Source organism: uncultured Bradyrhizobium sp., assembly GCF_947648125.1.
Taxonomy (GTDB): Bacteria; Pseudomonadota; Alphaproteobacteria; order Rhizobiales; family Xanthobacteraceae; genus Bradyrhizobium.
The window spans coordinates 56148-113092 of record NZ_CANSMR010000012.1; the positions used below are offsets into that span (position 1 = coordinate 56148).

Sequence of the window (56945 nt, forward strand, 5' to 3'; positions counted from 1 at the left end):
TCGCTACATCGTCGTGCTCAAGGGCACCTGGTGGGTCGGCTCGGGTTCGAAATTCGATCCCGATCACGGCACCGTGGCGATGCCGGCGGGAAGCTTCGTCACCCATTTCGGCAAGCAGGTGCACTGGGACGGCGCCAAGGACGAAGACGCCGTGCTGCTGATCATGGGCGAAGGCCCGGCCACGGCGACCGAGGTGGAACAGAAGTAGCCGCGTTGCGCGAAGTGGGGGCGATGCTATCATCGCGGCCCAACGAAGGGCCTCCGATGCATCCCGCCGCCAAGCTGCAATTTGCCCGCATCGCCGACGAGTTCGCGCGATGGCGCGCCATTGCCGAACCGGAGCGACCGCCGGCGCCGGCGTGGTGGTGGGGACCGGCATTCGAGCTGCGCGATGCCGCCGAACCGCTGCCCTCCACCTTGTCCCGCCGGTTCCGTTTGCCCGACGGGGCGAGCTTTGCGGAGGCATCGACGGCGCTGCGCCAAACCCTCACCGGCCAGGCGATACCGTCCTGGCCCTATGATTTCTCGCGCGTGATCGCATCCACCGATTCCGACGTCCGCGACCTGCCCGTGCAGCCGTCAGACGACAGCGCGTTTCCGCCCTAGATCCGACCCGGCCTCACCGATCGCCTCGTCGTCCAGCGCAGGCTGCAACGGCGGCGACGTCAGCACCGGCGACGACTTCAACAATTCGGCGAGATCGCGCGGCGGCAGCGGCCGGCTGAACAGAAAGCCCTGCATCTCGTCGCAGGCATGGGCGCGCAGGAACTCCTGCTGCTCGGAGGTCTCGACGCCCTCGGCCACGATGGTCATGCCGAGCGCCTTGCCCATGCTGATGATCGCCTGCGCGATCGCGACGTCCTCGGAATCATCAGGCAGATCGCGCACGAAGGAGCGGTCGATCTTGATGGTGTCGATCGGGAACTGCTTCATCAGCGACATCGACGAATAGCCGGTGCCGAAATCGTCGATCGCGAGGCGAATGCCGCGGTGCTGGATCGCGTCGAGCACGCGGACCGCGCGCGTCACGTTGCGCATCACCATGCTCTCGGTGACCTCGAGCTGCAGCAGCGCCGGCGACATGCCGCTCGCCGCCAGCGCCTCGTCGATGTCGTCGAGCAGGTTCGGATCGCCGAACTGCCGCGGCGAAAGGTTGACCGCCATCGTCACCGCCTTGAGGCCACGGTGCTGCCACGCCATGTTCTGCGCGCAGGCTTCCTTCAGCACCCAGCGGCCGATCGGCACGATCAGCCCGATCTCCTCGGCGAGCGGAATGAACTGCCCCGGCGAGACCTTGCCGAGCTCGGGATGGGTCCAGCGCAGCAGCGCCTCGACGCCGCTGATCCGTCCGCTCGCCATGTCGACCTTGGGCTGATACTCGAGCGAGAACTGGTCGCGCTCGAGCGCGCGGCGCAGTGCACTTTCCATCGTCAGGCGCTCGATCGACTGCGCCCTCACCTCGTTGGAGAAGAAACGGAAGCCGTTCTTGCCGTCCTCCTTGGCGAGATACATCGCCATGTCGGCATTCTTGGTCAGCGTCTGCACGTCGGAGCCGTCGGTCGGATAGGTCGCAATCCCGATCGAGGCCGTGGTGTGGCACTCGTGCCCGCTGAGCTGCATGGGCTGGCTGAGTGCGACCAGCAGATCGCCGGCGATGCGCTCGACGTCGTGACGTTCGGCGGTGTCATCCAGGATGACCACGAACTCGTCGCCGCCGAGCCGCGCCACCACGTCGCTCGCGCGCAACGATCCGCGCAGCCGCTCGGCGATCGCCACCAGCAGCATGTCGCCGGCGTCGTGGCCGAGCGAATCGTTGATCACCTTGAAGCGGTCGAGATCGATGAACAGCACCGCGAGCTGCCGGCAATGGCGGTCCGCCGCCGAGATCGCATGACGCAGCATCTCGTTGAAGGTCTCGCGGTTCGGCAGATTGGTCAGGCTGTCATGCGAGGCGAGATATTCGATGCGCTCGTCGGCCTTGTGCTTCTCGTCGGCGCGGTCGAAGCTCTCGAGCGCGAACGCCAGATTGTCCGCGAGCCGCTGCAGCAGCTCGGCAAATTCCGGCGTGAACGTATCCTTCTCGATCGCAACGAAGATCATGACGCCGACGACCGATCCGTTGACGATCAGCGGGAATGAGGCGCCGGACTGCGTTCCATCGAGACGAGCACGCTCATGGAAAGCCGCAGTCTCGGTATCGGCAAAATAGTCATTGATGATGCAGGCCTTGCCGGACCGGAACGCCCTGCCGCAGGCGCCGCGGCCCTCGGGGCGCTCTTCACTGGTCGAGAGCGTCACCTGGCTCGCGCCGTTGGCTGCCGGGCCTGCGATCGCGACAATGCGGAGATAGTCGCTGCCGGGCTGCGCCAGCGCGATGGTGGTCGAGGTGAATTTGCCGCCGGTCGCTGCCGCCTCGCAGACCAGTTGATAGAGCTCGGCGCGGGACTTTGCCCGCATGATCGCCTCATTGGTCGCGCTCAGCGCCGCGAACATCCGCGACAGCCGCTCCTTCTGCTCGTCAGCCCGCGCCTTCTCGTCGGCGCGGTCGAAATTGGCCAGCGCAAACGAGACGTTCTCGGTGAGCCGCTGCAGCAGCGCCATCATCTCCGGACTGAAGGTGTTGAACTCGCCGGAGAGGAACACCAGCGCGCCGATCGCCTCGCCGTTCTTGAGCAGCGGCAGGGCCGCGCCGGATTTGCTGCCGCTGTCGCGCACGACCGGATAGACATGCGACTCAGGGCCGAAGTCGCTGAGATAATCGTTGCTGATGCAGGGCCTGCGGGTGCGGATCGCAACGCCGGTCAACGTCTGTCCCTCCGGACGCGTCGCATCGGCCGACAACTGGACTTCGCGGGCCCGTACCCGGTCGGGGCCGGAAGCAGCCACGTTCTCCAGGAAGGCCTCACCCGGCCGCACCAGCCTGATGGTGGCCGAGATGAACTGCCCGCCGACCGCCGCGGCATCGCAAACCAGGTCGAACAGCTCGCCGCGGGACTTCGCCCGCATGATCGCCTCGTTGGTTGCGCTCAGCGCCGCGAACATCCGCCTCAGCCGCTCCTTCTGCTCCTCGGTGCGCGCCTTCTCATCGGCGCGATCAAAACTGCCGAGCGCATAGGCGACGTTGTCAGCGAGCCGCTGCAGCAACTCGGCGAACTCGGCCGAGAAGGTGTTGCGCTTGGCCGAGATGAACAGCATCACGCCGACCGGCTCGTCGTCGACTATCAACGGAAACGCCGCGCCCGATCGCGCATCCTCGCGGTCGATGATATCGCGGAACGGGTTGTTGGCGACGTCGCCCAGAAAATCATTGTTGACGCAGGCGCGCCGGGAGCGGAACGCCCTACCGCAAACGCCGCGCCCTTCGGGACGCGCCTCGCTGCGCGAGACGTTGAGGCGGCGCGCATTCTCGGCGGTCGGCCCCGCGACCGCCATCATCTCCATGAAGTCGTCGCCGGGTTTTGCGATCAGGATACTGGTGGAGTTGAACCCGCCGCCATGTGCCGCCGCGGCGCAGACCAGCTCGAACATCTCGAGCCGCGACCGCGCGCGCATGATCGCCTCGTTGGTCGCGCTCAGCGCCGCGAACATCCGCGACAGCCGCTCGCGTTCGGCGTCGGCCTTGGCCTTCTCGGTGGCGCGGCCGAACGTGTCGAGCGCAACCGAGACGTTTTCGGCGATGCCCGCCAGCAGCGCGATGATCTCTTCGTCGCGGGCCCACGAGTTGCCGATAAAGAAGATCAGGACGCCGATGCTCTTGCCGAACCGGGTGAGCGGCAGCGCGACGCAGGCCATCAGACCGCTCTCGCCGGCCTGCGCCTGCGCGGCGCCCGTCGATATCGGAATGTCGTGCTCGATGCAGGGCCGTTTGGTCCGGAACGCCTCGCCGCAGATCCCCTTGCCGTAGAGATTGTCCGGGTCGGTCGAAAAGCGCGTCTGCGTAATCAGGTCGAGCGCCTCGCCGGTGCCGGCGACAGGCTCGAGCCAGTGCGTGTCGGGCTCGGCCAGCAGCACCACCGTGGCGAAGGATTTTCCGCTGAATACCGCAGCATCGCACACCCGCTGATAAAGATCGTGCTCGGTCTTGGCGCGAAGGATCGCCTCATTGGTTGCGCTGATGGCGCCGAACATGCGGTTGAGCCGGCGCATCGCCCGCTCGCCGCTCTTGCGCGACACCTCATGGTCGAAATTGTCGAGCGCAAAGGACACGTTCGCCGCAATGCGCTCCAGCAGCGACACGATCTCCTCGCCGAGCGAGTCGACCTCGCGCCGGGTCACCATGAAGACACCGACGCTGCGCCCGTTGCAGACCAGCGGCATCGCCGCCGCCGCACCGACGCCGGCTGCCGCGAGGCCGCTGCGCCAGGCCGCCGAACGGGCATCGTTGACATAGTCGTTGCTGACGCTGGCGCTCCGATCGCGGAACGCCCGCCCGGCGACGCCCTCGCCTTCCGGAATGCTGGCGAGCGTGGAAATTCTGATGCTGCGCAGACGCGCGACATCGTCGCCGCAACCGGCTGCGAATGTCAGCCGACCGGTATCCGGCTCCAGCAAAAAGACGGTCGTCGCCAGGAAGCTCCCGCTCGAGAACGCGGCTTCGCAGACCTTTCCGTACAACTCTTCTGGTGATTTCGCGTAGAGGATCGCTTCGTTGGTGGCACTCAACGCCGCGAATGTACGCCCGATGCTCGACTGCACGATCCCTGAAGGCCCCAGGGCCACCCCCTTCAATCTGCCGGGGAACATTGCCCGCGAGAGGCCTAAGTGATGGTTAGTGTATCCGGCAAGTTGTGAGACAGAGTAAACGGCTGACGAATCCCGGAGGCCGTTTTCCGGGATAATACGGACGCCTGTGTGCCAGGCTGAGGCGGAGGGGTGCGGGGCGCGGATCGCCGCCTGGCTTGGACCGCCGGCGCAGCCAAATTCCGCGGCGCGACCGCGCACGTTCCATTCGGTGAAATCCTGGCCGGGAGCACCCTGCTGGCGGTATGGCGGACCGGATTTTCCGCCCTTGCTCGGCGGGCTGCGCTTTGAGAGCATGAGCCTGATAACAGCAAGCAAGACCCGCGCATCACGCGGGCGGACCGCGAGGAAAATCCCATGCCGATCGTCCAGGCCGACCGTCTCACGCGCATCGGCGCGGCGCTGCTCCGGGGCGCCGGCGCGTCGGAGGAGGAGGCCAACGCGGTCGCCTCCGGCTGCGTCAACGCCAACCTCGCCGGCCACGATTCCCACGGCGTGATCGCGATCCCGACCTATATCGACCGCATCAAGGCCGGCCATATCGTCCCCGGCGCGAAATGGACCGTCGTGCAGGAGACGCCGACCACGACCGTGATCGACGGTCATTGGGGGTTCGGCTTCCACGTCAACGCCAAGGCGATGGAAATGACCATCAACAAGGCGAAGACCGCCAATGTCGCGGCCTGCACCGTGTTCCGGCAGAGCCATGTCGGCCGTCTCGCGCATTACCCAATGATGGCGATGCGCGAAGGCATGATCGGGATTGCGGCCGCCGATTCCGGCCGCTCGCCGAAGCATGTCGCACCGTTCGGCGGCCGCGAGGCCCGGCTCGGCACCAACCCGCTCTCGATCGCGGTGCCCTCCGATCTCGAGGCGCCGTTCTATCTTGATATGGCGACCTCGGCGGTCGCCGCCGGCAAGATCCAGCTTGCGGTGGCGCGCGGCGAGAGCATCCCGAAGGGCTGGATCATCGACGCCGAAGGGCGCGACACCACTGACCCTGCGGACTATCGCAAGGGCGGCGCGCTGCTGCCGCTCGGCGGCAGCGAAGGCTACAAGGGAAGCGGCCTTGCCGCGATGGTCGAGGTGCTGTGCGGCCTGCTGACCGGGCTCGGCTTCGGGGTCGAGCCGACCGGCCGTCACAACGACGGCTGCTTCATGGCGGTGTTCAACGTCGCCGCGTTCCGCCCCTTGCAAGACTTCAAGAAGGAGGTCGCCGATTTCGCCCGCTACCTGAAATCGACGCCGCCGTCGGAAGGGAGCCGTGGCGTGTTCTATCCCGGCGAGGTTGAACATCTGCGCGAAGTCGAACGGCGCAAGAACGGCATCGAGATCGAGGATGCGACCTGGGACAAGCTCAAGGCGCTTGCCGCCGATTACAAGCTCACCGACGACCTCGATCTTCGCTGACGCATTCAGGTACAGGAGAACGACATGACACGGCAAATGGCGCTGGTCGGCTTTTTGCAGGCGCAGAACTGCACCAACCTGCCGAGCTCCTGGCGGCACCCGGAGTCGCGCGACGATTCGATGTCGGCGGACTACTACCAGGAAATCGCGCGCATTCTGGAGCGCGGCAAGTTCCACATGGCATTCTTCGACGATCGCCTCGCAATGCCCGACCGCTACGGCAACGATCACGCCCACACCGTCGAGTACGGCATCCGCTGCGTGAAGATGGACCCGATCGTGGTGCTGACCACGATGGGCATGGTCACCACGAAGCTCGGCCTGGCCTCGACCGCGTCCACCACCTATTTCGAGCCGTTCGACGTCGCCCGCCGCTTCGCCACGCTCGATTTGATGACGGGTGGCCGCGCCGCGTGGAACGTGGTGACGTCAGTCAATGACGGCGAGGCGCTCAACATGGGCCGCGCGCAGCATCTCGAGCACGATCTCCGCTATGATCGCGCCGACGAATTCATGGAGGTGGTGCTCGGCCACTGGGACGCCTGGGAAGACGGCTCGCTGGTGATCGACAAGAAGAGCGGCCGCTTTGCCGATCCGGCCAAGGTGAAGCGGCTCGATCACAAGGGCGCGTTCTTCACCTCGCGCGGCCCGTTCACGGTGCCGCGCTCGGCGCAGGGCCATCCCGTCGTGATCCAGGCCGGCGCCTCCGGCCGCGGCCAGCGCTTTGCCGGGCGTTGGGGCGAGGTGATCTTCACCGCGGCGCGCAACCTCGCCAACGCCAAGCAGGGCTATGACGCGATCCGGGGCGAAGCCGTCAAGGCCGGGCGCGATCCGGACCAGATGTTCCTCTGCAACCTGATCACGCCGGTCACCGGCGCTACCAAGGCCGAGGCCGAGGACCGGATGGCCGTGATCCAGAAGCTGCCGCTCGAGATCGACGCGCTGTCGCTGCTCGCCGAAGGCCTCAACTTCGATTTCGGCGCCAAGGGGATCGACGAACCGCTCACCACCGAAGAGCTGCAGGGCATGCAAGGCATGCTCGGCATCCGCGACGGCGTGCTGCGCACCTCCGGCAAGACCAATCCCTCGACCCGCGACTTCATCACCTTCTCCGGCCGCGGCCAGGTGCAGGACGCGATGGTCGGCGGCCCGAAGGAGATCGCCGACCGGCTGGAGGAAATGTTCGAAGGCCGCGGCTGCGACGGCTTCGTCATCGCCGCGAGCTATGTGCCGGGCTCCTACGCCGACTTCGTCGACCACGTGGTGCCCGAGTTGCAGAAGCGCGGCCTGTTCCACAAGGACTACGCCGGCACCACGCTACGCGAGAACCTCGGGCTGAAGCGCCCGGCTGCCGGCGCCTGGAAGACCCGCGCGCAGGCCGCGGAATAGAAGGACATCATCATGCGCTGGCTGAAATTCACCGCCGCGGGCACCACGTCTTGGGGCCTCGTCGAGGGCGACACCGTCATCACCGTGAACGGCGATCCGTTCGGTGAATGGAGCAAGACGGCGAAGACCCACGCCTTGAAGGACGTCAAGATCGAGCTGCCGCTGATCCCGCGCACCTTCTACTGCGTCGGACTGAACTATCTGAAGCACCTCAAGGAGGCCGCCGACAAGGCCGGCACGGTGCCGAACGTCCCTGATCGACCCGAGATCGGTTACCGCGCGCAGAACGCGCTGATCGCCCATGACGAGAACGTCGTGATCCCGGCGAGCGCGACCGAGAAGATCCATTACGAGGGCGAGCTGGTCGTGGTGATCGGCAAGACCGCCAAGCACCTCACCGAAGCCAATGCAATGGACTGCGTGTTCGGATACACGATCGGCAACGACGTCTCCGAGCGCAGCTGGCAGAAGGCCGATCGCGGGCTGTGGCGCGCCAAGAACGCCGACACTTTCAAGCCGATGGGCCCGTGGATCGAGACCGATGTCGATCTCGACCGCATGGAGACCGCGATCCGCGTCAACGGCAAGGAGACCGGCCGCTTCCGCACCAACGAGATGATCTTCGGCATCGTGCCCTTCCTGGTCGAACTTTCGAAATACTTCACGCTGTCGCCCGGCGACGTGATCTGGATGGGCACCGACGGCGCCTCGCCTGACCTGAAGGACGGAGACGTGGTCGAGATCGACATCACCGGCATCGGGACCTTGCGGAACAGGTTCGTGAAGGAGAAGGCGTGAGAGTGTGGTCTAGCCAGCGCGCGCCTCATTCTCGATGTCGTCCCTGCGAAAGCAGGGATCCATAACCACCGCCTTGCGTGATGGAATTCGCTGGGGCCACAGCGTCGCACGACAACTGTACCCTGTGGTTATGGATCCCGGGTCGCGCTGCGCTCGCCCGGGACGACAGCGAGTGTGTTGCGGGGCTTGTGAGTCACACATCCGCATTCTCGTCGGGCCATCGTGACATCATCACATGGCCACTTTCGTAACGTGACAGAAACAAGAGAACCGCAATACCGTGCGGGCCGCTCGCACCCACCAGGCAAGGCAACAATGCCGCTTTCGCGCCGAACGTTGCTCCAGGGCTCGCTGCTATCAGCCGCCGGGATCGCCTGGAGGCCGTGGCCGGCTCTTGCCGATCCGCCCGCGGAGCGTCCGACATCGGAGCAACGCAAGCAGATGGCGGGCCTCGCCGCCGACTTCATGAAGGAGTACGACGTACCCGGTCTTTCCATCGCGGTTTCGATCAAGGGAAAGCCCGCTTATGTGGAGGCGTTCGGCGTTGCGGACCGGGAGAGCGGCGAAGCATTGACTCCGCAGCACCGCTTCCGCATCGCGAGCATCTCGAAGCCGGTGACATCGACCGGGATCTTCACCCTCGTCGAAGCGGGCAAATTGCGGCTCGGCGACTACGTGTTCGGCGCAAGCTCCGTTCTCGGCAACGACTACCCGACGACGCCAACCTTGCAAAGCCTGGTGCCGTCAGGCTCATCCCGCTCGCCTGTCGAGCAGATCACGATCGAGCATCTGTTGACCCACACCACCGGGACCTGGGGTAACCAGTCCCGCGACCCGATGTTCATGAACCCGGACATGAAGCATCGCGAGCTGATCAACTGGACGCTGGAGCACATGCCGCTCACCAGTCCACCGGGCCAATCATATGCCTATTCGAACTTCGGCTATTGCATCCTCGGCCGCGTCATCGAGACGCTCAGCGGCCGGAGCTACGAGCAATACATCAAGGACACGGTCCTGAAGCGATGCGGCATCACCGACATGCAGATTGCCGGCAATACGCTGCGCGAGCGGGCAAGCAACGAGGTGAAATATTACAGCCAGACCGGCGGCGATCCGTACCGGATGAACGTCGCGCGGATGGATTCGCACGGCGGCTGGATTGCGACGCCAAGCGATTTGACGACGCTGTTCGTCCATATCGACGGCTTCAAGGACACCGAACAGCTGCTCACCGACGACAGCCTCCGCGTCATGAGCACGCCCAGCGCCGTCAATCCTCGCTGTGCCAAGGGCCTGTTCATCACGGCGAACAACAATTGGTGGCACAGCGGGCTGCTGGACGGAACGACGACGATCTCGGTCCGGACCGATGGAGACTTCTGCTGGTCCGCGTTCACCAATACCAGGTCGCGCGACGGCATGACCCGCGCCCTCGACCTGCTGGTCTGGCACATGGTCAAGACGGTGCCGGACTGGCAGCCGCAGAAGCGGGCGTAGGCCTCGCCGTCATTCCGGGGTGAAGGGCGAGTCGCTCCACCATCCTACAGACTCAGTGATCGGCGCGTGAGGGAGCCACTGGCGGAAGGGTTCCCTCCCCCCTTGTGGGGGAGGGTAGGGAGAGGGTGCCACACGACGTGCCTTCTCCGAACCGTTACGGCAATAGGTGAACGCAATTGCACCGTCGGTGCACTCATCAATCATCTCGCCCGGGGCCCCCCCTCTCCCCACCCTCCCCCACAAGGGGGGAGGGAGCCTGGGTGACGTGCTCGCCTCACCCTCATTCCGCACCTAGCTCAGCGCGCCGCCGCCGACCTGCTCTTCACGTGATCGATGAAGGCGCGCAGCTTCGGCATGATCTGACGGTGGCCGGGATAGTACAGAAACACGCCCGGTGTCGTCGTCGCGAATGGCTCCAGCACGCGGACCAGCTTCTTCTCTTTCACCGCGCCGGCGACCAGCGGCGCGGGCACTTGCGCCAATCCCACGCCTTCGATGGCCGCGCCGACCAGCGTGGGGAAATCATGGCCGATGAAGGATCCGGAGACGGCAAGCTCGATCGAACGGCCGTTGTCGTTGAGCGACCACGGCGCCAGCCCGCCATTCGATCGCCGCAACCTGAGGCACGCATGCGCACGCAGATCGTCCGGGCGCTTGGGCCGGCCGCGGCGCGCGAGATAGTCCGGGCTGCCGACGACGGCGAACGGGAACGGCTTGGTCAGGCGGACCGCGACCATGTCCGGGTTGATGAACTGGCCCATCCGGATGCCGGCATCGAAACCTCCGGCGGCGAGATCGACCAGCTCCTCGCTGGCGGCGAGCTCGACCTCGATCTCGGGATAGGCCTTGCAGAATGAGGCGATCAGCGGCTCCAGCAGGATCGGCACCACCGAGCGCGGTACGGTGAGACGCAACAGCCCCGCCGGCTTCTGCCCGAGCTCGCGCGCCGCCCCGCTTGCGGCGACCAGCTCCTCGAACGCGGGCCTTGCGCGCGCCAGGAATCGTTCGCCGGCTTCGGTGAGGCCGACGCTGCGGGTGGTGCGGATGAACAGCACGGCGCCGAGGCGCGCCTCGAGCGCGCGCACCGCCTGGCTGATCGCCGACGGCGTCACCGCGAGCTCGGTCGCCGCGCGACGAAAGCTGCGGTGCTGTGCAACACTGAGGAACGCCTCCACGCCGTCGAGCGCCCCCTGCCTGACTGTGAAGTTCTGCTTCATGGCCTGTCAACATTATCGCGAATAGTCGCTCGCGGGAAGCCACCCTACATCGGAGCCACAGGCAGCCGCATCGCAAGGCGCGCTGCTCCACCCGACATCACGACGGCAGTCGTGAACGGAGACCTGCGACCGATGAAAACGATCCGTCACACCCTCCTTGCCCTCACCCTCACTTCGACAGGCTTAACCTCCATGACCGCTCCCTCTCTTGCTCAGGCCCAAACACAGGCACAGGCCCCCTCCACCATCACCACCGGCGTGATGGTGATCCTCACCGTCAAGACGGGCGTCACCCGCGAACAGGTGATGGCCGTGATGCCGGATGAAATCCGGCAGACCGTGCAGCTCTATCTCAGCGGCAAGGTTCGCGAATGGTATTCGCGATCCGACGGGCGCGGGGTCATCCTCTTGCTCGATGCCAAGGATACGTCCGAGGCGCACGCGATCATGGAAGGTCTGCCGTTGTCCAAGCTGGATATCATGGACCACGACTACATCGCGGTCGGCCCGCTGCTGCCGCTGCGCCTGCTAGTCGCCAAGCCGTGAACCCTCCGAGGTCGAACCCGATCGACGGGTTCGGCCTCTCCCTCCGGGTCGACAAACAGAGGATGCCGGCCGTGCCAGTCAGTCTCAACATTCCATTCCTGCTTAGCGTCGCCGGAGCATTTCTGACGAGTGCAGTGGTGGCCGCGACCTATGTCTGGCCGGCGCTCCGCACCTGGCCGCGCCATGAGGCGCTGCGGCTGCTTGCGGCGTTCCATGCCTTCCGGTTTCTCGGGATGAACTTCATGGTCACAGGCTTCGTGTCGCCGGAGGTGAACCCGGTGTTCGCCGGCGCGGTCGGCTGGGGCGATCTGACCGCCGCAGCTCTCGCGCTGCTCGCGATGGCGGCACTGTCGTGGCGCTGGCCGATCGCCATTCCGATCGTCTGGTTGTTCAACATCTGGGGCACGCTGGATCTTCTCAACGCCTACTTCATGGGCGCGACGAAGAACGCGGATCCCGGCCTGTTCGGCGCCGGCATCTATATCCCGGCGCTCTACGTGCCGCTGCTGCTGGTCAGCCACGTCATGATCTTCATGCTCCTGATGCAGGCGAAATCGGCGGAAGCGACTGCATGACCTGTAGGATGGGTAGAGCGAAGCGAAACCCGTCAACGCATCCGCGGCACGATGATGGGTTTCGCCGCGCTCTACCCATCCTACGGATTGCATCAACATCGTCGTCCCGGCGCAGGCCGGGACCCATACTCCGCAGCGGTGTTGTGAACGGGATTTGTCGTTCCAGGGCCGCGCAATAATGCATATTCGTGGTTATGGGTCCCGGCCCCCGTGCGCAATTGCGCACTAGGCCGGGACGACAGCACCTATGTGGCACAGCCGTCGTGGCACGTCTCAAAACGGCAGCGCCACGCCGGTCTTGATCTCCTTCAGGATCACGTTGGTGCGGACGTGGCGGATGCCGGGGATGCGGAACATGAACTCGTCGAGGAATCTGTTGTAGGCGTCCATGTCGCGCACAACGACCCGCAAATGATAGTCGGCATCGCCAGTGGTCGCGAAGCATTCCAGCACCTCCCGGCGCTGCATCACCCGCGCGACGAACTCGTCGACGAATTTGACATCGTGCCGCTCCAGCGAGACGTGCAGGATCGCCGAGGTCGCAAAGCCGGCGCGCTCGCGCGCGACCAGCGCCGAATAGCCGGATATGACGCCCGACTCTTCCAGCGCACGGACCCGGCGCCAGCACGCCGACGTCGACATCCCAACGGTTTCGGCAAGCTGCTGGTTGGTGGCGCGGCCGTCCCTCTGCAGTTCGGCGAGAATTTTCTCGTCTTGCTCTTCGACCATTACGCGGCTCCAATTTGGTAGATTCTACCGAATTGCCGTGCTCACAGCAATCTCCTGCCGATTATAGTTCGTCAGATGAACAGATAGGTAAGATCTACCACCCCCTGAGGCGTAGCCTTGTCCGGTCAGACATTGCGATTCCCGGAGGGGTCAGTCATGGGCCAGATGCCGCTGCTCGACGCCTACCAGCTGTCCGAGCGCTACAGCCGCGAACGCGGCCGCGTCTTCCTCACCGGCACGCAGGCGATCGTGCGCATCGCGCTCGATCAGATCAGGCGCGACCGTGCGAGCGGCCTCAACACCGCGGGCTTCATCTCCGGCTATCGCGGCTCGCCGCTCGGCGGCGTCGATCTCGAACTGTGGAAGATCGGCGAGCGGCTAAAGGAGAGCCGCATCGAATTCCTGCCCGCGGTCAACGAAGACCTCGCCGCCACCGCCGTGCTCGGCTCGCAGCAGGTCGAGACGCAACGGGATCGAAAGGTCGATGGCGTGTTCGGGCTGTGGTACGGCAAGGGCCCCGGCGTCGACCGCTCCGGCGACGCGCTGAAGCACGGCAATGCCTATGGCTCCTCGCCGCATGGCGGCGTGCTGGTCGTCGCGGGCGACGACCATGGCTGCGTGTCGTCCTCGATGCCGCATCAATCCGATGTCGCCTTCATGACCTGGTTCATGCCGACGCTGCATCCGGCCGATGTCGGCGAGTATCTCGCGTTCGGCGAATATGGCTACGCGCTCAGTCGATTTTCCGGCATGTGGGTCGGCTTCAAGGCGATCTCGGAGATCGTCGAATCCGGCGCCTCAGTCGAGCTTGCGCCGCCGCGGGTGTTCGCGCAGCCGGATTTCGTACCGCCGCCCGGCGGCCTGCATTATCGCTGGCCGGATCTGCCGGGCCCGCAGATCGAGGAGCGGCTGGAGGCGAAGAAGCACGCGGTCTACGCGTTTGCAAAAGCCAATCCGATCGACCGCTGCATCTACGACATCAAGAATGCGACCTACGGCGTCGTCACCACAGGCAAAGCGCATCTCGATCTGATGGAGGCGCTGCGGCTGGTCGGGTTGGATGAAGCCGCATGCCGCCGCTTCGGCATCGACATCTACAAGGTCGGCATGGTGTGGCCGCTCGCGCTGCATGATGCGATGGAGTTCGTGAAGGCCAAGCGCGAGATCCTCGTGGTCGAGGAGAAGCGCGGCATCATCGAAAGCCAGTTCAAGGAATATTTCTACGACTATCCCGGCTCGAAGCCGGAACGGATGGTCGGCAAGCATGACGAAACCGGCGCGCGGCTGATCTCCTGGACCGGCGAATTGTCGCCGTTGATGCTGGCCGACGTGCTGGCGCGGCGGCTCGATCCGATGTTTCCGGAATTGCAGCTCGCCCGCCGCGTCGCTGCGCTCAGGCCGGAACAGGATCGCACGATCGCGGTCCCTGGCGCGACGCGCACGCCCTATTTTTGCTCGGGCTGCCCGCACAACACGTCCACAAAGGTGCCGGAAGGCTCCAAGGCGCTAGCCGGCATCGGCTGTCACTTCATGGCGAGCTGGATGGATCGCGAAACCTCGTCGCTGATCCAGATGGGCGGCGAAGGCGTCAACTGGGCGGCCTCGTCGAAATTCACCGGCAACAGCCACGTGTTCCAGAATCTCGGCGAAGGCACCTACTATCACTCCGGCTCAATGGCGATCCGGCAGGCGATCGCAGCCAAGGCCAACATCACCTACAAGATCCTGTTCAATGACGCGGTGGCGATGACCGGCGGCCAGCCGGTGGACGGCCCGGTCAGCGTGCAGGCGATCGCGCACAGCGTCCGCGCCGAAGGCGTCACACGCATTGCGCTGGTGTCGGATGATCCCGCGCAGTTCTCGCCGGCCGATCTGCCCGTCGGCGTCACCATCCACCCGCGCGAGGAGATGGACGCCGTGCAGCGCGAACTGCGCGAAATTCCTGGCGTCACCGTGCTGATCTATCAGCAGACCTGCGCCACCGAGAAGCGGCGGCGGCGCAAGCGCGGCACGATCAAGGATCCCGCGCGGTTCGCCTACATCAACGAGCTCGTCTGCGAGGGCTGCGGCGACTGCTCGGTGGAATCCAACTGCCTCAGCGTCGAGCCGAAGGAGACGCCGTTCGGCCGCAAGCGCAAGATCAACCTCTCGACCTGCAACAAGGATTTTTCCTGCCTCAACGGCTTCTGCCCGAGCTTCGTCACGATCGAGGGCGGCAAGCGGCGGGCGAAGAGCGCAAGCGCGATCGATCCGCTGGCGCGCGCCGCCACGTTGCCAACACCGGAGCTTGCGGCACTCGACGAGCCCTATGATCTCCTGGTCACCGGCGTCGGCGGCACCGGCGTCATCACGGTCGGTGCGCTGATCGCGATGGCCGCGCATCTCGAAGGCCGCGGCGTCTCGGTGCTCGACTTCACCGGCTTCGCCCAGAAATTCGGTCCGGTGCTGAGCTATCTGCGGCTCGCGGCGGCGCCCGAGGCGCTGCATCAGGTACGAATCGACCAGGGCGCAGCGGACGCGCTGATCGGCTGCGACCTCGTGGTGAGCTCGTCGGCCAAGGCGTCCGGCACCTATCGCAAGGGCATGCGCGCCGCGGTCAACCTCGCCGAGATGCCGACCGGCGACGTGGTTCGCTTCCGCGACGCCGACCTCGCCTCGCCGGTTCGCCTGCGCGCCATCGAGCGGGTGATCGGACCAGGCAACCTCACCGCGATCGACGCCAATGCGCTGGGCGAGCGGCTGCTCGGCGACAGCGTCTATGCCAACATCATGATGCTCGGCTTCGCCTGGCAGCAGGGCCTGGTGCCGGTGTCGCTGGACGCGCTGATCCGCGCGATCGAATTGAACGGCGTTGCCATCGAACGCAACAAGCTGGCGCTGGCCTGGGGCAGGATCGCCTTTGCCGACCCGGAGTTTTTGCCAAAGGCCGAGAACGCCGATCGCGACACGCCGGAGACGCTGGAGCAGATGATCACGCGACGCGCAGACTTCCTCACGGGCTATCAGGACGACGCCTATGCCGCCCGCTACCGCGCGACAGTCGACCGCGTCCGCCGCGCCGAGACCGCACTCGGCAGCCGCCGCGACGAAGGTGCTCCCCCTCTCCCGCTTGCGGGGGAGGGTTGGGGTGGGGGTGTCTCCACGAGCCGTAGTGCGGGAAGAGCGCCCACCCGTAACGCATCTAGCGATGCGTTACGGCCTCCCCCGCAAGCGGGAGAGGCGGACCGAGTTCGCGGACAGATCGAACCAAGCAGACAAGAACTCCCCCTCACCGACGCCGTGGCGCGGTCGCTGTTCAAGCTGATGGCCTACAAGGACGAGTACGAGGTGGCGCGGCTGCATATGCAGACCGGCTTCCTCGAGACCCTCAAGCGCGAATTCGATGGTGACTTCACGGTGCAGTACCATCTCGCGCCGCCGCTGTTGCCGGCACGGCGCGATGCGCGCGGCCGGCCGCGCAAGCGCGCGTTCGGGCAATGGATCCAGACGCCGCTGCGGCTGCTCGCAGGCCTGAAAGGACTGCGCGGCACGCCGTTCGACATATTCGGTTACACCGCGGAGCGCCGCGCCGAGCGCGAGCTGATCACCTGGTACGAGGCGCTGATCGAAACCATGCTCGGCAGGCTCGATGCTGCGCGGTTGCCTGAACTCGTCGCACTGGCAAAAGCGCCGATGGAGATCCGCGGCTATGGGCCGGTGAAGGACGCTGCGATCGACAAGATCAAGGCGGAGGTGGCGCGGCTGACCGCGCTTCTCACCCCCGCCCCGTCAGATACCAACGACGGCTCAGGCCGCCGCACCGCGCTTGGCGGGTGAGATCAAGCCGACCACCACGGTCGCAATCACGGCCACCACGACGTTAAGCAGCAGCGCGCCGAGACCGACATAGAACGTATAGCTGGCATCGCCGAGCGAGATGGTGGCGAGCGGCTTCAACCCGTTGCTCCACGCCGTGTAGGTGCCCCAGCCGATGCCGACCGCCCAGCCGAGCAGCAGGCCCTCGGCGCGGAACCAGACGGTGAACAGCCCGAACACCAGTGCCGGCAGCGTCTGCACGATCCACAGACCGCCGAGCAGTTGCAGGTCGAGCGCATATTGCGTCGGCAGGAACAGGATGAAGGCGAGCGCGCCGACCTTCACCACGAGCGAGGTGATTTTCGCCACCGACGCCTCACCGGCATGCGAGATGTCCGGATTGACATAGGACTTCCAGACATTGCGGGTGAACAAATTGGCGGCGCCGATGCTCATCACCGCGGCCGGCACCAGCGCGCCGATCGCGATCGCCGAGAACGCGAAGCCCGCGAACCATTCCGGGAACAAGGTCTTGAACAGCATCGGCACCACGTCGTTCGGCGACGTCACCTTGATGCCGGCGGCATAGGCCATGTAGCCGAGCAGCGCGATCAGGCCGAGCAACAGCGTATAGGCCGGCAGCAGGATCGCATTCTTGCGAATCGTTTCCGCCGACTTCGAGGCGAAGATGCCGGTCAGCGTGTGCGGATACATGAAGGCGGCGAGCGCCGAGCCGAGCGCCAGCGTCGCATACGGCAGATACTGAGCGGGCTTCAACGTCAACCCGGTGGCGCCGCCCTTTGCGGTGAAGGCGTCGTTGGCGGCGGAGAACACCGCACCATAGCCGCCGAGCTTCGAGGGCACCACGACCACCGCCGTCAGCACCACGATGTAGATCATGATGTCCTTGACGAAGGCGATCAGTGCCGGCGCACGCAGGCCGGAGCTGTAGGTGTAGAGCGCAAGGATCACGAAGGCGGCGATGATCGGCAGTTCGCCGGTCAGGCCCATCGCCTTGATCACGACCTCCATGCCGATCAGCTGCAACGCGATGTAGGGCATGGTCGCGACCAGGCCGGTCAGCGCCACCACGAGCTCGAGGCTGCGCGAGCCATAGGCGCCGTGGACGACATCCGCGGCGGTGACATAGCCGTTGGCATGCGCCTTCTTCCACAGCACCGGCATCACGGCGAAGACGAAGGGATAGACGATGATGGTGTAGGGCAGCGCGAAGAAACCGTAGGCGCCGACCGCGTACACCAGCGCCGGCACCGCGATCACGGTGTAGGCGGTGTAGAAATCGCCGCCGACCAGGAACCAGGTGATCCAGGTGCCGAACTGACGGCCGCCGAGACCCCATTCGTCGAGATGCTCGCTGACCGGGCCGGATTTCCAGCGCGCAGCGAAGAAGCCCATCACGGTGACGAGGGCGAAGAAGAAGATGAAGACGGAGAGCGCCACCCAGGCGATGTGATCGGTCATGGCTGCTCCCCTCACCGCTGCTCGTCGGCATCAGGCCGCCGGCTGCGATAGACCAGCCAGATCAGCAGCGAGGAGATCGGCACCCAGGCGAGCTGGTACCAGTAAAAGAAAGGAAAACCGAACAGCGACGGTTCGACGAAATTGTAGAACGGCACCCACAGCAAGCCGATAAACGGCAGCAGCAACAGAATCCACATGGCCTACTCTTTGACGAGCGGAATAGCTCAAGGCGGGAAGTTCCGCTGACCTCAACGATCCAGGAACCCATTCGTTGCGTCTAGAATCACGGTTACGGCAATGCGACGCAAAAAGATGTGATCGTCACCTGACGCATGCCGCCTATTCGGCCTTGATGCCGGCGTCCTGGACCACCTTGCGCCAGCGCGCCTCCTCAGCCGTGAAGTAGCGGTCGAGCTCGGCCGGAGGCTGTGCCACCATCACGAGGCCCTCATTGACGCTGAGCTTCCTGAAGGCCTCCGCCTGCACAGCCTTGGCCGCCGATTTGTTGAGGCGGTCGATGACGTCGGGCGGCGTGTTCGCAGGTGCGTAAAGGCCGTACCAGGATTCCGCGGCGTAGCCCGGCACGCCGGCTTCCGACACCGTCGGCAATTGCGGGAATGACGCCGAGCGTTCAGCCGAGGTCACCCCGATCGCACGCAGCTGCCCGGCCTCGACCAGCGACGCACAGCTTGCCACCGTCGTGAACATCACCTGGATCTGGCCGCCCAAGAGGTCGGTGATCGCTGGCGCCGCGCCCTTGTAGGGCACGGTGGTGAGATTGACGGAAGCCATATGTTTGAAAAGCTCGCCGGCCAGATGCGCCGAGGTGCCCGTGCCATAAGTCCCATAGGACAGTTTTTCCGGATCGGCCTTCGCAGTCGCGATCAGATCGGCGATCGACTTGATCGGCGAAGCAGGATTGACCACGACGACATTGAACGAACGCGCCACCAGCGCCACCGGGGCAAAATCCTTGTGGGCGTCGTAGGGCAGCTTGGCGTAGAGGCTCGGGTTGACGGCGTTGGCGAAGGTCGCCATCAGCAGCGTGTAGCCGTCGGCCGGGCTGGCAGCGACGCTTTGCGTGCCGATGATGGTGCCCGCTCCCGGCTTGTTCTCGACGATGACGGTGACGCCGAGATCCTTCTGCATCTCCTGCGCCAGCGTCCGCGCAACAACATCGGTGCCGCCGCCCGGTGCGAACGGCACCACGATCTTCACGATGTGATCGGGATAGGCGGCGTGCGCCGGCGCCTGCAGCAGCACATTTGCTGCGATCGCGAACAGGATGGAGGTCAGAACGCGAAGCGGCATGGCAGGCCCCGGGCGGCAAGTGACGTGCCCTTCATACACGCCGGCGCCATGCAAGGGATGCCGGGTGGTCATGATACTGCGAAGTGTAGACAAGCCCGTCATTGCGAGCGAAGCGAAGCAATCCATCGTTCCGCGTGCTGGAAAGCGTGGATTGCTTTGTCGCTTCGCTCCTCGCAATGACGGCTACACCGTCCATCACGAATACGGATTGATCAGCTTCTGCTGCTCGGTGGCGTGATGCACCAGGAGATCGATGAAGACGCGCACCTTCGCCGAGAGGTGATGGCGGTGCGGGTAGATCGCGTTCATCGTGAGCTCGACCGGCCGGTATTCGGGCAGCAGCCGAACCAGCTTCCCCGCTTCGAGTTCGTCCCGGACCAGGAAGCCCGCCGCCAGGAACACGCCGACGCCGGCGAGCGCCGCGAGTTTCAGCGTCTCGCCGCTGTTGGAGACGAGATTGCCCGCCACCTTCACCGCTGCCGGCGCGCCTTTGCGGTCGACGAAGTGCCACTCGTCGCCGAATGGGTAGTTGATATGGCGAACGCAGTTGCGGGTCGCGAGGTCAGCGAGCTGCTCCGGCTTGCCGTGCGCCTCGACGTAGTCGTGCGAACAGCACAGCACGTGCCGCCAGGTGGCGATGCGGCGCACGATCAGCGCGGAATCGCGCGGCGGGATCATCTGCACGGCGAGATCGAAATTTTCGTCGAGCAGGTCGGCCGAGCGTTCGCCGATCATCAGGTCGACCTTGACCTCGGGATAGGCGGCGAGGAACCCGGTCACCGTCGACGACAGGAACTGGACCAGATGGGTGTTGGTGAAGATGCGCAGCGTGCCGCGCGGCACCGATTGCTGCGCACCCGCGATGTCGTCGGCCTGCTCGATGTCGGCGAGGATCTGGACGCAGCGCTCGTAGTAGGCTTGGCCGACCTCGGTGAGGCTGACCTTGCGTGTGGTGCGGTTGAGCAGCCGGGCACCGAGCCGGTCTTCCAGCGACTGGACGTGGTTGCTCACCATTGTCGTGGACATGTTGAGCTTGCGGCCGGCGGCGGAAAAGCCGCCGGAATCCACGACCCGGACGAAGGCGGTCAAACTGGTCAGGCGATCCATCTAACAAGGTCCGGATTATCAGCGCTGGCTTGATAATGCTTCCAGTTTTATCGGGATTATCACAGCGGGGAGGACATTGCATCTAAGGGCCTATCCGGCGCCCTTTCTGGAAGGACGCGAATGTTCGGCCAGGAGACAATCATGTCGACCACAACCTATGTTCCTGAAGAATCTACCAAAATCGGCCTCCGCCCGTCGCGGCGGACGGTCAAGCGGGTGGCGCTTGGGCTTGCCGTGGTGCTCGGCATCGCCGTGGCCAGCGACTTCGGCTACGACTACCTCACCACCGGCCGTTATCTCGAATCCACCGACGACGCCTATGTGAAGGCGGACTCCACGATCATCGCCCCGAAAGTGTCGGGCTACATCGCTCGCGTGCTGGTGACCGACAACCAGCCGGTGAAGGCCGGCCAGCTGCTGGCCGAGATCGACGACCGCGACTACCGCACGGCGCTCGGTCAGGCCAAGGCCGACGTCGACGCGGCCGATGCCTCGGTGCGCAACCTCGATGCCCAGCTCGAATTGCAGCAGCCGATCATCGACCAGAGCACCGCCGACGTCACGGCCGCCGAGGCCAATCTGAAATTCGCCCAGGAAGAGCAGAGCCGCTACGACGGGCTGATGAAGTCCGGCTCCGGCACCATTCAACGCGCGCAGCAGACTGATGCGGCGCTGCGCAGCAATACGGCGCAGTTGCAGCACGCCAAGTCGGCGCTGTCGGCGGCGCAGCGCAAGGTCGACGTGCTCACCACGCAGCGCGCGCAGGCTGTGGCGCAAGTCGACCGCGCCCGCGCGGTCGAGCAGCAGGCCGAGCTGAACCTGTCCTACGCGCGGATCACCGCGCCGGTCGATGGCACGGTCGGCGCCCGTACGCTGCGCGTCGGCCAATACGTGCAGGCCGGCACGCAGCTGATGGCGGTGGTGCCGCTCGATGCGGTCTATGTGGTCGCCAATTTCAAGGAGACGCAGCTCACCAATGTGCGCAACGGCCAGCCGGTCGAGCTCACCGTCGACAGTTTTCACGGCACCACGCTGAAGGGCCACGTCGACAGCCTGTCGCCGGCCAGCGGCCTCGAATTCGCGCTGCTGCCGCCCGACAACGCCACCGGCAACTTCACCAAGATCGTGCAGCGCGTGCCGGTGAAGATCGTGCTCGACGATCACAGCCTCACCGGCCTCTTGCGGCCGGGCATGTCGGCGATCCCGACCGTCAACACCAAGGCAACCGTGCTGGCCGAGCGAGAAGAGAGGCGGCGGCTGGCGTCGGCGGCGCGGGCGAGCGGTGGGTAGCCTTCAAACGTTCTTCGACTGATTTGACGCGATCGACCGTGAAGATCGATCGCGTTTTGCCATCCACGACCGCTCTTCGCCTCTCCCGCTTGCGGGGGAGGCCGTATTGCATCGCAGATGCAATACGGGTGGGGGCTCCCTCCACAGCATGACTCGCAGAGAGAGCCCCCACCCCACCCTCCCCCGCAAGCGGGAGAGGGAGCCTGGCAAGCATGCCCGCCTCACGAACCAACGGCGGATTATCAACCTCCGCCGGACAATCCTTCCAGTCTTTCCCAGATTATCGAAACCGGCCGCCTAATACATGTTATGCGGGCCAGCAAGGACGACCCCATGACCGCACTCCAGCCCACAGCCAACGCCGCCGATCTCCCCTCGCCCGCAGCGCCGGCGACGCCCGCGATCCCGACCAAGACCTGGATCGCGGTGATCGGCGCCACGCTCGGCGCCTTCATGGCGGTGCTCAACATCCAGATCGTCAATGCCTCGCTTGCCGATATCCAAGGCGGGATCGGCGCGGGCATCGATGACGGCGGCTGGATCTCGACCTCCTACCTGATCGCCGAGATCGTGGTGATCCCGCTCTCCGGCTGGCTCGCGCAGGTGTTCTCGGTGCGCATCTATCTGCTCACCAATGCGTTCCTGTTCCTGGTGTTCTCAGGCGCCTGCGCGCTGGCGCAGGACCTGCCGCAGATGATCGCGCTGCGCGCCGTGCAAGGCTTCACCGGCGGTGTGCTGATCCCGATGGCATTCACGCTGATCATCACGCTGCTGCCGAAGGCGAAGCAGCCGATCGGGCTTGCGCTGTTCGCGCTGTCGGCAACGTTCGCGCCGGCGATCGGCCCGACCATCGGCGGCTATCTCACCGAGAACTGGGGCTGGCAGTACATCTTCTATGTCAATCTGGTGCCGGGCGCCGTGATGATCGCGATGCTGTACATCTCGCTCGATCCGAGCCCGATGAAGCTGTCGCTGATCCGTCAGGGCGACTGGCTCGGCATCATCACCATGGCGATCGGCCTCGCCGCGCTGCAGACCGTGCTGGAAGAGGGCAACAAGGACGACTGGTTCGGCTCGCCCTTCATCGTCCGCCTGTCGGTGATCGCAGCCGTGGCGCTGGTCGCCTTCCTCATCGTCGAGTTCACCGTCGAGAAGCCGCTGCTCAATCTGCGCCTGCTCGCCCGCCGCAATTTCGGCTTCGGCATGCTGGCCAACTTCCTGCTCGGCATCGCGCTGTACGGCTCGGTGTTCATCCTGCCGCAATATCTGTCGCGCATTCAGGGTTACGACGCCGAGCAGATCGGCATGGTGCTGGCCTGGACTGGCCTGCCGCAGCTCGTGCTGATCCCGCTGGTGCCGCGGCTAATGCAGCGCTTCGATCCCCGCATCGTGATCGGCGTCGGATTTGCGCTGTTCGCCGGCTCCAACTTCATGAACATCTACATGACCAACGACTATGCGGCCGATCAGCTGCTTTGGCCGAACGTCGTCCGGGCCGTCGGTCAGGCGCTGGCATTCGCTCCGCTGTCGGCGGTTGCGACGGCGGGAATCGAGGCGGAGAATGCCGGGTCGGCGTCAGCGTTGTTCAACATGATGCGCAACCTCGGCGGCGCCATCGGCATTGCCGCGCTGCAGACACTGCTGACCAAACGCGAGCAATATCACTCCAACGTGCTGATGCAGTCGGTCTCCATGCTGGAACAGGCGACCCGCACGCGGATTGAGGGATTGACCCAGTATTTCCTGAGCCACGGCGTTGCCGATCACGCCGACGCCACCCATCGCGCGATCGCGGCGGTCGGCAGGGTCGTGCAGAAGCAGGCCTACATCCTCGCCTTCAGCGACACCTTCTATCTGCTCGGCGTGGCGCTGATCGTAGCATTGGGGGCGGCGCTGTTCCTGAAGAAGCCGGGCCAGCTCGCTGGCGGCGGCGGTGCACACTAGCCTTTCTACTCAACCCATAACCAAGGAGAACGACCATGAAGCCCCGCATGAATTTCTACCAGGCCGCCCCCGAGACGATCAAAGCGCTGGTTGCGGTCGAAGGCCAGATCACGGCGAGCGGTCTCGAGCAATCGCTGATCGAGCTGGTCAAGACCCGCGCCTCGCAGATCAACGGCTGCGCCTACTGCATCAACATGCACACCGAGGACGCCCGCAAGCATGGCGAGACCGAGCAGCGGCTCTATCTGCTGAACGCCTGGCGCGAGTCGCCGCTCTACAGCGAGCGCGAGCGCGCCGCGCTGGCCTGGACCGAAGCACTGACGCTGGTCGCGGAGACGCATGCGCCCGACGCCGACTACGAGGCGGTGCGCGCGCAGTTCACGGACAGCGAGCTCGTCAACCTGACCACGCTGATCGGCGCCATCAACGCCTGGAACCGGATCGCGATCGGCTTCCGCGCGGTGCATCCTGTGAAGGTGAAGGTGGCGGCGTGAGGGCAATCCTGTCCGCCATATACTTCACTGTCATGCCCCGCTTCATGCGGGGCATCCAGTACGCCGCGGCCTCTCGGCTCAAGCACCGCGGTCTCTGGAATACTGGATCGCCCGGTCGAGGCCGGGCGATGACAGCACGAATGGGGATGGATCAAACCGCCGTCGCGCGGGCGAACTCGACATAGATCTCGCGCAGGCGATCGGTGATCGGGCCGACCTTGCCGTTGCCGACGGTCTTGCCGTCGATCGCGACCACGCCCTGCACGAACACCGAGGCGCTGGTGATGAAGGCTTCCTTGGCGGCAAGCGCTTCTTCGACCGTAAAGGCGCGCTCCTCGATGCGAAGCTGGCGTTCCGCGGCGAGCTTGACCACCGCCTTGCGGGTGCAACCGGGCAGGATCTCGTTGCCGTTCTGCCGGGTCACGATGACGTCGTCCTGGGTGACGATGAAGGACGAGGACGAACCGCCCTCGGTGACCTTACCGTCCTCGATCATCCAGGCCTCGCCGGCGCCGGCGGCGGCCGCGGCCTGCTTGGCCAGCACCTGCGCCAGCAGCGCCACGCTCTTGATGTCGCGCCGCTCCCAGCGGATGTCAGGCACCGTGATGACGTTGATGCCGGTCTTGGCCGACGGCGCGTTGATGATGTCCTTTTCCGAGGTAAACATCACAAGGGTCGGCTTGACGTCGGCCTTCGGGAAGGCGAAATCGCGCCCCTTGTCGGCGCCGCGGGTGACCTCGAGATAGACCATGCCGTTGACGAGGTCGTTGCGCTTGACCAGCTCCTTCTGGATCTCCTCGATCCGCTCCAGCGTCTCGGGAAGCGCAAGCTGGATCTCGCCGACCGAGCGCTTGAGCCGCGCCAGATGCGAGGCGTTGTCGATCAGCTTGCCCTCGAGCACCGCCGCCACCTCGTAGATGCCGTCGGCGAACAGGAATCCGCGGTCGAACACCGAGACCTTGGCCTCCGAATGCGGCACGAACGAGCCGTTGACGTAAGCGATCTTTTCCACGCGAGTTCTCCTGCGGACGAAGGGGGTTTCAGGCCTTCGTATACGCAAATTGTTAGCGGGGGAAAACCCCGCCTCTGTCATTCCGGGGCGCGCCACTCGACGCGAGCCCGGAATCCATACTCACGATCGTGGTTATGGATTCCGGGCTCGCCTCTGCGAGGCGCCCCGGAATGACGATGGGAAGAGGCTGGCGCCCCAGCCCTAGTGCTGCAAGATCTTCGACAGGAACTTCTGCGCGCGGTCGCTGCGCGGCGTGCCGAAGAAATCGGCCTTCTTGGCGTCCTCGACGATCTCGCCGCGGTCCATGAAGATGACGCGGTCGGCGACCTTGTTGGCAAAGCCCATTTCATGGGTCACCACCATCATGGTCATGCCCTCGCGGGCGAGGTCGACCATGACGTCGAGTACCTCGCTGATCATCTCGGGGTCGAGCGCCGAGGTCGGCTCGTCGAACAGCATCGCGATCGGGTCCATCGCCAGCGCGCGGGCGATCGCGACGCGCTGCTGCTGACCGCCGGACAATTCGGCGGGAAACTTCTTCGCATGATCCTTCAGCCCGACGCGGTCCAGCAGCTTCATGCCCTTGGCGGTGGCATCGTCATGCTTGCGGCCTAGCACCTTCTCCTGCGCGAGGCGGAGATTGTCGATGATGCGCAGATGCGGGAACAGCTCGAAGTGCTGGAACACCATGCCGACGCGGGAGCGCAGCTTCGGCAGGTCGGTCTTGGGATCGTTGACCTTGATGCCGTCGAGCGTGATGTCGCCGTCCTGGATCGGCTCCAGCGCGTTGACGCATTTGATCAGGGTCGACTTGCCCGAGCCGGACGGGCCGCAGACCACGACCACCTCGCCCTTGGCGACGCTGGTGGTGCAGTCCTTCAGCACCTGGAAGGTCGGCCCGTACCATTTATTGACGTGATTGATCTCGATCATGATGGCTCAGCTTGTTGTTCAGCGAACAATGGCGATCCGCGCCTGCAGGCGGCGGACGCCAAAGGACGCGACACAGGAAATGACGAAGTAGACCAGCGCGGCGAACAGGTACATTTCGACCAGGCGGCCGTCGCGCTGTGCGACCTTGCTGGCGGCACCAAGGAAATCCGGGATCGACAGCACGTAGACCAGCGAGGTGTCCTGGAACAGCACGATGGTCTGTGTCAGCAGCACCGGCAGCATGTTGCGGAACGCCTGCGGCAGCACTACGTAGCGCATCGACTGCGCGTAGGTCAGGCCGAGCGCGCTGGCCGCGGCCGGCTGGCCGCGCGAGATCGACTGGATGCCGGCGCGCATGATCTCGGAGAAATAGGCCGCCTCGAATGCGACGAAGGTGATCAGCGAGGAGGCGAAGGCGCCGACCGAGATAGGCCGCGACGCGCCGGTCAGCCACTGTCCGATGTAAGGCACCAGGAAGTAGAACCAGAAGATCACCAGCACCAGCGGCAGCGAGCGGATGAAGTCGACATAGAAGCCCGCGATGCGCCCGAGCACCTTGTAGCTCGACAGCCGCATCAGGGCGATCAGGGTGCCGAACACGAGGCCGCCGAACGCGGCGAGCGCCGTCAGGGTCAGCGTGAAGCGCATGCCCTCCAGGAACAGGTAGGGCAGCGAGCGGCGGATGACGTCGAAATCGAGATTGCCGAGCATCGTCATTTGCCCGTGATGTAGCCGGGGATCGCGACATAGCGCTCGAGTAAGCGCATCGCGGTGACCACGACGAAATTGAGGAGAAGATAGAGCACGGTTGCCGCGGTGAACGCCTCGAACACCTGGAACGAGAACTCCTGCATCGAGCGCGCCTCGCCGGTCAGTTCGATCAGACCGATGGTGATGGCGACCGCGCTGTTCTTGATGGTGTTGAGGAATTCGGAGGTCAGCGGCGGCAGGATGATGCGGAACGCCATCGGCAGCAGCACGTAGCGATAGGTCTGCACCGTGGTGAGGCCGAGCGCGGTCGAAGCCTGCTTCTGCCCGCGCGGCAGCGAGCCGATGCCGGCCTGCAATTGCACGGCGACGCGCGCCGACATGAAGAGGCCGACGCCGATCGCTGCGGTCCAGAACGGCGCGTTCGGCAACTGCTTCAGCCACAGCCCGGCGGATTTCGGCAGCAGCTCGGGCAGCACGAAGAACCACAGGAAGAGCTGCACCAGCAGCGGCATGTTGCGGAAGAACTCGACCCAGCAGAAGCCGATCCACGACGCTGTCCGCGACGGCAGCGTGCGCAGCACGCCGACCACCGAGCCGGTGACCAGCGCGATGATCCAGGCGAGCACCGACACCTTGACGGTGACCACCAGTCCCGACAGCAACAGGTCGAGATAGGTGCCGGTCCCCATCGGGTTCGGCTCGAGAAAGATGTGCCAGTTCCAATTGTAGTTCACGGGTCCCCCGCGCTCTCGCGCCGATTACGCATTACGCCGACATCGCGCGCGGCGTCTATGCAAATGTCCGGCCATTCTCCTCCAAAATGGCCGGACACGCTTATTTTCGGGACCCGCCGCCGACGGCGACGGGTCGTGCGCAACGCTGCGATCAGTTCACCAGATAGGCATCCGGATCGGGTGAATCCGACGGCTTGGCAAGCTGCTTCTTCATCTCCGGCCCGAGCGGCACGTTGAGGTTCAGGCCCTTCGGCGGGATCTTCTGGTTGAACCACTTGTCGTAGATCTTCTGGCCCTCGGGGCTGGTGTAGAGCGCCGCGGTGGCGGCGTCGACGACCTTCTTGAACGGCGCGTCATCCTTGCGCAGCATGATGCCGTACGGCTCCGGCTTGGAGAACGCGTCCTTCGAGATCACGTAGTCGCCCGGCGACTTCGAGCCGGCGACGAGGCTTGCGAGCAGGATGTCGTCCATCACGAAGGCGACCGCGCGGTCGGTCTCGACCATCAGGAAGGCCTCGGCGTGATCCTTGGCCGGGATGATATTGACGCTCAGCCCGCGCGCGAGGTTGGCTTCGGTGAGCTGCTTGATGTTGGTGGTGCCGGCGGTCGAGACCACCGTCTTGCCCTTGAGGTCGTCGATCGAGTTAATCTTGCTCGCCTTCTTCGTGACGTAACGGCTCGCGGTCAGGAAGTGGGAGTTGGTGAAGGAGACCTGCTTCTGGCGCTCGGCATTGTTGGTGGTCGAGCCGCATTCGAGGTCGACGGTGCCGTTGGCCATCAGCGGAATACGCGTCGCCGAGGTCACCGGGTTGAGCTTGACCTCGAGCTTGTCGAGCTTCAGCTCCTTCTTGATGGCATCGACGATCTTGTAGCAGATGTCCATCGCGTAGCCGACGGGCTTCTGGTTGTCGTCGAGATAGGAGAACGGGATCGAGGAATCGCGGTAGCCGAGCGTAATCGCGCCGGTGTCCTTGATGTTCTTCAGGGTTCCCGTCAGCTCCTCGGCCTGCGCCTGGCTCACGCCGAGCGCGGCGGCGAGCGCGAAGCCGATCAGATATTTGGATGTCATACGTCTACTCCTTCGTGGAAACGTCGATTTACTGCGTGAGAATGTCGGCGAGGACGGGTGCGATATAGCGGCGAAACTGCTCCGGATTCTCGCTCATCGGAAAATGACCGAGCTTTTCCATGATCGTGACGCTGGCGCCCCCTATAGCCGCTGCTGTCCGCCTCGTGTCCTCGGGCGTGCAGGAGAAATCATACTCGCCCGTGAGAAGGTAGAGCTTGCATACTTTAGTATCGATTGACGCGACCCGGCCGCGCAGGTCGCCGTCGACACGATAGAAATAAAGGTCGCCCTTGAACACGCCGGGACCGCCCTGCTTGTAGGCCCACAGCGTTTCCATCCTCGCAGGCGCCGGGCTTTGCGGCGCAATCAGCCCCGACACCAGCGCAGCGCAGACTTCGCCGCCGTGAACGTCGGGGCGGTTCAGCCAGTCAGTGTCATACCACGGCGCCTGGAAATCGGCAGCCTCGAGCCCGATCAGCGCGCGGAACTCGGCGGCATGTTCGATCGCAAGGTTGAGCACGATGCGGCCGCCGATCGAGCAGCCCATCACGACAGGCTTCTCCAGCCCCAATGCACGGCAGAAGGCGCGGATGGTCTCGGTGTAGCGCGCTGTGGTGAGTTGGTATTCATCGCCGGTCCAGCTTTTCGGCGGATTCGACTTGCCATGCCAGGGCATATCGAAGGCAATGACGCGGAAATTTTCGGCAAACGCGCTATCTGCGAGCAGATGCCGCCACTGCCGCGCGTCTGATCCCGCGGTGTGCAGGCAGACCAGCGGAATGCCCTTGCCGTTCTCCTCGAAATAGATCCGGTGCAGCTCGCCGCCGACCTCGACGTGAACGTAGCGGCCGACCATCGGCTCGATATGGCCGTTCGTGATGGTGCCGCTCATGATACGGCCGCCGCGAAACGCTGCCGCGGCAGCGCCAGCAGGTCCTTGAAGTATTGCAGATGCGCCATGAAGGGATGCAGATCGCCTTCCAGCACCGCCTCGCCGCGCTTGGTCAGCGCCAGCAGATCGTGCCAGCCGGGTTTCGGTTCGGCCTGCCAATAGGCCGCCCAGGCCTGCGGCGTCGCGCGATAGGCGAAGCGCCACGAGCGCATCAGGACCGGCGAGGGCACGAGCTCGACGATGCGGCCGCCACGGATCGCAGCGTGAAATGGCCGCGCCATCGGACCGAGCAGGCAGTCACAATCGAGCAGCCGCCCGCGCGCGACCAGCGAGGGAGCCTGGTCGAGTAATGCGGGAAGGCCGGCAAACGCCTTCGTCACAGCGTCGTCGGTGGCGTCGGGCGATCGCGTCATCTGTCAGGGAAGTTTCCTGCGGCGGACAGCCCATGATGACCGGAAGGGCGCACTCCCGCAAGGCGCCGATGCCCTTGGATGCCCTTGGGTTCCCTGGATTATACGCTTGACCAAACGCCGCTTGCCGGTCAGGGCGCGGAGCGGTGCGCCAGCTCAACCCGCCTTCACCGTACGCGCGCTCTTCGGCGCCTGGGCCATCGCGCGGGCCAGCACCTGGGCTTCCTTCTTCAGCATGTCGGCGAGCTCGCTTTCGCGGCGGCGGATGCGGTCGGATGCCGCGCCGATCGAGAGCGCGGCGACCACCTCGCCGGCATCGTCGCGGACCGGCACGCCGACGCCGCCCATGCCGGGGAATGCGGCGTCGATCAGCACGGTGTGGCCGGCCTTGCGCGCCGCCGCGATCCGCTCGCGCAGGAATTTTGGCGTGATGCGCGGCGATTTCGCCAGCCGCGGCACGATCACCTCGATCACGGCCTCGATCTCGGCATCCGGCAGCCAGACCAGGAGCGCAAGCGCGCCGGCGCCGACGCCGAGCGGTCGGCGGCTGCCGATCTGCAGATAATTCGGCTGCAGCGGATGGCTGCCGACCGAGCGCGCCAGATACAGCGCCTCGACCCCGGAGCGCACCGACAACAGCGCCGTATCGGCGGACCGCTCCGACAGCCTGAGCAGGCTCGGCTGCGCCAGTTCGGCGATATCGACCGAGCGGCGCGCGCCGACCGCCATCACCCGCGCCTCCTGGCCGAGCTCATAGGTCTTGGCGCCGGTGACCCGGCTGACGAAACCTTCCTCGATCAGCGAGTTGAGGATACGCAGCGCGGTCGCCTTGTTCAGCGAGGTGGTGTCGGCGATGTCGGTCAGCCGCAGCGGCGAGCGCTGCGCCAGCACGCGCAGGATCGCGCAGACCTTCTGGATCGCGTTGAACTTGTCGGGTTGGCCCGGCTCCGGCGGTGGCCTCTTGCGGCTGGTCCGTGCGGTCGCAGTCGTGGAGGCGTTCATGCCCTAATCTTCCTTGCCTTCAAATCCAAATACTGAACCAAGCATGACGAATGGCCGTGCCAGGCGGACATCATCCTAAAACGGATGGCGCGCGCCGGACATCGTATACTTTCGTCAGATGAAACTTTGATTGCGACTATCTACGCTGCTTTGCAGCAACAAGGATGTTCGAATTTCGCTTCACGAAATCCACCGCCATTTGAGCATGATTTCCTCGAAAAACCGCGTCGCACTTTTCGGATCATGCTCTATGCCAGCCGCAGCCGGCGGATGGTGAACAGCGCCCACAGGCTGAGCAAGCAGACGCCGGTGAGGTAGTAGCCCGGTGCGAGTTCGCCGATCGGCGCGAAGCCACCCATCCAGGTCATGATCGCCGGTCCCATGCCGCCGAACAATGTGACGCCGATATTGTAGCTGAGGCCGAGCCCCGTCGCACGCGTCGCCGCCGGAAACAGCTCCGACATCAGCGCGGCGAGCGGTCCGTAATACAGTGACTTGAGGACGCCGAGCCACAGCACGCCGAGCAGGATGATGACAGGTGTCGGCTTGCCCGTGAGCAGTAGGAAGGCCGGGAAGATCGAGACCAGCAGCAGCAGCGCAAACAGGATCATGTGCGTGGTGCGTCCGATCTTGTCGGAGACGAGGCCTGCGATCGGCGCCAGCAGCGCGACCGCCGTCTGCGCGGCGAATGCCGCGATGAAACCGACCGACGGCGCGAGGTTGAGCGTCTTCACCACATAGGTCGGCATGTAGACGATCAGATAGTTGACCGCCGTCGACACCGCGAGCGCGCCGATCGCCAGCATCGTGGCGAGCTTCTGCCGCGCGAACACTTCCCTCACCGGCGAGTCCTGCTTTCCGGCTGCCGGTGGCGGCGTCGCATCGTCGACATGGTTGCGGATATAGATGCCGACCGGGCCGATCAGCACGCCGAACAGGAACGGCAGCCGCCAGCCCCAGGATTGCAGGTCGTCCGGGCTCATCAGCGAGGTCAGCAGCGCACCGAAGCCGGCACCCAGCAGGCCGCTGACGCCCTGGCTCGCGAACTGCCAGCTCGCCACGAAGCCGCGCCGCTCCGGCATGTGCTCGACCAGGAACGCGGTCGAGGAGCCGAACTCGCCGCCCGCCGAAAAGCCCTGCACCAGCCGCGCCAGCATCACCGCGATCGGCGCCAGGATGCCGATGGTCTGATAGGTCGGCATCAGGGCCAGCACCAGCGTGCCAAATGTCATCAGCACGATCGAGAGCATCAGCGAGGCCTTGCGGCCGTGACGGTCGGCATAAGCGCCGAGCACGATGCCGCCGATCGGGCGGATCAGGAACGACAGGCCGAAGCTGCCGAAGGTCAGCAGCAGCGAGGTGGTCGGATCATTGGCCGGGAAGAACGCCTTGGAGAGGTAGACCGCGAAATAGGCGTAGACCGAGATGTCGTACCATTCGAGCGCATTGCCGACCGAGGTCGCGACGATCAGGCGGGTGATGTTTTTCTTGGTGGCAACGTCGGCTTCGGAGGTGATCGGCGTCGATAAGGTCATTTAATTTTCCTTGCCAGCGACTGGCACCAGTCTTTCTGCTCGTCATGCCCGGGCTTGTCCCGGGCATCCACGTCTTTGTCTCGCAGCATCAAGACGTGGATGGCCGGGACACGCCCGGCCATGACGGAGGATCAAGCGCCCCTCACCCCTTATGCGGTGCCTCGCCGAGATCCCAGAACAGGCCGGCCATGATGGTCAGCGCCTCCTCGGTCACCGGCAACAGGATGTGCTCGTCGGGCGCGTGCTGGGAGCAGCCCGGATAGGAATGCGGCACCCAGATCGTCGGCAGGCCGAGGCCTTCCGAGAACACGTCGTTCGGCAGCGAGCCGCCGAAGTTCGGCAGCACCGCGGGCGCCTTGCCGGTGGTGGTGCGGATCGAGTTCGCCGCCCAGTCGATCCACGGGCTGTCCATGTCGGTGCGCGAGGCGCCAAACCGCTGCGCGCCCGAGACCTCGACCATCGGGAAGCCGTTCTTGTGCAGATAGTCGCGCACCCCATCGATCACTTCGAGATATCTCGTGCCGACGACGAAGCGGAGCTGCAACACCGCGTTCGCCTTGCCCGGAATTGCATTGGCGGGCTTGTCGATATTGCCCGACGACATCGCCAGCACTTCCAGCGTGTTCCAGGCATATAGCCGCTCGGCCGCGGTCAGGCCCTCCTCACCCCAATCCTCCGCCAGCGTCGGCTCGTCCGCCGTCGGCTTGATTTCGACGTCGGCGAGCGCGGCGCGGACGCGGTTCGAGATCGGCGGCGGTTTCAGGATATCGAGCTTCATGCGGCCCTTGCCGTCGACCAGGCTCGCGATCGCGTTCACCAAAATCGTCGCCGGATTGGCGAGCACGCCGCCCCAATTGCCGGAATGGTTGCCGCCCTCACGCAGATTGACGTCGAGATGGATGCGGTTGCCGCCACGGCAGCCGAGGAAGATGGTCGGCCGGTCCGCCGACAGCCGCGGCCCGTCCGAGGCAATGAACAGATCGGCCTTCAGCTCCTCGCGATGCGCCTCACAGACCTCGCGCAGATCGGGCGAGCCGATCTCCTCGCCGGTCTCGATGATGAATTTGGCGTTGAAGCCGAGCTTGCCGCCGCGCGCCTGCTTCACCGCGCGCAGCGCGGCCATGTTGATCGAATGCTGGCCCTTGTTGTCAGCGGTGCCGCGGCCGTAGACGCGGTCGCCCTTGACCGTGGTCTGCCAGGGATTGAGCCCGTCGCGCCATTCGCCGACCATGCCGTCGACGACGTCGCCGTGGCCGTAGGTCAGCACAGTCGGCCGCGCCGCATCCTCCTGGTAGTCGGCGATCAGATAGGGCCCGCGGCCAGTCGGCGACTCGATCAGCCGGGTCTTGAAATCGAGCTCGGCGAAGGCCGGCTGCAAATTTTCGACCAGATAGGCGCGCAGCGCATCGGCCTTATCGGCATTCAGGCTCTCGGTCTGGTAGCCGACCCTGCGGTCCAGCTCCTGCAAGAACTGTCCCGATTGAAAATGCTCTCGCACATTTGCGATTGCGTCGGCCCGTGTCGCCATGATTGTTCCTTCGTCCGGTCGCGTCTTGGCATGAACCCACCGGAACGCGACGCTTTGCGCCCGGATCATGCCTCTGGAGGCCGGCAACCTATCGGGATCGGCGCGCCACCGGAAGGGTGTGAATCGCGAAGGGGGCCTTGCCAAAACGTGGCAAGTCGCAACAAGTTGATGCGGGACGCCCGGCATCCGACCGGGCAGCATTCGAAGCGGCGCTCAAGGTTTCGACCAAGGTTTCGACAATGACAAAACAAATCCGGCTCAACGCCTTTGCCATGAACTGCGTGGCGCATCAGTCGCCGGGGCTGTGGACCCATCCGCGCGACCGCACCAAGGACTACAACAAGCTGTCGTACTGGACCGATCTGGCGAAGACGCTGGAGCGCGGCCGGTTCGACGGCCTGTTCCTCGCCGACGTGCTCGGCGTCTACGACGTGTACGCGGGCAATCCGGATGCGGCGCTGCGCAACGCGGCGCAGACCCCGGCCAACGAGCCGTTGATGCTGATCCCGGCGATGGCCGCGGTGACCGAAAATCTCGGCTTTGGCGTCACCAGCAATCTCTCCTTCGAGCCGCCCTACCCGTTCGCACGGCGGATGTCGACGCTCGATCACCTCACCGGCGGCCGGGTCGGCTGGAACGTGGTGACCGGCTATCTCGATTCCGCGGCGCGCGGCGCCGGCAAGGACAAGCAGACCGCGCATGACGACCGCTACGAGCTCGCCGACGAGTATATGGAGCTGGTCTACAAGCTGTGGGAAGGCAGCTGGGAGGACGACGCCGCGATCCGCGACGTCGCGCGCGGCATCTTCACCGATCCTGCGAAGGTGCATCGAGTGCAGCACGAGGGAAGCAACTACCGGCTCAACGCGATCCATCTCTCCGAGCCGTCGCCACAGCGCACGCCGGTGCTCTATCAGGCCGGCACCTCGCCGCGCGGCCGTCAGTTCGCCGCCGAGCACGCCGAATGCGTCTTCATGTCGGGGCCTTCGGCCAAGGTGATCGGCCCGCGGGTATCGGCGATCCGCGAGCTCGCCGCCGAGAAGGGCCGCAACGCAGCCGAGATCCTGATGTTCTCGATGATGTGCGTCGTCGTGGCGCCGACCGAGGCAGAGGCGAAGGCGAAATACGCCGAGTATCGCAGCCATATCAGCCATGAGGGCGCGCTGGCGCTGATGTCGGGCTGGACCGGTGTCGACTTCTCGACCTATTCGCTCGACCAGGAAGTGCGGCACGTGCAAAACGACGCCGGCCGCTCCGCGATGGACAACGTCACCCGCGCCGATCCCGATCGGGTCTGGACCGTACGCGAGGTCGCCGAGCATGTCGGCATCGGCGGCGCCGGCCCTGTGGTGGTCGGCTCGCCGGAGCAGGTCGCCGACAAGATCGAGCAATGGTTCGAGGACACCGACGTCGACGGCCTCAACGTCGCCTTTGCGATCTCGCCCGGCGATTTCGAGGATATCGCCGACATGCTGGTGCCGGAGCTCGTCAGGCGCGGCCGCTACAAGCGGGAGTATGCGAAGGGGACGCTGCGCGAGAAGCTGTTCGGCGCGGGCCGTGCAAGGCTCGACGCAACGCATCCGGCGAGCCGACATCGGGTGAAGTCGCAGGCAGACGCAGCGGAGTGATTGCCGCCGTCATTGCGAGCGAAGCGAAGCAATCTATCGTTCTGCATACGCGGGCCAATGGATTGCTTCGTCGCTTCGCTCCTCGCAATGACGAGGTTACGCCCAGCTCACCATCCCGTCATCCTGAGGAGGCGGCCGTCTCGAAGGATCGACGGCCACCGGCCGGGCCGTACATCCTTCGAGACGCGCTTCGCGCTCCTCAGGGTGACGGTGACGGATCGAACGCAACCCACTCAATTCACCGAATTGCTGACCATCACCTCGATCAGCTTCGCGCCCGGACGGCTGAACGCCGATTTCATCACACCCTTCAGCTCCTGCGGATCGGTCACCTTGATCGCCTCGAGCCCGAGCGAGCGCGCGACGCCGGTGAAATCGACCGGCGGATCGATGAAATCCATGCCGACATAATTGTCGTCGCCATGGAAGGCGAGCAGGCGCTGCTTGATGATGCGGTAGCCGCCATTGTTGACGATGACGAAGGTCAGCGGCAGCTTGTGGTTGGCCGCGGTCCACAGCGACTGGATCGAATACATCGATGAGCCGTCGCCGGAATAGCACACCACCGGGCGCTGCGGATTGGCGAGGCTGACGCCGACCGCGGCCGGCAGGCCCCAGCCGATGCCGCCGGAGGCGAGCGCGTGATAGCCGAAGCGGTCGCGATGCGGGCGTAAACCGAGGATCTGCCGCGACGAGGTCAGGCCCTCGTCGACCAGGATCGCGTTGTCCGGCATCGCCTCCACGACCTGTAGCGCCAGCCAGTCCGGATCGATCGGTGAGGTCTGGCTCGCCTTCGAGATCTGCTCGACCAGCGCCTTGCGCTTCGCTGCCCAGTTCTTCGTCGACAGCGCTGCGAGGCCCTGCCTCGCACGCGTCTCCAGCGCGCCGCCGCCGAGCTCCTTCAATGCCGGGACCAGCGCGCGCAGCGTTTCCTTCACATCCGCCTTCACCGCGATCTCGGCGCCATAGTTCCTGGCGAGATCGCTGTCGACCAGGCCGACCTGCACGATCGAGAGCCCGTCCGGCAGGGGATCGACCTCGCTATAGACCGACATCCGCAACGGATCGCCGCCGAGCGCAATCAGGAGATCATAGGGCGCGAGCACATCGCGGGCGACCTTCTGCAGCCGCGCGATCGCGCCCATGAAGCTCGGGCTTTCGGAGAGGAAATGCGAACCAAAGGGCGTCGGCGATTGCCAGGCCGGGCAGCCCAGCGTCTCGGCAAGATCGGCCGCCTCGCGCAGCGCGTCGCTTTTGACGATCTCGTCGCCGACGACGATCACCGGACGCTCCGCTTTCAGGATGCGCGCGGCCAGCGCACTCAACGACTCCTCCGACGGCCGGACCCTGCTGTCGACCCGGGTGGAGCGGCCGAGCTCGATGCCGGCCTCGGCGTTGAGAATGTCGCCGGGCAGCGAGATGAACACCGGTCCCGTGGGCGGCGTGGTCGCGATCTTGGCGGCGCGGCGGACGATGCGCGGCAGGTCTTCGAGCCGCGTCACCTCGACGGCCCATTTCACCAAGGGAGTGGCCATCTGCACCAGCGGACCATAGAGCACCGGTTCGGTCAGGCCGTGGCCCTGCTCCTGCTGGCCGGCGGTGAGGATCAGCGGCGTGCCGGTGAAGCTCGCATTGTAGAGCGAGCCCATCGCATTGCCGAGACCGGGCGCGACATGGACGTTGCAGGCGACCAGCTTGCCGGAGGCGCGGCTGAAACCATCGGCCATCGCGACGACCAGGCTCTCCTGCATCGCCATCACATAGGTGAGGTCAGGATGATCCTTCAGCGCATGCATGATCGGCAATTCGGTGGTGCCGGGATTGCCGAACAGATGCGTGACGCCCTCGTCCTTCAGCAGCGCCAGGAATGCGGAGCGGCCGGTAATGCGATTCTTCATGTTCCCTCCAGGCCTGCCGGCGCGTTGGCCAACGGCGCCGGGGGAGATGACCAAACTTGCGCTTGGGGAGCAATCGAGCGGCCGGTCATGGCCGCATTCCACTGGCGCGCGCCTGGTTCATCAGGGCACGCGCTCGTCACTTCACTCCGCCGGCCAGTCCCTCGAAAGCCGGCGTTGGGCAGACGCGAACCCCAACGGGAGCCATCGAATTGCGCGGCTGACTTTAACGCTACTTTAGCCAGAGTGTCCTAAAGCGACGATGGTTTGCCTTCATCAAGCACACAGACAAGCATGTAGGGCCCGCAGACGGCTCGCTTCGATCGCGGGGGTTCAGTCATGGACGCGCTGGCGGCCTGGAACGGAACCAGGCTCGATAGAGGACCGGGAACGATCGGGCTCGAGAAGCCGGGTCTCTATGTCTTCCTGATCGCAGCCACGTCCCTGTACTACCTGTCGAACGGGGCGCTCCTGCTCGGCCACCTGGATCTCGGATGGCACCTCGCCGCCGGAGACCTGATCAGGGAGCGCGGCAACGTGCCCTTTCAGGATCCATGGTCATTCACCCTCGGCGACAGGCAATGGTACAATCTGTCCTGGCTCTGGGACGTCATCGCCAGCGTGGTGTTTCGATACACGGGGTATATCGGTCTCACACTGTCGGTCGTTGCGTGTGGCGCCGTCATCACCGGATGTCTTGCATCGATCTGCCTGCGCAGCGGCGCCTCGACACTCGCGGTCGGCATTTCCGTTCTCGCCGCGTGCGTGCTTTACCCGGCGTTCGTGACCGCGCCGAATTCCTATCTCGCCGCCTCGCCGAACACCCCCACCATGTTGTTCTGCGTCGTCTTCTACGCAGAGTGTTTGAAGCGAACCAGATGGTTCTTGCTGCCGGTGATGATGGTGCTTTGGGCCAATCTGCATGGCGGCTTTGTGCTCGGGCTTTTCATCATCGGCTTTTTTGGCGCCGCCTCCGTGCTCAGGCGGGACTGGGCCGGTGTCAGGATCTACAGTTTCGCAGCAGCCGGCTGCCTTGTCGCAATCCTGATCAATCCGCTTGGCTGGCGCATCTACGACGGCGTCACGACCACGCTGGGCCACTTCGCGCAGGCGAACATCACCGAGTGGTGGTCTTATTCTGCGAACTTCAGCGTGCCCGGGAGCATTCCCGGCATCGTCTATATCGCGATATTTGCCGCGTTCGAGCTGCGCCACCCGGCTGCCTCGCCGGCTCCTCTGGAATCGCGGCTGCTGTCCTGGCTGTTTCTGCTGCTGGGATTCTATCAATACCGGTACATGTCGTTCTTCTTCATGTTCGCAACGGTGCCGCTGGCGCTTCACATCGACCGGGTGCTGCCCAAGCAGCTGAACGACCTCAAGGTCCAGAGCTCGCTCTTGGTGGCCGGCATCGTCGCAATGTGCGCGCTGCCGCTGACCTTGATGTACGTCAAACCGGCTCTCGCACTTCCGCAGCTGCTCTCGGAGCAGGATGCGCGCTATCTTCAAACCCATTTTCCGCATGCACGGCTGCTGAACCACTGGAACGTCGGTGGCCTCCTGATTTTCTACACACGCGGTGCGGTGCCGGTGTTCGTCGACGGCCGGTCGGCCACCGCCTATCCCGATGAGCTGCTGCGCGACTATTTCAGCCTGATCAAATGGGAGATCGATGAGGCCGCCTGGGACACCGTCCTCGCCAAGTACAAGATCGATACGGTGCTCTGGGTGAAGGCGCACGAACCTCTGAAGAGGTTCCTCGTGGACAAGAGAGGGTGGACCGAGGAATACGTAGGAACGGACGAGGTCATCTACGTGAAGCACTGACGCAGCTGGAGCTTCGATTCTGATTCAATCAGCACCGAAACTGCGCTAGAACATCCCCTCGCGCTCGCTGCGCTTCTTCTTTTTCGAACGCTGCCAAACCACGCCGGGATAGCCCTTCAGCGGCACCAGCGGCTCGCCGGTGTAGGCCCACTCCTGCAATTCCTCGATCGCGATGTGATAGAGCGGCTGCCGGCCGGTGCGCCCCGAAAACAGCGCGCGCGGGATGTTCACCATGTGCGGCGACCGTGCGCGCTCGTAGATGACGGGCGTGCCGCAATTGCCGCAGAAGCTGCGCGCGGTCTTGGTCGCCGGATCCTCGTAGCGCGAGAGCTCGCCCGCGCCTTGCGTGATGCGGAAGCGCTTCTTCCAGCTGCCGACATAGGTCGCGTAAACCGCGCCATGGGCGCGGCGGCTCGCGGCGGTGTGATCGTGCCAGGCCCAGCGCGCCGGCACGTCGATCTCGAACCGCACCTTGCCGCACAGGCACTGGCCGGCCGCGGGCTTCGCCAGCGCCACGGGTTTGGGCTTTTTCGTCGGCTCGAACTCGTCGTCCGGAAACATTGGGAGCTCTCCGGCTTTGCCCGCCGTCATTGCGAGCGAAGCGAAGCAATCCATCTATCGGCGCGTGAGGAGCGATGGATTGCTTCGTCGCTCCGCTCCTCGCAATGACGAAGATGGAACCATTGTGGCCCGGGCTACGAAGACTTACGCCTGCGCCAACTCGCCGTGCACGGGATAATCCGTGTAGCCCTTCTCCTCGCCGGCATAGAAGGTCGCGCGGTTGTACTTGGTCAGCGGATAGCCGCGCTGCAGGCGGTGCGGCAGGTCCGGGTTGGAGATGAAATAGCGGCCGAACGCGATCGCATCGGCATGGCCTTCCGCAACCGCGCTCTGCGCGCTGTCACCGACGAAATTGCCGGCCGTGATCAGGACACCGCTCCACATCGGGCGGTACAGCACCATCGCAGACGGCACATTCTGCCAGTCGACCTCGGCACGGCCGGTGCCCGAGGCGCGCGGCTCGATGAAATGCAGATAGGCGAGGCCGAACTTGTCCAGCGCCTTGATGGCGTGGCTGTAGAGCGGCATCGGATCGGCCTCGCCGCTGCCATTGGCTATGCCGTAGGGCGAGAGCCGTACGCCGACGCGGTTGGCGCCCCAGACCTCGGTCACCGCCTGCGCCACTTCCAGCAGGAAGCGGACGCGGTTCTCGATCGAGCCGCCATACTGGTCGGTCCGCAGGTTGCTGCGGGATTGCAGGAACTGCTCGATCAGATAGCCATTGGCGCCGTGGATCTCGACACCATCGAAGCCTGCGGCGAGCGCGTTCTTCGCGCCCTGCCGATAGGCCTCGACCATCAGGGCGACCTCGCCGGTCTCGAGCGCGCGCGGCGTCTCGTAGTCGACCACCTTGCCATCCGCCGTCATGCACTTGAATTCGGAGGGAATCGCGACCGCCGACGGCGCCACCGGCAGCGCGCCATCCGGCTGGAACGAGGAATGCGAGACGCGGCCGACGTGCCAGAGCTGCAGGAAGATCAGCCCGCCCTTGGCGTGCACCGCATCCACCACCTCGCGCCAGCCCGCGATCTGGGCCTCGCTGTAAATGCCGGGGACGCCGGGATTGCCGAAGCCGGTGGCGACCACCGGCGAGGCTTCCGCGATGAGCAGGCCGCCCGGCGTGGCGCGCTGCGCGTAATATTCCGCGTTCATCGGCCGCGGCGCGAGGCTCGGCCGCGCCGCCCGCATCCGCGTCAGCGGCGCCATCACGACGCGATGCTTCAGCTCATAGGGACCGACCTTGAGCGGCGAAAACAACGATGGAGAACTCATGCCTACCCCAAATATTCTTGTGTGGTTTCCGTTATATTTTGGGCATGATCTTTCGGAAAACCGGTGCCCACTTTTCCGGATCATGCCCGTTAGAGCGTGGGCATGACCCGCCCGGAAAACCGGTTACCATTTTTCCGGACCATGCCCGTTATGTCACGGGTTCATCTTGTTCGCAAAAGCAGGTAGTGGCAATCTACCGAACTGACAAGCAGGCTTGCCATGTCGAAAACGAGCGCCACATCGCTCCCCTCGTTGAGCGTCCGCATCGATCTCGATGCCGAAGACCGCATCGGACCGGGCAAGATCCTGCTGCTCGAGCAGATCAAGGAATGCGGGTCGATCTCCGCCGCCGGCCGCGCCATGGACATGAGCTACAAGCGCGCCTGGGACCTGGTCGACGAGATCAACCGCATCTGCCGCCAGGCGGCGGTGGAACGCCAGACCGGCGGCAAGAACGGCGGCGGCGCAGTGCTGACCCCGTTCGGCCTCTCTTTGGTGGCGCGCTACCGCAAGATCGAGCGCGATGCGGCAACCGCCGTGCGCAAGGATCTCGAGGCCCTGCGCAGCGACATCGGCAAGCCGAAGAAGGCCGCGGGGCGGTAAACGCAACAACCGGCGGCCGGCGCAAGGGACGCGTTGCGAAAATATCGAAAACAACCCCATGCAAAGTAGCCGGCGGCGGCCGGCGCTCGACAAGGCAACTTGACGCGTCGGGCAAATCAGGGGTATTTTTCTAATATTCCGAAATCATGCAGGCGAAATAACACCAGCGTTGTGTGGTGAGGGGCTTCACTCCGCGAGCACGCCGAACGTTGACCTGTACCCCCTCACCCGCCGCGCAAGAGCGCGGCGACCTCTCCCCGCAAGCGGGGAGAGGTAAGAAAGCCGCAGTCGAACCGAACGCCTAACCGGTCTTGATCCAGACCGCCTTGACGTTGAGGTATTCCTCGACGTGCTGCTTGCCGGACTCGCGGCCGTAGCCGCTCATCTTGTAGCCACCGAACGGCACCGCCGGATCCATCGCCTGGTAGCAATTGACCCAGACCGAGCCGGCGCGCAGCGCTTTCGCGACCTGGTGCGCCTTGCTGACATTGGTGGTCCAGACACCGGAGCCGAGGCCGAAGGTAGTGGCATTGGCGCGCTTGATCAGCTCGTCCGGATCCTTGAACGAGATCGCCGAGATCACCGGGCCGAAGATCTCCTCCTGCGCGATGCGCATGTTGTCCTGCACATTGGCAAACACCGTCGGCTGCACGAAATAGCCCTTCGACAGCGCGCCCTCGGTGAGGCGGCCGCCGCCGGCCAGCGCCTTGGCGCCTTCCTTCTGGCCGATGTCGAGATAGCCGGACACACGGTCCATCTGCTGCTGCGACACCAAGGGGCCGATCTGGGTGTTGGGATCGAGGCCGTTGCCGACCTGCAGCTTCTTGCCGAACTCGGCGACGCGGCCGACGAACTCGTCATAGACCTTCTGCTCGACGAACAGCCGCGTGCCGGCGCTGCAGATCTGGCCGGAATTGGCGAACACCGCCATCGCAGCCCCCGGCACCGCGGCGTCGAGATCGGCGTCGGCGAACACGATGTCCGGCGACTTGCCGCCGAGCTCGAGCGAGACGCGCTTGAGGTTGCCGGCCGAGGCACGGATGATCGATTGTCCCGTGACGTGCGAGCCGGTGAAGGCGACCTTGTCGACGTCGGGGTGCGAGGCGAGCGCGGCGCCCGCGGTCTCGCCATAGCCCGGCACGACGTTGACGACGCCGGGCGGAATGCCGGCCTCCATGCAGAGCTCGCCGATGCGCAGCGAGGTCAGCGGCGATTCCTCGGCCGGCTTCAGCACCACGGTGCAGCCGGTCGCGATCGCCGGGCCGATCTTCCAGATCGAGGCGGTCAGCGGCCCGTTCCAGGGGATGATGGCGCCGACCACGCCGATCGGCTCCTTCAGCGTGTAGGAGAATATCTCGCCGGCCAGCGAGTTCTCGATGGTCTCGCCGTGGATCGCGGTGGCCTGGCCGGCGTAGTAGCGCAGCATGCCGAGCGCGCGCAGCTTATTGCCGCGGGTGCGGCTGATCGGTGCGCCCATGTCGAGCGTGTCGAGCTGGGACAGTTCCTCGAAATTGGCCTCAACCAGCTCGGCGAGCTTGAGCAGCATGTTCTGCCGCTCGAACGGCTTCACCTTGCTCCACGGCCCTTCGAAGGCGCGACGCGCCGCCGCGACCGCACGGTTGATGTCCTCGGCATCGCCCTCGGCGACGGAGGCGAGCAATTCGCCGGTGGCGGGGTTGTGGGTTTCGAACTTCTTGCCGGAGGCGGCGTCGACCCATTTGCCGTCGATCAGCATCTTTTTGTAGGAGCCATCGGCATAAGGATGGCGCGTGATCGGAATAGCCTGCGAAACAGCCATGTTTGCACTCCCTGTAAAATGTCGGCTGAGGTCTTTTGGAAGCGTTATATCGGCGATTCTACAGCGCGGGCGCGAAACCGTAAAGCGAAGCAAGCGTTGTCGAGGGTGGCGCGCATGAAAACCTCCCATGCACCTGCGTGCATGGTGGGTGCGATATGCTAGGTAAGGGTCTTCTTGTTTGACGCGTTTTCTTCACGCGAACCGGGAACCACTTCGCTTGAAAACGCTATGCTAACCTCAGCCACAGGTGTGTCCGGAGACCGACGATGCCCCACCCCGTGATATCAGCCAATCATGTTGCCGTGATCACCGGAGGCGCATCCGGCATCGGCCTTGCGGCAGCGACGCGGTTTGCGGAAGCCGGCATGAAGGTCTGCATCGCCGATCTCGGCGATGACAGGCTGAAGGCGGCTGCAGCAAAACTGTCATCCGCCGCACCCGGCGGCGCCGCCGACATCATGACGGCCGCGGTCGATGTCAGCCGCGCCGATGAGGTCGCAGGCCTTGAGGCCGCCGTCGCGAAAAAGTTCGGCGGCACCGACATCCTGATGAACAATGCCGGCATCCAGCCCGGCAGCGCGATGTTCGGGCCCGCGGCCAATTGGCAGCGCATCCTGGGCGTCAATCTCTGGGGCGTGATCAACGGCACGCAGGCGTTTGCGCCCAACATGATCAAGCGCGGCCGGCCGGGGCTGATCATCAATACCGGCTCCAAGCAGGGCATCACCACGCCGCCAGGCGATCCCGCCTACAACGTCTCCAAGGCCGGCGTGAAGGCGTTTACTGAAGCGCTACAGCACGAGCTGCGCAACACCGACGGCTGCAAGATCACGGCGCATCTCTTGATCCCGGGCTTTGTCTTTACCGGGCTGACCGCGCGCGGCCGCACCGAGAAGCCGGCCGGCGCCTGGACAGCGGAGCAGACCGTCGACTTCATGATCGAGCACCTCAAATCCGGCGATTTCTATATCCTCTGCCCCGACAACGACGTGCCGCGCGCGCTCGACGAGCGCCGCATCCTCTGGGCCGCCGGCGACATCGTCGAGAACCGCCCGCCGCTGTCGCGCTGGCATCCGGATTTCGGCGACGCGTTCGCCGCGTTCGTGAAGGGGAAGTGAATTCGCAGGATGGGCTAACTCACCCTATCCCCATTCGTGCTGTCATCGCCCGGCTTGACCGGGCGATCCAGTATTCCAGAGACTTCAGTGCCTAACCGAGGGGCCGCGGCGTACTGGATGCCCCGCATGAAGCGGGGCATGACAGCGGAATATATGGCGGACAGTAGAATCGTAGGATGGGTAGAGCGAAGCGAAACCCATCATCTGTCGTGCGGCACGCCGTTTGACGGGTATCGCTGCGCTCCACCCATCCTACGCACCACGCACTCCCTAATTCGCCCGCACCCGCACCGGCGTTGCCGGCTGCGCCACCAGCGCCTCGCCGAGCTCGCTCTGCTGGGCGCGCGGGATCGAGAAGCAGACGCTGAAGCCGTCCGACGTCTTGAGCGTCATCATGCCATGGGCCGGATCGGTCGACTGCTCGAGCACCCATGAATCCAGGGGATAGGCGTAGCGCAAGCTCTGGTCGCCGAAACGGGTCTGCAGCGCCTTGCTGATCAGCCCCGGCAGCGTCATCACCAGCGCGCCGACCTGGTTGATCGACAGGCGGATGGTTGCGGGCTCCCCCTTGCCGTCGACGAATCCCAGCGAGATGGCGCAGCCGTCGGGCGCGACTTCGCAGGTGGTGAGCTCCTGGGTTTCGATCTGCATGCCGGCACTCCGGATCATTTCTTCGTTATATTTGTAAATATATATCGCTCGGCTGGCCGCCGTCCAGCCGTTATTCGGGGAGCATCTTTGGCCGTGGCCCGCCCGTCGCAATCGTGATATACGACGAGATATAGCGAGGCCCGCGAAGGGCCCGTTTGACCAGGGAGAGCAAAGCCTATGAGTGATTACAAGCTTCTCATCGACGGCAAGATGGTACCCGGCGACCAGACCATGCCGGTGCTCAATCCGGCGACCGAAGAGGTGGTGGCGCAATGCCCCCGCGCCTCCAAGGAGCAGCTCGACAAGGCCGTCGCCGCCGCGAAGGCCGCCTACCCGGCATGGGCCGCTACGCCGATGGAAGAGCGCCGCAAGCTCATCATCAAGATGGCCGAGGCGATCGAGGCCAACACCAACGAACTCGCCCACATCCTGACCAGCGAACAGGGCAAGCCGCTCGCGGACGCTACCGGCGAGGTCATGGGCATGGCGGGCTTCTTCCGCTATCTCGGCTCGCTCGATCTGCCGATGCGCGTGGTCGAGGATTCCGGCGACCGCAAGGTCGAGGCCTATCGCCGCCCGCTCGGCGTGGTCGGCGCGATCATTCCCTGGAACTATCCGCTGCTGATCCTGGCGTTCAAGCTGCCGTCGGCACTGCTCGCCGGCAACACCCTGGTGGTGAAGCCTGCGCCCACCACGCCGCTGGCTTCGCTGCGCTTTGCCGAGTTAGTCAAGGACATCCTGCCGAAGGGCGTGCTCAACTTCATCGCCGACGCCAACGATCTCGGCGATCACATGACCAAGCACCCTGACATCCGCAAGATCTCCTTCACCGGCTCGACCGCAACCGGCCAGAAGGTGATGGCGAGCGCATCGCAGACGTTGAAGCGGATCACGCTCGAGCTCGGCGGCAACGACGCCGGCATCGTGCTCGACGACGTGGATCCGAAGAAGGTCGCGCCCGGCATCTTCGAGGGCGCGTTCCAGAACTCCGGCCAGGTCTGCCTCGCCATCAAGCGGCTTTATGTGCACGAGTCGGTCTATGACGAGATCTGCAACGAACTGGTCGCGATTGCGAAGAACACCGTCGTCGATGACGGCTCCAAGCAGGGCACCAAGCTCGGCCCGCTGCAGAACAAGATGCAGTACGAGAAGGTGAAGGCGTTCCTCGACGACGCCCGCAAGAACGGCAATGTGATCGCCGGCGGCGCCGCGATGGACCGCCCCGGCTATTTCATCGAGCCGACCATCGTGCGCGACATCAAGGAAGGCTCCAAGCTGGTCGACGAGGAGCAGTTCGGCCCCGTGCTGCCTGTCATCAAGTATTCCGACAAGGATGACGTGATCCGCCGCGCCAACGCCACCACCTACGGCCTCGGTGCGTCGGTCTGGTCGTCGGACATCAAGCGGGCGCACGAGATCGCGACCCAGATCGAGGCCGGCACGGTGTGGATCAACAAGCACCTCGACATGGCCCCGAACATTCCGTTCGGCGGCGCCAAGCAATCGGGCATCGGCACCGAATTCGCCGAGGAAGGTCTCGCCGAATTCACCCAGCTGCAGATCATCAACGGCCCGCCGGCCGCCTGATCCGAAAACATGCGGCCGCGACGCCCCGGCGCCGCGGCCGCCTCTTTTCTTAACAACGAACAGAGCCCATCATGTTCGATGCCCAATGCGACCTTGCCGCTCTGGTCTATGACGACAATGACGATCCCGACGCCATCCTGCGCGACTTTGCCGGCGAGCTGAAGGCGCACGGCGCGCGCGTGGTTGGTATGGTACAGACCGGCCAATGCGCCGATTCCAGCCTGTCGGCGGTGCTGGTCCACAGCGGCGAGACGCTGCTGCTGGCGCAGCCGCCGAGCCCAAGTACTACAAATTCTGGCGCCACCGGCTGCAAGCTCGATCTGTCGCGGCTGCAGGACGCCGGCATCCGCGTCGCCGACGCGCTCGCTGAAGGCGCCGATCTCGTCATCGTCAACCGGTTCGGCAAGCGGGAACGCAACGGCAAGGGCCTTGGCTTTGTGATCGAACGCGCGCTCGACGCCGATATTCCCGTCGTGATCGCGGTGTCACGCCAAAGCTTTGCCGACTGGATCAAATTCGCCGGCGGCATGAGCGTGAAGCTCGCCTGCGACCGCCACGCGCTGAATGCCTGGTGGCGCAACGTCTCGCTGCGGACCGCGGCCCGGATCGCGCCGGATCACACCACGGTCTGCGAGGCGTTCAAGTAAAGGTGCTTTGTGGGGTTACGCTCTGCCACCCCACCTGCGGACCATCACCGTCATCCCCGCGCAAAGGCTTCACCTTTGCGCGGGGATGACGGTGTGAGAATTGTAGCGAGCGGCCTTCCCACGCTGTCGTCCTGGCGAAAGCCAGGACCCATAACCACCGAATTCGATTGAGAGTGCGATAGTGGCCCCAGCGTCGCACAACAACAAGCAGTTGGGGTAATGGGTCCTGGCTTTCGCCAGGACGACGCCGAATACATTCGCATTCTCTCAGGATGACGGAAGCGAGGCTCGCTTACAGCGTTTCCTGCTTGTGGTCACAGTTCTTGCAGGTGAACTTGACGCGGGACTGGCCCTTTTCCGCCTGCACCCGGTTCGGCGCGCCGCATTTGCCGCAGACGGCCTCGATCCTGGTCGTGCCCTGCTTGATGACCAGGTTCCGCTTTTCCATGGTCTCGCGGATCAGGCGCTCGGCCTCCTCGCGCAATGATTGCTTCGACATTAACCCCACCGGTCATTGGTTTGCGGGCGGCGTCATAGCACGACCCCGTGAAGCTTTGACAGCAGATATCGAGCTCTATTTGTGAGTACATCCTAGAGCGTTTTCGAGCGACATGGATACCGGTCCACGTAAAGAAAACACGTCAATACAAGAATCTACACGATGAGCCGATCGACCGGCAGCCGGAAATGCCGCGGTTTCAACGGTTTTGCGGGCCAGCCGACGCGGAACACGTTGACGAGGCGCAGATCGGTGCCGATCTTGCCGAGCTTGCGCAACCGGTCGTTGAAATCAGGGTGATCGGCCAGCGCCGAAATCGGGCACGCCGCGAGCCCGGCGCGATCGATCTCGAGCCAGCTGCGGTAGAAATGCCGTCCCGTCGTGAGTGGGTCCTCACCGACCGGACGACAGAACAGCACGATCGCCGCGGCCGAGGCGGTCTTGGCGCTGTCTGACAGCAGCGATGCGGCGATGCCGAGACGATCCAGCGGCTTGAACAGGCTGCCGAGCACGTAGCGCGCGGCGGTGGCCTCGACCGCATTCATGGCGAGCGCATCGCGATTGAGACCGTCGAGCAGGTAATGCGGATGATCGGGCGACAGCCGCATCCATTCGAGCAGCTCGGCCCGATAGTCGTCGCCGTGGACAAAGGAGAACTCGGCCTGGTCGGCCCAGCCGGCGATATCGGCAATTGCCCGGCGATCCCCGATGCAGATCAGATCGTCGCGCGCGACGGCAAGCTGCACCAGCGGCGCGGCATCATCCGGCGGTGCTGCGAACTTGCCACGCCACGACATCCGGTGGGCCACGTTGTCGGCCAACGGATCGGGCGCGACACCCTGCCTGATCGCAAAGCTGCAAAGCGCGGCAAATTGCGGTGACAGCGGCTGCTCGATCGTCGTCATCGCCGTGATCGCGAGGCCGCGGCGGTTGAGGGCGAGGCTCATGCCCTCGAGCGATGCGCCGTGCGACACAAGCACGTCGTGTCCGGCGGGGTCCGCGACCGGCGCGCGGACCCAGTTCGCATCGACCAGCGCCAGCCGCCCGTCGCCGAGCAGGCGCCAGCGCGTCGGCTGGATGTTGTGGACGCTCGGCGCCAGCCGCGCCTCCGCGACCAGCTCGCGCAGCAAATCCGGCGTCAGCTCGCTCATGCTGCGGCCAGCCGCTTGGTGAACAGATGCAGCCGGTGCAGCGGCGTGGCGCCGGCCTTCTCGACCTGGCGCAGCGACGGCGCGTTGATGTCGGCGATCCAGGTGCCGCCGAGCGTGCGGTAGCCGGCCTCCTGCAACGCCAGCGCGGTGCGGTAGAGCATCGCGCCGTTGAGGCCGCGATTGTGCAGGTCGCGACAGACCGACTGATAGATCAGCACGGCGCGGGTGTTCAGCATGCGGTGATGCACGAATTTGAACGGCGCGGTAAGCCCGATCCGGCCGCCGATCGCCTTGATCAATGGATTGAGGTCCGGGATAGCGATGATCGCGCCGGCGGGTCGACCGCGGTGATAGACCACGGTCGAAATCCGCTTGTCGATGATCCACATCATGTCGCCGGCCTGGAATAGATATTCGGCCGCGGTCGGCGGCACGAACATCGGGTTGTCGGCAAAGCCGTCGTTCAGGATCAGGCGCGCATCCTCCAGCCGCATCTTGAAGGCGGAGCGCTTGATCGGCTGCCAGACGAAATCCGAATCGGCCAGCACCGCGCGCTGCTTGTCGCCGAGCAGCTGCTCCGGCTTGCCGCCGTCGAGCGCGATCTCGAACGTCGTCATCGGGAAGGTCGCCGCATAGCCGGCGCGTTCGAGGTGTTGCGCGATATGCGGCGGCGACCACATCATGTCGGTGAACGGCGCATGGTCGAACCCGTCGGTCATGACGCCGATCTGCTGCATCGCCGTGAGATTGAAATTGCCGGCGATGCGGGTCATGCCGCGCGCGGCCAGCCACTGCTCGGCAGTGCGCAACAACAGATCGGCGACATCAGGCTCGTCGACACAATCGAAGAAGCCGAATGCACCGTGACGGGTGCCGTGCTTGCGGTTGGAGGCATCGTGGATCGAGGCCGCGATGCGGCCGACCGGGCGGCCGTCACGATGCGCCGAGAACAGCGCATAGCGGCCATGGCCTTCGGTGACGAACGGATTCTTCGCGGAATCGAACATCCGGTCGAAATCGCTCCACAGCGGCGGCACGTAGAGGCTGTCGGGCCCATAGGCGTTGAGCGCAGCATCAAACGCCGCCCTGCGGTCGCCCTCCCGGATCTCCAGCGTCATTTGGCCTCCGGGGTCAGCGCCAAGAGCCGCCGCACCAACGCCAGCGCGGTTTCGGTGGCGGGATCGGCCGCGGTCACCGGCACGGCGAGCACGATCAGGTCGAGCGGATCATGCGCGAGCACGATGACATGGGAGGCGTTGTTGGCAGTCATCAGCGAGGCCATGCGCTCGGCGGCAGGGTCGGTCGGCGCCAGTCCCCACGGTGCCTCGGAGCGGCGCAGCACGCGCCTCGTCGACAGGAAGTCGCGGAGCAGCGGCGGATCGTAGGGTCCGAGCTCGTCTTCGCGGAAACGCCGCGCGCTCTCGAAGATCGGATGCCGCGCGAGCTCGGCGATCAACTGCTCCCGGGTCTGCGCCGGCGACGCCGCAACCGAGTTGAGCACGCCCGGCTCCTGCGATTCGAACAGCGCCCGCAGCGCGTCCGTCATCAGCCCGATGGTCAGCACGCCGGCGATCGCCACCGCGACGAACCGGATCATCTGCGCGGCGTCGACGTCAGGCGCCATGAAGGCGGCGGCGAGCCCGAGCAGGCCCGACGAGATCAGCCGCAGTGCCATCATCGCAAGCCCATGCCGCCGCGTCTCGGCGCCGCCGCCGGCGATCAGCATCACGGTCACCGTGAGCAGCGCCCCTAGCGCGCCGAGCCGGACCGGAATGTCGGGAAACAGCGTGCGGAAATCGGTCAGGATGAACGGGATCACGACCAGCGCCCCGACCGCCATGCGGCCGATGCTGCGGTTTTCCGAGGCCATCAGCGAGGCGCGGTCGCGCGTTGCCAGCAGCAGCGCGCAGGTGGCAAAGCCAACGAGCTGGAACAGCGCCAGCGTGATCGCGTAGGGCATCACGAAGCGCTGCAGCCCGAACGTACCGCCGAGGCCCAGCAGAACGCCGCCCGCGAGCGCTGCGATCTTGACCGCGCGCGGCGCGTGGCGACGCAGGATGCCTTCGGTGACGATCAGCGCGCCGAGCGGAATCAGCGAAGCCGGGATCACCGAGAGACGGTCGAGCAGCCAGCTTCCGCTCCACCACGCCAGGCCGCGATCGAGGAACAGGGTTGCGATCACGCCGAGCGCGAGCAGCAGGCGGCGCGTCAATGGGCTCCTCGGATCGCGCCGGTAGAACGTCATCATCGCCACCGCAACGCCGATGGCGCCGCAGAGATTGACGATGGAATCGGCGATCACCCCCGAGGTCATGCGACGCCCGTCAATTGATCGATCGCCCGCCGCACTAGCGGGCGCATCAGGGCGGCGACCAGCGCATTGCGCGGCTTCTCGATCGCCGGCCGGTGCGGGTTGAGGAACCAGCCGCGGCAATCGGTGCCCGAGGTGCGGCCGAGGATCAGCGCGACCGCCTCATAGGCCATCAGCATGCCGGTCGAGATCACCATCGGCGCGAACGACATCCGGCTGCGGCGGCCGGCCGCGACCTCGCCGGCGATCGCGAGGTCGACATAGTTGCGCGAGGAGGAGTGCAGCATGACGTGCTCGATCTCGGCACGCATCGCGGCGCGGCGGTCGTCCTCGGTGATCTCGGTCCAGTCCTTGGCCAGCGTCGGAAAGCCGAGGCGCTCCTCGGGCCGCGGATCATGCGGGCGCACCACGATCACCGATGGCAACGGCGACATATAGGCATCGATCACGGTTGCGTCGGCGCGCTTGGCGGTCCGGTACAGATGCACGCCGGCGGCGATATCGTCCATGCCGTTGACGATGACCGGGCAGCGTTCGGCAATGCCGGCGAGCTCACTGGTCCAGTTCTCGCCGAGCACCTCGACCTCGATGGTCGGGTTGATGCGTCTGGCGGCTTCGGCCGCGACCGCCGCCTTCTCGCGGCCGACCTCGTCGGCAAAGGCGAACACCTGGCGATTGAGGTTGGAGACCTCGAAGCGATCGATGTCGGCGATCACGAACTTGCCGACGCCGGCGCGCGCCAGCGCCATGAAGGCCGCGCCGCCCATGCCGCCGACGCCGCAGACGAACACCCGCGCCCGGCGCAGCAGCTGCTGCTCATGCTCGTCGATGAAGCCGATGTTGCGGCCGGTGAAGGAGTAGTAATCGAAATTCATCGCGCGGCCCCGCTCTCCTGCCTGCGCGGCCGCAACGTGCCGAAGGCGCGGGTGTCGTCCATCCAGTAGACCACCGGCAGCACCAGCCGCTGCAGCGCCAGCATCGCCGACGCCGCGAGCAGCGCCGGCAGCGAGCCCGAGGGCACCTCGCTCATGAGATAGCGGCGCGCACCGGCAAGATCGACGCGGCCGATCTGCAGGACGTCGTCGCCGCGGCCGTAATCCAGCTCGCGCTCGCAAAATTCGTTGTAGACGGCATCGCGATGCTTCGGCGCGATCTCAAAAGTCTTCTTCAGCGCATCCGAGCCGCCGGTATAGGCATTGGTGATGACCGAGCGCGCCTCGTCGAAACCGGCCTCCTCGCCGACACCGAACACCGCGCGATGCCGCGCCATGATGCCGCGCGCGAGTTGCAGATGCGCAAAGCTCTGCCGCGCCCCCGGCAGCGGCGACGGGAATACGTCCGAGAAGGTGTCGCTGACCATGCCGACCACCGCCGGCACCTGGGTGACGTTGGAGATCCATTTCGGCCGCAGCCCGTCGCGCGCGAACAGCACCAGCGCGGTCAGGCCGTAAAGCACCCAGGACAGCCCCTGCCCGCGCACATCGGGATCGACCATCACGAGGCCGAGATGGGTGACTTCCGTGGGCTCGCCGTCGAGCGTCACGTCCATCACCGACAGCGCGTTGAACGCGATCGGCCGTCCACTGTCTTCCTCGGAGATCAGCGTGATGATGGCGCGCGACAGCCGCTCCGGCTCGCCGGAGAAGATGCCGTAAGTCAGGCTCTCCTCGGGCAGCGTCTTGGCGGCGACGATGCGCAGCTGCCCGACCAGCGCGTCGAGCTCGGCTTTCGGCAGCGACAGGCCGGGCGATTCGACGATGCGGGTGCGCTGGCCGGCCTGGGTGCGCAAGGTGAGATCGATGGTCGGCTGCGACAGCGCCTTCAGCCAGAAACCGCCATGGCTGCGGAGGCCGTCAAAGGCCGCGCGCGCCTTCGTAAGGCTCCTGCTGCCGCGCGAAGCGGGGGTGCGATTGTCCGTGGACGCCATTTCTCTGTCCCTCGGGCGCGATCTCTGCACTCTCGCCTGTTAAAGAGCCATGAGTGCAACCTGGCGCTGTTTGCCGCAGGGTAAACAAGGCCTTCCGGAAACGGAACAAGTTGGTGCTAAGCGGTCGGCGGCCTATCCACACCGTCATTGCGAGCGAAGCGAAGCAATCCATCCGTCCGCATATGCGGTGCAATGGATTGCTTCGTCGCTACGCTCCTCGCAATGACGTGGAGAGCTTTGGGCATTGGCCGTTATTCAGAGCGGCGGGTAAAAAGCCCCGCCGCTTCGTCTTTCTTCGGCTCACCCCGCCTTGGACACTTCCATCAGCAGGCGCTCGGCCTTGGCGTCCTCGATGCGGTTCACGAACTTGCCGCTCTCGTAATTGTCGCGCACCGTCTTGGTCAGCGTGATGCAGGTCTGGACCAGCATCACAATGCCCATCGTCAGATAGCCCTTCATCCAGAGGTCGATCGGCAGGAAGAACACGCCGACGGCGACGAGGAAGGCGGAGGCTGCGAAGGACGCGTAGGTGAAGGTGATCCAGCTGCCGCTGTGGGGTTGGATGGTCTGGTTCATGGTCGTCTCCTTGATGATAGGTGATTTGAAGTTGGCTTGGTTTCAGGCTCGACGTTTCAGGCTTGAGTTCTCAGGCGGCAGGCGGGCGCTTGGCTCTCAAGCGCGCCAGCACGTCGTCGGCCGTCGATTTCATCCGCGGGCCAAAGCCCTGCTCGGCGAGCTTCTCGGCGGTGGCTGATGGGCCCGAGGCGGTGTCGATCTCGAACAGCGCGTCATCGGCCGCCTGGATCTCCATCTGCCGCTCGCGCAGCCGCTTCAGCGTCGCTTCCGCTTCCGGCAGCGTCGACTCGTAGGGCCGCGCCGCCTCGATGCTGCTTCGGCGCAGCGAACGCACCGCTTCCGAGGCGCGGGCGAGGCGACGGCCGCGATCGAGCTCGGCAATGCGCGCCTCGGCGTTGCCGACATGGCGCTTCAGCCGGGTGATCTCGGTGGCGAACAGCGTGCGCGCGGTCATTGCGGCGTCGCGTTCGGCTTCGAGATTGGCGATCGCCTGGGCGGCTTCGCGGGCGAGGTCGTCCCGGCCGCCCTCGAGCACCGCCGACGCCCGCACCTCGAGATCGGCGATCCGGGCATTGGTCGCCTCGAGCCGCCGGCCCTCCTGCTGGTCGCCGGCAATGGCGAGCGCCAGGGTCCGTTTCGAGCGGTCGACCGCGGCGGCGGCATCGCGCATCTGCTGGTCGAGCACGACCAGCGCGGTCCGATCTTGCAGTTCCTCCTCGGCTGCCGCCACGCTGCCGCGGAAAATCGTCAAAACAGTTTTGAACATTTGGCCACTCCCTGTTATGAGCATCGCTCATAAATCTCTTGTACCACATAATGAGCATTGCTCAAGAATTATTTGAGCACCGCTCAAGCATGGGGTTAACGACGGGTGAAACATGTCCAAAGCATTGGAACGACGAGCGAAACTGCGCGAAGCGCTGATCGAGGCGGCGGAACGGGCAATTGCGGCAAAGGGTCTCGGCGGCCTGAAAACGCGCGAACTGGCCCAGGAAATCGGGGTCGCCAATGGCGGCGTCTACAATCTGGTCGAGGATGTCGACGAGCTGATCCTGCGTGTCGGCTCCCGCACGCTGGCCCGGCTCGATGCCTCGCTGTCGCTGGCCGAGATCGGCGGCGCGGCGGCGCCGCGCGAGATGCTGGTGCGGATCGCCGTCGCCTATTGCGACTTCGCCGCCGACAATCTCGAATTGTGGCGCGCGCTGTTCGAACATCGCATGCAGCCCGGCAAGCCGGTGCCGGAATGGGCGATCAGCGAGCAGATGGAACTGTTCCGCCACATCTACAAGCCGCTCGCCGCGTTGTTTCCGCAGCGTTCGCCGGCGCAGCTCGGCGTCACCGCGCGCAGCCTGTTCTCCGCCGTGCATGGCATGGTCGCGCTCGGGCTGGAGCACAAGCTGATCGCGGTGCCGATCGGCGCGCTGCGCAGCGAGATCTCGACCCTGACGCGCGCGATGGTCGACGGCCTGACGGCGAAGTAGGCCGCGTGGCCCCAACCCGCACGATGCTGTTGCCTCAGGGGACGTCGCGGTCGAGGTCAGAAAGGGTGGCAAGGCCCCTTGCGGAACGATCGAACTGTAGTTACTTACCTCGGATCGAGTTTCGGCCGAACGACTTGGCCTCGCCGCTGATAGCGTGCCTGACTGACGACCCTCACCCCCTGAACTTCGAATTAGCCTGCTGCGCCCTCGGGTGCGGCTCCAAACACGCATCTATACTAAAGGACGATGTTCCATGAGCATGGGAACTGTGAAGTGGTTTAACGGTCAGAAGGGTTTCGGCTTCATTCAGCCGGACGACGGCGGCCAGGACGTTTTCGTTCATATCAGCGCAGTCGAACGCGCCGGCATGAGCACTCTCAACGAGGGACAGAAGGTGTCTTTTGAAATCGTTGCAGACCGCCGGACCGGCAAATCTGCTGCGGACAATCTGCGCGCGGTGTAAGCTGCGGCAATTCGCCATGCTGCTTTGACCACGGATGAACTGGCAAAGCCTCTGGTTACGCGACCCCGCGACTGGTCACCCGGCCGCGGGGTTCTCTTTATCAACACCGCGCGCAAGGCCCGCCAGGACCAGGACTTGAACCGTCTGCCGGCGAAGCTGCCTGCGCATCGAAGCAGCTGAGGTCGCGAGCGTGTCCACCAATATCGATACGGCTCCGCAGCACGACGACATCATGTACCCGCAGGTCCTCCCGTTCGTGCTGGTCCATGTGGGGTGTCTTGCGGCGATCTGGTCGGGCGTCTCATGGCCGGCGATTGCAATTTGCGTCGCGCTGTATTGGCTGCGCATGTTTGCGATCACGGCCGGGTATCATCGCTACTTCTCGCATCGAGCCTATTCGACCAGGCGGGCGTTTCAATTCATCCTTGCGTTCCTGGCCCAAAGCAGCGCCCAGAAAAGCGTCCTGTGGTGGGCTGCGAAACATCGACATCACCATCTTCATTCTGATACCGAGCAGGATGTGCATTCACCCCGGCACAAAGGCTTCGTGTACAGTCATCTCGGCTGGATCTTCTATCGACAGCACGATGCGACCGATCTGACGAAGGTTGCGGATTTTGCCGCGTATCCGGAGTTGATGTGGCTGCACAAATTTGAGGTTTTGCCGGCCGTCGTGGTCGCAGCTCTGTGCTTCCTCGTTGCCGGGTGGCCGGGGCTCCTGGCCGGTTTCTTCTGGAGCACCGTGCTGCTCTATCACGCAACGTTTTGCATCAACTCCCTCGCACATGTTCACGGACGCA

The 56945-nt window shown here is 64.9% G+C and carries 51 protein-coding genes (2 of these 51 cut by a window edge); 21 read left to right on the forward strand and 30 right to left on the reverse strand.

Features of this window, described 5'->3' with window-relative positions; translation table 11 throughout:
• Nucleotides 1–208, forward strand: the 3' end of a protein-coding gene (locus Q0030_RS21555; protein ID WP_298371470.1) for a cupin domain-containing protein. 263 nt of this gene lie to the left of the window's left edge; the window shows 208 of its 471 coding nt (coding positions 264–471); the start codon falls outside the window, past its left edge; its stop codon occupies nucleotides 206–208.
• Between the two features lie 56 nt (nucleotides 209–264).
• Nucleotides 265–606, forward strand: a complete 342-nt coding sequence (locus tag Q0030_RS21560) for a hypothetical protein (RefSeq protein WP_298371472.1) — start codon at nucleotides 265–267, stop codon at nucleotides 604–606.
• Here Q0030_RS21560 and Q0030_RS21565 read toward each other — a convergent pair.
• The gene (locus tag Q0030_RS21565; RefSeq protein WP_298371474.1) at nucleotides 580–4695 is read right to left on the reverse strand and encodes a GAF domain-containing protein; all 4116 of its coding nucleotides are present in this window, start codon (nucleotides 4693–4695) and stop codon (nucleotides 580–582) included. The two genes, Q0030_RS21560 and Q0030_RS21565, sit on opposite strands and share 27 nt — an antisense overlap.
• A 402-nt stretch (nucleotides 4696–5097) precedes the next feature.
• On the opposite strand from Q0030_RS21565, the gene Q0030_RS21570 reads away from it, so the two are divergent.
• From Q0030_RS21570 to Q0030_RS21585, 4 genes are all read left to right on the forward strand, one after another.
• Nucleotides 5098–6150, forward strand: a complete 1053-nt coding sequence (locus Q0030_RS21570) for an Ldh family oxidoreductase (protein WP_298371477.1) — start codon at nucleotides 5098–5100, stop codon at nucleotides 6148–6150.
• 24 nt (nucleotides 6151–6174) lie between these two features.
• The gene (locus tag Q0030_RS21575) at nucleotides 6175–7539 is read left to right on the forward strand and encodes an LLM class flavin-dependent oxidoreductase (RefSeq protein WP_298371479.1); all 1365 of its coding nucleotides are present in this window, start codon (nucleotides 6175–6177) and stop codon (nucleotides 7537–7539) included.
• A gap of 12 nt (nucleotides 7540–7551) precedes the next feature.
• A complete protein-coding gene (locus Q0030_RS21580) occupies nucleotides 7552–8337 on the forward strand; it encodes a fumarylacetoacetate hydrolase family protein (protein ID WP_298371482.1) in 786 nt (261 codons plus the stop codon).
• A gap of 315 nt (nucleotides 8338–8652) precedes the next feature.
• On the forward strand, nucleotides 8653–9837 hold the full coding sequence (locus Q0030_RS21585; protein WP_298371484.1) for a serine hydrolase domain-containing protein: 1185 nt from the start codon (nucleotides 8653–8655) through the stop codon (nucleotides 9835–9837).
• Between the two features lie 296 nt (nucleotides 9838–10133).
• Here Q0030_RS21585 and Q0030_RS21590 read toward each other — a convergent pair whose 3' ends face one another.
• Nucleotides 10134–11054, reverse strand: a complete 921-nt coding sequence (locus Q0030_RS21590) for a LysR family transcriptional regulator (RefSeq protein ID WP_298371486.1) — start codon at nucleotides 11052–11054, stop codon at nucleotides 10134–10136.
• A 132-nt stretch (nucleotides 11055–11186) separates the two neighbouring features.
• Between Q0030_RS21590 and Q0030_RS21595 the strand changes: the two genes are divergently transcribed.
• Both Q0030_RS21595 and Q0030_RS21600 read left to right on the forward strand, forming a co-directional pair.
• Nucleotides 11187–11600 carry a hypothetical protein gene (locus tag Q0030_RS21595; protein WP_298371487.1) on the forward strand — a complete coding sequence of 138 codons (414 nt, stop codon included), beginning with the start codon at nucleotides 11187–11189 and terminating at the stop codon, nucleotides 11598–11600.
• A 62-nt stretch (nucleotides 11601–11662) separates the two neighbouring features.
• Nucleotides 11663–12175, forward strand: a complete 513-nt coding sequence (locus Q0030_RS21600; RefSeq protein ID WP_298371489.1) for a hypothetical protein — start codon at nucleotides 11663–11665, stop codon at nucleotides 12173–12175.
• Between the two features lie 273 nt (nucleotides 12176–12448).
• Here Q0030_RS21600 and Q0030_RS21605 read toward each other — a convergent pair whose 3' ends face one another.
• The gene (locus Q0030_RS21605) at nucleotides 12449–12904 is read right to left on the reverse strand and encodes an Lrp/AsnC family transcriptional regulator (protein WP_298371491.1); all 456 of its coding nucleotides are present in this window, start codon (nucleotides 12902–12904) and stop codon (nucleotides 12449–12451) included.
• 156 nt (nucleotides 12905–13060) lie between these two features.
• On the opposite strand from Q0030_RS21605, the gene Q0030_RS21610 reads away from it, so the two are divergent.
• On the forward strand, nucleotides 13061–16720 hold the full coding sequence (locus tag Q0030_RS21610) for an indolepyruvate ferredoxin oxidoreductase family protein (protein WP_298371493.1): 3660 nt from the start codon (nucleotides 13061–13063) through the stop codon (nucleotides 16718–16720).
• Here the strand turns inward: Q0030_RS21610 and mctP are convergent.
• The 4 genes from mctP to Q0030_RS21630 form a co-directional block, all read right to left on the reverse strand.
• The gene (gene mctP / locus Q0030_RS21615) at nucleotides 16691–18181 is read right to left on the reverse strand and encodes a monocarboxylate uptake permease MctP (protein ID WP_298371495.1); all 1491 of its coding nucleotides are present in this window, start codon (nucleotides 18179–18181) and stop codon (nucleotides 16691–16693) included. The genes Q0030_RS21610 and mctP overlap by 30 nt on opposite strands.
• Before the next feature lie 11 nt (nucleotides 18182–18192).
• Nucleotides 18193–18378, reverse strand: a complete 186-nt coding sequence (locus Q0030_RS21620) for a DUF3311 domain-containing protein (RefSeq protein WP_028332977.1) — start codon at nucleotides 18376–18378, stop codon at nucleotides 18193–18195.
• A 142-nt stretch (nucleotides 18379–18520) separates the two neighbouring features.
• Nucleotides 18521–19492: a tripartite tricarboxylate transporter substrate binding protein gene (locus Q0030_RS21625; RefSeq protein WP_298371499.1), complete on the reverse strand. Its 972-nt coding sequence runs from the start codon at nucleotides 19490–19492 to the stop codon at nucleotides 18521–18523.
• Nucleotides 19493–19687: 195 nt separating this feature from the next.
• Nucleotides 19688–20599, reverse strand: a complete 912-nt coding sequence (locus tag Q0030_RS21630; protein ID WP_298371501.1) for a LysR family transcriptional regulator — start codon at nucleotides 20597–20599, stop codon at nucleotides 19688–19690.
• Between the two features lie 141 nt (nucleotides 20600–20740).
• On the opposite strand from Q0030_RS21630, the gene Q0030_RS21635 reads away from it, so the two are divergent.
• The 3 genes from Q0030_RS21635 to Q0030_RS21645 all read left to right on the forward strand — a co-directional run bounded on the left by Q0030_RS21635 (nucleotide 20741) and on the right by Q0030_RS21645 (nucleotide 24327).
• The gene (locus tag Q0030_RS21635; RefSeq protein WP_298371503.1) at nucleotides 20741–21889 is read left to right on the forward strand and encodes an HlyD family secretion protein; all 1149 of its coding nucleotides are present in this window, start codon (nucleotides 20741–20743) and stop codon (nucleotides 21887–21889) included.
• Nucleotides 21890–22222: 333 nt separating this feature from the next.
• The gene (locus tag Q0030_RS21640) at nucleotides 22223–23833 is read left to right on the forward strand and encodes an MDR family MFS transporter (protein ID WP_298371505.1); all 1611 of its coding nucleotides are present in this window, start codon (nucleotides 22223–22225) and stop codon (nucleotides 23831–23833) included.
• A gap of 35 nt (nucleotides 23834–23868) precedes the next feature.
• On the forward strand, nucleotides 23869–24327 hold the full coding sequence (locus tag Q0030_RS21645) for a carboxymuconolactone decarboxylase family protein (protein ID WP_194458547.1): 459 nt from the start codon (nucleotides 23869–23871) through the stop codon (nucleotides 24325–24327).
• Nucleotides 24328–24478: 151 nt separating this feature from the next.
• Here Q0030_RS21645 and Q0030_RS21650 read toward each other — a convergent pair whose 3' ends face one another.
• The 10 genes from Q0030_RS21650 to Q0030_RS21695 all read right to left on the reverse strand — a co-directional run bounded on the left by Q0030_RS21650 (nucleotide 24479) and on the right by Q0030_RS21695 (nucleotide 34153).
• Complete coding sequence (locus Q0030_RS21650) at nucleotides 24479–25339, reverse strand: D-amino-acid transaminase (RefSeq protein ID WP_298371509.1); 861 nt, start codon at nucleotides 25337–25339, stop codon at nucleotides 24479–24481.
• Between the two features lie 201 nt (nucleotides 25340–25540).
• Nucleotides 25541–26272, reverse strand: a complete 732-nt coding sequence (locus Q0030_RS21655) for an amino acid ABC transporter ATP-binding protein (RefSeq protein WP_298371510.1) — start codon at nucleotides 26270–26272, stop codon at nucleotides 25541–25543.
• Nucleotides 26273–26290: 18 nt separating this feature from the next.
• Entirely contained in the window at nucleotides 26291–26983 is a 693-nt protein-coding gene (locus tag Q0030_RS21660) for an ABC transporter permease subunit (RefSeq protein WP_298371512.1), read from the reverse strand.
• Nucleotides 26984–26985: 2 nt separating this feature from the next.
• A complete protein-coding gene (locus Q0030_RS21665; protein WP_298371514.1) occupies nucleotides 26986–27717 on the reverse strand; it encodes an amino acid ABC transporter permease in 732 nt (243 codons plus the stop codon).
• 151 nt (nucleotides 27718–27868) lie between these two features.
• Nucleotides 27869–28786 (reverse strand): amino acid ABC transporter substrate-binding protein, encoded by a 918-nt coding sequence (locus tag Q0030_RS21670; protein WP_298371516.1) that lies wholly within the window; start codon nucleotides 28784–28786, stop codon nucleotides 27869–27871.
• A gap of 28 nt (nucleotides 28787–28814) precedes the next feature.
• Nucleotides 28815–29678, reverse strand: coding sequence for an alpha/beta hydrolase (locus tag Q0030_RS21675; RefSeq protein ID WP_298371518.1), 864 nt, complete (start codon nucleotides 29676–29678; stop codon nucleotides 28815–28817).
• Nucleotides 29675–30091 carry a hypothetical protein gene (locus Q0030_RS21680; protein ID WP_298371520.1) on the reverse strand — a complete coding sequence of 139 codons (417 nt, stop codon included), beginning with the start codon at nucleotides 30089–30091 and terminating at the stop codon, nucleotides 29675–29677. Before Q0030_RS21680 ends, Q0030_RS21675 begins: the two co-directional genes overlap by 4 nt.
• Before the next feature lie 153 nt (nucleotides 30092–30244).
• A complete protein-coding gene (locus Q0030_RS21685; protein ID WP_298371521.1) occupies nucleotides 30245–31090 on the reverse strand; it encodes an IclR family transcriptional regulator in 846 nt (281 codons plus the stop codon).
• Between the two features lie 248 nt (nucleotides 31091–31338).
• The gene (locus tag Q0030_RS21690; RefSeq protein ID WP_298371522.1) at nucleotides 31339–32625 is read right to left on the reverse strand and encodes an MFS transporter; all 1287 of its coding nucleotides are present in this window, start codon (nucleotides 32623–32625) and stop codon (nucleotides 31339–31341) included.
• Between the two features lie 142 nt (nucleotides 32626–32767).
• Nucleotides 32768–34153, reverse strand: coding sequence for a M20 family metallopeptidase (locus Q0030_RS21695; RefSeq protein ID WP_298371523.1), 1386 nt, complete (start codon nucleotides 34151–34153; stop codon nucleotides 32768–32770).
• Between the two features lie 239 nt (nucleotides 34154–34392).
• Here Q0030_RS21695 and Q0030_RS21700 point away from each other — a divergent pair, with 239 nt between their 5' ends.
• On the forward strand, nucleotides 34393–35781 hold the full coding sequence (locus tag Q0030_RS21700) for an LLM class flavin-dependent oxidoreductase (protein WP_298371524.1): 1389 nt from the start codon (nucleotides 34393–34395) through the stop codon (nucleotides 35779–35781).
• A 233-nt stretch (nucleotides 35782–36014) separates the two neighbouring features.
• On the opposite strand, the gene Q0030_RS21705 is transcribed toward Q0030_RS21700, so the two are convergent.
• Nucleotides 36015–37679, reverse strand: coding sequence for a thiamine pyrophosphate-binding protein (locus tag Q0030_RS21705; RefSeq protein WP_298371525.1), 1665 nt, complete (start codon nucleotides 37677–37679; stop codon nucleotides 36015–36017).
• Between the two features lie 336 nt (nucleotides 37680–38015).
• Between Q0030_RS21705 and Q0030_RS21710 the strand changes: the two genes are divergently transcribed.
• The gene (locus tag Q0030_RS21710; RefSeq protein ID WP_298371526.1) at nucleotides 38016–39500 is read left to right on the forward strand and encodes a hypothetical protein; all 1485 of its coding nucleotides are present in this window, start codon (nucleotides 38016–38018) and stop codon (nucleotides 39498–39500) included.
• Between the two features lie 45 nt (nucleotides 39501–39545).
• Here the strand turns inward: Q0030_RS21710 and Q0030_RS21715 are convergent, their stop codons facing one another.
• Together Q0030_RS21715 and Q0030_RS21720 are read right to left on the reverse strand one after the other, a co-directional pair.
• Nucleotides 39546–40061, reverse strand: coding sequence for a GFA family protein (locus Q0030_RS21715; protein WP_298371527.1), 516 nt, complete (start codon nucleotides 40059–40061; stop codon nucleotides 39546–39548).
• A 144-nt stretch (nucleotides 40062–40205) separates the two neighbouring features.
• Nucleotides 40206–41333: an alkene reductase gene (locus tag Q0030_RS21720; RefSeq protein WP_298371528.1), complete on the reverse strand. Its 1128-nt coding sequence runs from the start codon at nucleotides 41331–41333 to the stop codon at nucleotides 40206–40208.
• A 219-nt stretch (nucleotides 41334–41552) separates the two neighbouring features.
• Here Q0030_RS21720 and Q0030_RS21725 point away from each other — a divergent pair, with 219 nt between their 5' ends.
• Nucleotides 41553–41936 (forward strand): winged helix-turn-helix domain-containing protein, encoded by a 384-nt coding sequence (locus Q0030_RS21725; protein WP_244069480.1) that lies wholly within the window; start codon nucleotides 41553–41555, stop codon nucleotides 41934–41936.
• Between the two features lie 301 nt (nucleotides 41937–42237).
• On the opposite strand, the gene Q0030_RS21730 is transcribed toward Q0030_RS21725, so the two are convergent.
• Nucleotides 42238–43734 carry an aldehyde dehydrogenase family protein gene (locus Q0030_RS21730; protein ID WP_298371529.1) on the reverse strand — a complete coding sequence of 499 codons (1497 nt, stop codon included), beginning with the start codon at nucleotides 43732–43734 and terminating at the stop codon, nucleotides 42238–42240.
• Nucleotides 43735–44000: 266 nt separating this feature from the next.
• Here Q0030_RS21730 and Q0030_RS21735 point away from each other — a divergent pair, with 266 nt between their 5' ends.
• Nucleotides 44001–44852 (forward strand): SDR family NAD(P)-dependent oxidoreductase, encoded by an 852-nt coding sequence (locus Q0030_RS21735; RefSeq protein WP_298371530.1) that lies wholly within the window; start codon nucleotides 44001–44003, stop codon nucleotides 44850–44852.
• A gap of 270 nt (nucleotides 44853–45122) precedes the next feature.
• On the opposite strand, the gene Q0030_RS21740 is transcribed toward Q0030_RS21735, so the two are convergent.
• Entirely contained in the window at nucleotides 45123–45503 is a 381-nt protein-coding gene (locus tag Q0030_RS21740) for a hypothetical protein (protein WP_298371532.1), read from the reverse strand.
• Nucleotides 45504–45680: 177 nt separating this feature from the next.
• On the opposite strand from Q0030_RS21740, the gene Q0030_RS21745 reads away from it, so the two are divergent.
• Both Q0030_RS21745 and Q0030_RS21750 read left to right on the forward strand, forming a co-directional pair.
• Complete coding sequence (locus Q0030_RS21745; RefSeq protein ID WP_298371534.1) at nucleotides 45681–47090, forward strand: aldehyde dehydrogenase family protein; 1410 nt, start codon at nucleotides 45681–45683, stop codon at nucleotides 47088–47090.
• A gap of 71 nt (nucleotides 47091–47161) precedes the next feature.
• Complete coding sequence (locus tag Q0030_RS21750; protein WP_298371535.1) at nucleotides 47162–47737, forward strand: DUF2478 domain-containing protein; 576 nt, start codon at nucleotides 47162–47164, stop codon at nucleotides 47735–47737.
• Nucleotides 47738–48029: 292 nt separating this feature from the next.
• Here the strand turns inward: Q0030_RS21750 and Q0030_RS21755 are convergent, their stop codons facing one another.
• From Q0030_RS21755 to Q0030_RS21790, 8 genes are all read right to left on the reverse strand, one after another.
• Nucleotides 48030–48236, reverse strand: coding sequence for a hypothetical protein (locus Q0030_RS21755; protein ID WP_024581255.1), 207 nt, complete (start codon nucleotides 48234–48236; stop codon nucleotides 48030–48032).
• 155 nt (nucleotides 48237–48391) lie between these two features.
• Nucleotides 48392–49387 (reverse strand): hypothetical protein, encoded by a 996-nt coding sequence (locus Q0030_RS21760; protein WP_298371537.1) that lies wholly within the window; start codon nucleotides 49385–49387, stop codon nucleotides 48392–48394.
• Complete coding sequence (locus Q0030_RS21765; RefSeq protein ID WP_298371539.1) at nucleotides 49384–50505, reverse strand: GNAT family N-acetyltransferase; 1122 nt, start codon at nucleotides 50503–50505, stop codon at nucleotides 49384–49386. Before Q0030_RS21765 ends, Q0030_RS21760 begins: the two co-directional genes overlap by 4 nt.
• Nucleotides 50502–51701 (reverse strand): hypothetical protein, encoded by a 1200-nt coding sequence (locus Q0030_RS21770; RefSeq protein ID WP_298371541.1) that lies wholly within the window; start codon nucleotides 51699–51701, stop codon nucleotides 50502–50504. The genes Q0030_RS21765 and Q0030_RS21770 overlap by 4 nt, the downstream gene beginning before the upstream one ends.
• On the reverse strand, nucleotides 51698–52573 hold the full coding sequence (locus Q0030_RS21775; RefSeq protein WP_298371542.1) for a ThiF family adenylyltransferase: 876 nt from the start codon (nucleotides 52571–52573) through the stop codon (nucleotides 51698–51700). Before Q0030_RS21775 ends, Q0030_RS21770 begins: the two co-directional genes overlap by 4 nt.
• Nucleotides 52570–53625 carry a hypothetical protein gene (locus Q0030_RS21780; RefSeq protein ID WP_298371544.1) on the reverse strand — a complete coding sequence of 352 codons (1056 nt, stop codon included), beginning with the start codon at nucleotides 53623–53625 and terminating at the stop codon, nucleotides 52570–52572. The genes Q0030_RS21775 and Q0030_RS21780 overlap by 4 nt, the downstream gene beginning before the upstream one ends.
• A gap of 300 nt (nucleotides 53626–53925) precedes the next feature.
• Entirely contained in the window at nucleotides 53926–54201 is a 276-nt protein-coding gene (locus Q0030_RS21785) for a YiaA/YiaB family inner membrane protein (protein WP_223966994.1), read from the reverse strand.
• Between the two features lie 70 nt (nucleotides 54202–54271).
• Entirely contained in the window at nucleotides 54272–54967 is a 696-nt protein-coding gene (locus Q0030_RS21790; RefSeq protein ID WP_298371549.1) for a PspA/IM30 family protein, read from the reverse strand.
• Nucleotides 54968–55079: 112 nt separating this feature from the next.
• On the opposite strand from Q0030_RS21790, the gene Q0030_RS21795 reads away from it, so the two are divergent.
• From Q0030_RS21795 to Q0030_RS21805, 3 genes are all read left to right on the forward strand, one after another.
• On the forward strand, nucleotides 55080–55682 hold the full coding sequence (locus tag Q0030_RS21795) for a TetR-like C-terminal domain-containing protein (protein ID WP_298371551.1): 603 nt from the start codon (nucleotides 55080–55082) through the stop codon (nucleotides 55680–55682).
• Between the two features lie 253 nt (nucleotides 55683–55935).
• Nucleotides 55936–56145: a cold-shock protein gene (locus tag Q0030_RS21800; RefSeq protein ID WP_298371552.1), complete on the forward strand. Its 210-nt coding sequence runs from the start codon at nucleotides 55936–55938 to the stop codon at nucleotides 56143–56145.
• A gap of 232 nt (nucleotides 56146–56377) precedes the next feature.
• Nucleotides 56378–56945 carry the 5' portion of an acyl-CoA desaturase gene (locus Q0030_RS21805; RefSeq protein ID WP_298371705.1) on the forward strand. Its footprint extends 551 nt past the window's final position, so the window shows 568 of its 1119 coding nt (coding positions 1–568); its start codon is at nucleotides 56378–56380; its stop codon lies beyond the right edge, outside the window.

Coding starts and splice junctions, on each gene's coding strand:
- Q0030_RS21560 (WP_298371472.1), top strand. CDS start 265: ATGCATCCCGCCGCCAAGCTGCAATTTGCCCGCATCGCCGACGAGTTC.
- Q0030_RS21570 (WP_298371477.1), top strand. CDS start 5,098: ATGCCGATCGTCCAGGCCGACCGTCTCACGCGCATCGGCGCGGCGCTG.
- Q0030_RS21575 (WP_298371479.1), top strand. CDS start 6,175: ATGACACGGCAAATGGCGCTGGTCGGCTTTTTGCAGGCGCAGAACTGC.
- Q0030_RS21580 (WP_298371482.1), top strand. CDS start 7,552: ATGCGCTGGCTGAAATTCACCGCCGCGGGCACCACGTCTTGGGGCCTC.
- Q0030_RS21585 (WP_298371484.1), top strand. CDS start 8,653: ATGCCGCTTTCGCGCCGAACGTTGCTCCAGGGCTCGCTGCTATCAGCC.
- Q0030_RS21590 (WP_298371486.1), bottom strand. CDS start 11,054: ATGAAGCAGAACTTCACAGTCAGGCAGGGGGCGCTCGACGGCGTGGAG.
- Q0030_RS21595 (WP_298371487.1), top strand. CDS start 11,187: ATGAAAACGATCCGTCACACCCTCCTTGCCCTCACCCTCACTTCGACA.
- Q0030_RS21600 (WP_298371489.1), top strand. CDS start 11,663: ATGCCGGCCGTGCCAGTCAGTCTCAACATTCCATTCCTGCTTAGCGTC.
- Q0030_RS21605 (WP_298371491.1), bottom strand. CDS start 12,904: ATGGTCGAAGAGCAAGACGAGAAAATTCTCGCCGAACTGCAGAGGGAC.
- Q0030_RS21610 (WP_298371493.1), top strand. CDS start 13,061: ATGGGCCAGATGCCGCTGCTCGACGCCTACCAGCTGTCCGAGCGCTAC.
- mctP (WP_298371495.1), bottom strand. CDS start 18,181: ATGACCGATCACATCGCCTGGGTGGCGCTCTCCGTCTTCATCTTCTTC.
- Q0030_RS21620 (WP_028332977.1), bottom strand. CDS start 18,378: ATGTGGATTCTGTTGCTGCTGCCGTTTATCGGCTTGCTGTGGGTGCCG.
- Q0030_RS21625 (WP_298371499.1), bottom strand. CDS start 19,492: ATGCCGCTTCGCGTTCTGACCTCCATCCTGTTCGCGATCGCAGCAAAT.
- Q0030_RS21630 (WP_298371501.1), bottom strand. CDS start 20,599: ATGGATCGCCTGACCAGTTTGACCGCCTTCGTCCGGGTCGTGGATTCC.
- Q0030_RS21635 (WP_298371503.1), top strand. CDS start 20,741: ATGTCGACCACAACCTATGTTCCTGAAGAATCTACCAAAATCGGCCTC.
- Q0030_RS21640 (WP_298371505.1), top strand. CDS start 22,223: ATGACCGCACTCCAGCCCACAGCCAACGCCGCCGATCTCCCCTCGCCC.
- Q0030_RS21645 (WP_194458547.1), top strand. CDS start 23,869: ATGAAGCCCCGCATGAATTTCTACCAGGCCGCCCCCGAGACGATCAAA.
- Q0030_RS21655 (WP_298371510.1), bottom strand. CDS start 26,272: ATGATCGAGATCAATCACGTCAATAAATGGTACGGGCCGACCTTCCAG.
- Q0030_RS21660 (WP_298371512.1), bottom strand. CDS start 26,983: ATGCTCGGCAATCTCGATTTCGACGTCATCCGCCGCTCGCTGCCCTAC.
- Q0030_RS21670 (WP_298371516.1), bottom strand. CDS start 28,786: ATGACATCCAAATATCTGATCGGCTTCGCGCTCGCCGCCGCGCTCGGC.
- Q0030_RS21675 (WP_298371518.1), bottom strand. CDS start 29,678: ATGAGCGGCACCATCACGAACGGCCATATCGAGCCGATGGTCGGCCGC.
- Q0030_RS21680 (WP_298371520.1), bottom strand. CDS start 30,091: ATGACGCGATCGCCCGACGCCACCGACGACGCTGTGACGAAGGCGTTT.
- Q0030_RS21685 (WP_298371521.1), bottom strand. CDS start 31,090: ATGAACGCCTCCACGACTGCGACCGCACGGACCAGCCGCAAGAGGCCA.
- Q0030_RS21690 (WP_298371522.1), bottom strand. CDS start 32,625: ATGACCTTATCGACGCCGATCACCTCCGAAGCCGACGTTGCCACCAAG.
- Q0030_RS21695 (WP_298371523.1), bottom strand. CDS start 34,153: ATGGCGACACGGGCCGACGCAATCGCAAATGTGCGAGAGCATTTTCAA.
- Q0030_RS21700 (WP_298371524.1), top strand. CDS start 34,393: ATGACAAAACAAATCCGGCTCAACGCCTTTGCCATGAACTGCGTGGCG.
- Q0030_RS21705 (WP_298371525.1), bottom strand. CDS start 37,679: ATGAAGAATCGCATTACCGGCCGCTCCGCATTCCTGGCGCTGCTGAAG.
- Q0030_RS21710 (WP_298371526.1), top strand. CDS start 38,016: ATGGACGCGCTGGCGGCCTGGAACGGAACCAGGCTCGATAGAGGACCG.
- Q0030_RS21715 (WP_298371527.1), bottom strand. CDS start 40,061: ATGTTTCCGGACGACGAGTTCGAGCCGACGAAAAAGCCCAAACCCGTG.
- Q0030_RS21720 (WP_298371528.1), bottom strand. CDS start 41,333: ATGAGTTCTCCATCGTTGTTTTCGCCGCTCAAGGTCGGTCCCTATGAG.
- Q0030_RS21725 (WP_244069480.1), top strand. CDS start 41,553: ATGTCGAAAACGAGCGCCACATCGCTCCCCTCGTTGAGCGTCCGCATC.
- Q0030_RS21730 (WP_298371529.1), bottom strand. CDS start 43,734: ATGGCTGTTTCGCAGGCTATTCCGATCACGCGCCATCCTTATGCCGAT.
- Q0030_RS21735 (WP_298371530.1), top strand. CDS start 44,001: ATGCCCCACCCCGTGATATCAGCCAATCATGTTGCCGTGATCACCGGA.
- Q0030_RS21740 (WP_298371532.1), bottom strand. CDS start 45,503: ATGCAGATCGAAACCCAGGAGCTCACCACCTGCGAAGTCGCGCCCGAC.
- Q0030_RS21745 (WP_298371534.1), top strand. CDS start 45,681: ATGAGTGATTACAAGCTTCTCATCGACGGCAAGATGGTACCCGGCGAC.
- Q0030_RS21750 (WP_298371535.1), top strand. CDS start 47,162: ATGTTCGATGCCCAATGCGACCTTGCCGCTCTGGTCTATGACGACAAT.
- Q0030_RS21755 (WP_024581255.1), bottom strand. CDS start 48,236: ATGTCGAAGCAATCATTGCGCGAGGAGGCCGAGCGCCTGATCCGCGAG.
- Q0030_RS21760 (WP_298371537.1), bottom strand. CDS start 49,387: ATGAGCGAGCTGACGCCGGATTTGCTGCGCGAGCTGGTCGCGGAGGCG.
- Q0030_RS21765 (WP_298371539.1), bottom strand. CDS start 50,505: ATGACGCTGGAGATCCGGGAGGGCGACCGCAGGGCGGCGTTTGATGCT.
- Q0030_RS21770 (WP_298371541.1), bottom strand. CDS start 51,701: ATGACCTCGGGGGTGATCGCCGATTCCATCGTCAATCTCTGCGGCGCC.
- Q0030_RS21775 (WP_298371542.1), bottom strand. CDS start 52,573: ATGAATTTCGATTACTACTCCTTCACCGGCCGCAACATCGGCTTCATC.
- Q0030_RS21780 (WP_298371544.1), bottom strand. CDS start 53,625: ATGGCGTCCACGGACAATCGCACCCCCGCTTCGCGCGGCAGCAGGAGC.
- Q0030_RS21785 (WP_223966994.1), bottom strand. CDS start 54,201: ATGAACCAGACCATCCAACCCCACAGCGGCAGCTGGATCACCTTCACC.
- Q0030_RS21790 (WP_298371549.1), bottom strand. CDS start 54,967: ATGTTCAAAACTGTTTTGACGATTTTCCGCGGCAGCGTGGCGGCAGCC.
- Q0030_RS21795 (WP_298371551.1), top strand. CDS start 55,080: ATGTCCAAAGCATTGGAACGACGAGCGAAACTGCGCGAAGCGCTGATC.
- Q0030_RS21800 (WP_298371552.1), top strand. CDS start 55,936: ATGAGCATGGGAACTGTGAAGTGGTTTAACGGTCAGAAGGGTTTCGGC.